This is a genomic window from Paenibacillus sp. MDV22-iso6, from assembly GCF_058408365.1.
Genome location: NZ_JBZVDZ010000001.1, coordinates 286,458 through 344,128 on the forward strand (window position 1 = coordinate 286,458; position 57,671 = coordinate 344,128).

40 protein-coding genes (2 of these 40 cut by a window edge) are annotated in these 57,671 nt (G+C 45.9%); 30 read left to right on the forward strand and 10 right to left on the reverse strand.

What is annotated here, in order from left to right:
• The 3 genes from AC4PM4_RS01350 to AC4PM4_RS01360 all read left to right on the forward strand — a co-directional run.
• A protein-coding gene (locus tag AC4PM4_RS01350; RefSeq protein WP_491612518.1) for an assimilatory sulfite reductase (NADPH) flavoprotein subunit crosses the window boundary here: on the forward strand, positions 1–527 show its 3' portion. 1,315 nt of this gene lie to the left of the window's left edge; only the last 527 of its 1,842 coding nucleotides appear in the window; the start codon falls outside the window, past its left edge; the stop codon is at positions 525–527.
• A 54-nt stretch (positions 528–581) separates the two neighbouring features.
• Positions 582–2,303 (forward strand): assimilatory sulfite reductase (NADPH) hemoprotein subunit, encoded by a 1,722-nt coding sequence (cysI, locus tag AC4PM4_RS01355; protein ID WP_063563481.1) that lies wholly within the window; start codon positions 582–584, stop codon positions 2,301–2,303.
• A 210-nt stretch (positions 2,304–2,513) separates the two neighbouring features.
• Positions 2,514–3,230 carry a YebC/PmpR family DNA-binding transcriptional regulator gene (locus AC4PM4_RS01360; protein WP_064640900.1) on the forward strand — a complete coding sequence of 239 codons (717 nt, stop codon included), beginning with the start codon at positions 2,514–2,516 and terminating at the stop codon, positions 3,228–3,230.
• A gap of 94 nt (positions 3,231–3,324) precedes the next feature.
• Here the strand turns inward: AC4PM4_RS01360 and AC4PM4_RS01365 are convergent, their stop codons facing one another.
• From AC4PM4_RS01365 to AC4PM4_RS01380, 4 genes are all read right to left on the reverse strand, one after another.
• Entirely contained in the window at positions 3,325–3,810 is a 486-nt protein-coding gene (locus AC4PM4_RS01365; protein ID WP_063563626.1) for a DMT family transporter, read from the reverse strand.
• An 18-nt stretch (positions 3,811–3,828) separates the two neighbouring features.
• On the reverse strand, positions 3,829–4,527 hold the full coding sequence (locus AC4PM4_RS01370) for a Crp/Fnr family transcriptional regulator (protein WP_063563482.1): 699 nt from the start codon (positions 4,525–4,527) through the stop codon (positions 3,829–3,831).
• A 34-nt stretch (positions 4,528–4,561) separates the two neighbouring features.
• Entirely contained in the window at positions 4,562–4,987 is a 426-nt protein-coding gene (locus AC4PM4_RS01375; RefSeq protein ID WP_024633836.1) for a DMT family transporter, read from the reverse strand.
• A gap of 168 nt (positions 4,988–5,155) precedes the next feature.
• The gene (locus AC4PM4_RS01380) at positions 5,156–5,953 is read right to left on the reverse strand and encodes a Nif3-like dinuclear metal center hexameric protein (RefSeq protein WP_488730842.1); all 798 of its coding nucleotides are present in this window, start codon (positions 5,951–5,953) and stop codon (positions 5,156–5,158) included.
• 157 nt (positions 5,954–6,110) lie between these two features.
• On the opposite strand from AC4PM4_RS01380, the gene AC4PM4_RS01385 reads away from it, so the two are divergent.
• From AC4PM4_RS01385 to AC4PM4_RS01465, 17 genes are all read left to right on the forward strand, one after another.
• Positions 6,111–6,683, forward strand: coding sequence for a TetR/AcrR family transcriptional regulator (locus tag AC4PM4_RS01385; RefSeq protein ID WP_063563484.1), 573 nt, complete (start codon positions 6,111–6,113; stop codon positions 6,681–6,683).
• Positions 6,684–6,761: 78 nt separating this feature from the next.
• Positions 6,762–9,881: an MMPL family transporter gene (locus AC4PM4_RS01390; protein WP_491612519.1), complete on the forward strand. Its 3,120-nt coding sequence runs from the start codon at positions 6,762–6,764 to the stop codon at positions 9,879–9,881.
• Positions 9,882–10,176: 295 nt separating this feature from the next.
• On the forward strand, positions 10,177–10,782 hold the full coding sequence (locus AC4PM4_RS01395) for a biliverdin-producing heme oxygenase (protein WP_063563486.1): 606 nt from the start codon (positions 10,177–10,179) through the stop codon (positions 10,780–10,782).
• A gap of 45 nt (positions 10,783–10,827) precedes the next feature.
• On the forward strand, positions 10,828–13,368 hold the full coding sequence (locus tag AC4PM4_RS01400; RefSeq protein ID WP_491612521.1) for a diguanylate cyclase domain-containing protein: 2,541 nt from the start codon (positions 10,828–10,830) through the stop codon (positions 13,366–13,368).
• Positions 13,369–13,564: 196 nt separating this feature from the next.
• Positions 13,565–15,163 carry a TerB N-terminal domain-containing protein gene (locus tag AC4PM4_RS01405; RefSeq protein WP_491612522.1) on the forward strand — a complete coding sequence of 533 codons (1,599 nt, stop codon included), beginning with the start codon at positions 13,565–13,567 and terminating at the stop codon, positions 15,161–15,163.
• A gap of 7 nt (positions 15,164–15,170) precedes the next feature.
• The gene (locus AC4PM4_RS01410) at positions 15,171–16,511 is read left to right on the forward strand and encodes an ATP-binding protein (protein ID WP_491612523.1); all 1,341 of its coding nucleotides are present in this window, start codon (positions 15,171–15,173) and stop codon (positions 16,509–16,511) included.
• The gene (locus AC4PM4_RS01415; RefSeq protein WP_491612524.1) at positions 16,508–18,721 is read left to right on the forward strand and encodes a DEAD/DEAH box helicase; all 2,214 of its coding nucleotides are present in this window, start codon (positions 16,508–16,510) and stop codon (positions 18,719–18,721) included. The genes AC4PM4_RS01410 and AC4PM4_RS01415 overlap by 4 nt, the downstream gene beginning before the upstream one ends.
• A gap of 335 nt (positions 18,722–19,056) precedes the next feature.
• The gene (locus AC4PM4_RS01420) at positions 19,057–20,010 is read left to right on the forward strand and encodes an EamA family transporter (RefSeq protein WP_063563491.1); all 954 of its coding nucleotides are present in this window, start codon (positions 19,057–19,059) and stop codon (positions 20,008–20,010) included.
• Positions 20,011–20,212: 202 nt separating this feature from the next.
• Positions 20,213–20,638: a cupredoxin domain-containing protein gene (locus tag AC4PM4_RS01425; protein ID WP_063563492.1), complete on the forward strand. Its 426-nt coding sequence runs from the start codon at positions 20,213–20,215 to the stop codon at positions 20,636–20,638.
• 97 nt (positions 20,639–20,735) lie between these two features.
• Positions 20,736–21,758, forward strand: a complete 1,023-nt coding sequence (locus AC4PM4_RS01430) for an SDR family oxidoreductase (RefSeq protein WP_064638770.1) — start codon at positions 20,736–20,738, stop codon at positions 21,756–21,758.
• A gap of 9 nt (positions 21,759–21,767) precedes the next feature.
• Positions 21,768–22,424, forward strand: a complete 657-nt coding sequence (locus AC4PM4_RS01435) for a carboxylesterase family protein (protein WP_491612525.1) — start codon at positions 21,768–21,770, stop codon at positions 22,422–22,424.
• A 177-nt stretch (positions 22,425–22,601) separates the two neighbouring features.
• Positions 22,602–30,146 carry a fibronectin type III domain-containing protein gene (locus tag AC4PM4_RS01440; protein ID WP_491612526.1) on the forward strand — a complete coding sequence of 2,515 codons (7,545 nt, stop codon included), beginning with the start codon at positions 22,602–22,604 and terminating at the stop codon, positions 30,144–30,146.
• A gap of 137 nt (positions 30,147–30,283) precedes the next feature.
• Positions 30,284–30,994 carry a trehalose operon repressor gene (gene treR, locus AC4PM4_RS01445; protein ID WP_079694432.1) on the forward strand — a complete coding sequence of 237 codons (711 nt, stop codon included), beginning with the start codon at positions 30,284–30,286 and terminating at the stop codon, positions 30,992–30,994.
• Between the two features lie 429 nt (positions 30,995–31,423).
• Positions 31,424–32,356, forward strand: coding sequence for a glycoside hydrolase family 5 protein (locus tag AC4PM4_RS01450; RefSeq protein ID WP_491613052.1), 933 nt, complete (start codon positions 31,424–31,426; stop codon positions 32,354–32,356).
• A 251-nt stretch (positions 32,357–32,607) separates the two neighbouring features.
• Positions 32,608–34,677 carry a bifunctional aldolase/short-chain dehydrogenase gene (locus AC4PM4_RS01455; protein ID WP_400344439.1) on the forward strand — a complete coding sequence of 690 codons (2,070 nt, stop codon included), beginning with the start codon at positions 32,608–32,610 and terminating at the stop codon, positions 34,675–34,677.
• Positions 34,678–34,695: 18 nt separating this feature from the next.
• Positions 34,696–35,967 (forward strand): L-rhamnose isomerase, encoded by a 1,272-nt coding sequence (gene rhaA, locus AC4PM4_RS01460; protein ID WP_072732628.1) that lies wholly within the window; start codon positions 34,696–34,698, stop codon positions 35,965–35,967.
• Positions 35,968–36,127: 160 nt separating this feature from the next.
• Positions 36,128–37,801, forward strand: a complete 1,674-nt coding sequence (locus AC4PM4_RS01465; RefSeq protein ID WP_090805911.1) for a ribonuclease J — start codon at positions 36,128–36,130, stop codon at positions 37,799–37,801.
• Between the two features lie 142 nt (positions 37,802–37,943).
• Here AC4PM4_RS01465 and AC4PM4_RS01470 read toward each other — a convergent pair whose 3' ends face one another.
• The gene (locus AC4PM4_RS01470) at positions 37,944–39,026 is read right to left on the reverse strand and encodes a bifunctional 3-deoxy-7-phosphoheptulonate synthase/chorismate mutase (protein ID WP_063563501.1); all 1,083 of its coding nucleotides are present in this window, start codon (positions 39,024–39,026) and stop codon (positions 37,944–37,946) included.
• Positions 39,027–39,206: 180 nt separating this feature from the next.
• Here AC4PM4_RS01470 and AC4PM4_RS01475 point away from each other — a divergent pair, with 180 nt between their 5' ends.
• The 4 genes from AC4PM4_RS01475 to AC4PM4_RS01490 all read left to right on the forward strand — a co-directional run bounded on the left by AC4PM4_RS01475 (position 39,207) and on the right by AC4PM4_RS01490 (position 44,229).
• The gene (locus AC4PM4_RS01475; protein WP_491612527.1) at positions 39,207–39,347 is read left to right on the forward strand and encodes a hypothetical protein; all 141 of its coding nucleotides are present in this window, start codon (positions 39,207–39,209) and stop codon (positions 39,345–39,347) included.
• A gap of 258 nt (positions 39,348–39,605) precedes the next feature.
• Entirely contained in the window at positions 39,606–40,589 is a 984-nt protein-coding gene (locus AC4PM4_RS01480; RefSeq protein WP_491612528.1) for a LacI family DNA-binding transcriptional regulator, read from the forward strand.
• A 170-nt stretch (positions 40,590–40,759) separates the two neighbouring features.
• Positions 40,760–42,235 (forward strand): glycoside hydrolase family 32 protein, encoded by a 1,476-nt coding sequence (locus AC4PM4_RS01485; protein WP_491612529.1) that lies wholly within the window; start codon positions 40,760–40,762, stop codon positions 42,233–42,235.
• 26 nt (positions 42,236–42,261) lie between these two features.
• Positions 42,262–44,229, forward strand: coding sequence for a sucrose-specific PTS transporter subunit IIBC (locus AC4PM4_RS01490; protein ID WP_072732632.1), 1,968 nt, complete (start codon positions 42,262–42,264; stop codon positions 44,227–44,229).
• A gap of 105 nt (positions 44,230–44,334) precedes the next feature.
• On the opposite strand, the gene AC4PM4_RS01495 is transcribed toward AC4PM4_RS01490, so the two are convergent.
• The gene (locus AC4PM4_RS01495) at positions 44,335–44,778 is read right to left on the reverse strand and encodes a hypothetical protein (RefSeq protein ID WP_491612530.1); all 444 of its coding nucleotides are present in this window, start codon (positions 44,776–44,778) and stop codon (positions 44,335–44,337) included.
• A 420-nt stretch (positions 44,779–45,198) separates the two neighbouring features.
• Here AC4PM4_RS01495 and AC4PM4_RS01500 point away from each other — a divergent pair, with 420 nt between their 5' ends.
• Positions 45,199–45,594, forward strand: coding sequence for a hypothetical protein (locus tag AC4PM4_RS01500; protein ID WP_145921896.1), 396 nt, complete (start codon positions 45,199–45,201; stop codon positions 45,592–45,594).
• Positions 45,595–45,731: 137 nt separating this feature from the next.
• Here AC4PM4_RS01500 and AC4PM4_RS01505 read toward each other — a convergent pair whose 3' ends face one another.
• Positions 45,732–47,456 (reverse strand): cellulase family glycosylhydrolase, encoded by a 1,725-nt coding sequence (locus AC4PM4_RS01505; protein WP_491612532.1) that lies wholly within the window; start codon positions 47,454–47,456, stop codon positions 45,732–45,734.
• 621 nt (positions 47,457–48,077) lie between these two features.
• Here AC4PM4_RS01505 and AC4PM4_RS01510 point away from each other — a divergent pair.
• The 3 genes from AC4PM4_RS01510 (at position 48,078) to AC4PM4_RS01520 (ending at position 52,742) form a co-directional block, all read left to right on the forward strand.
• Positions 48,078–49,520: a 6-phospho-beta-glucosidase gene (locus tag AC4PM4_RS01510; RefSeq protein WP_491612533.1), complete on the forward strand. Its 1,443-nt coding sequence runs from the start codon at positions 48,078–48,080 to the stop codon at positions 49,518–49,520.
• Between the two features lie 287 nt (positions 49,521–49,807).
• The gene (gene licT / locus AC4PM4_RS01515; protein WP_090807446.1) at positions 49,808–50,638 is read left to right on the forward strand and encodes a BglG family transcription antiterminator LicT; all 831 of its coding nucleotides are present in this window, start codon (positions 49,808–49,810) and stop codon (positions 50,636–50,638) included.
• 214 nt (positions 50,639–50,852) lie between these two features.
• Complete coding sequence (locus tag AC4PM4_RS01520) at positions 50,853–52,742, forward strand: beta-glucoside-specific PTS transporter subunit IIABC (RefSeq protein WP_063563509.1); 1,890 nt, start codon at positions 50,853–50,855, stop codon at positions 52,740–52,742.
• Between the two features lie 70 nt (positions 52,743–52,812).
• Here AC4PM4_RS01520 and AC4PM4_RS01525 read toward each other — a convergent pair whose 3' ends face one another.
• From AC4PM4_RS01525 to AC4PM4_RS01535, 3 genes are all read right to left on the reverse strand, one after another.
• The gene (locus AC4PM4_RS01525) at positions 52,813–54,360 is read right to left on the reverse strand and encodes a helix-turn-helix domain-containing protein (RefSeq protein WP_491612535.1); all 1,548 of its coding nucleotides are present in this window, start codon (positions 54,358–54,360) and stop codon (positions 52,813–52,815) included.
• A 90-nt stretch (positions 54,361–54,450) separates the two neighbouring features.
• Positions 54,451–55,458 (reverse strand): ABC transporter substrate-binding protein, encoded by a 1,008-nt coding sequence (locus AC4PM4_RS01530; RefSeq protein ID WP_491612537.1) that lies wholly within the window; start codon positions 55,456–55,458, stop codon positions 54,451–54,453.
• Between the two features lie 196 nt (positions 55,459–55,654).
• Positions 55,655–56,245: a biotin transporter BioY gene (locus AC4PM4_RS01535; protein ID WP_072732639.1), complete on the reverse strand. Its 591-nt coding sequence runs from the start codon at positions 56,243–56,245 to the stop codon at positions 55,655–55,657.
• 130 nt (positions 56,246–56,375) lie between these two features.
• On the opposite strand from AC4PM4_RS01535, the gene AC4PM4_RS01540 reads away from it, so the two are divergent.
• Complete coding sequence (locus AC4PM4_RS01540; RefSeq protein ID WP_491612539.1) at positions 56,376–57,221, forward strand: ATP-binding cassette domain-containing protein; 846 nt, start codon at positions 56,376–56,378, stop codon at positions 57,219–57,221.
• Positions 57,206–57,671: the 5' end (the start) of an ATP-binding cassette domain-containing protein gene (locus tag AC4PM4_RS01545; protein ID WP_491612541.1), read on the forward strand. Its footprint extends 1,286 nt past the window's final position; the window shows 466 of its 1,752 coding nt (coding positions 1–466); its start codon is at positions 57,206–57,208; its stop codon lies beyond the right edge, outside the window. Before AC4PM4_RS01540 ends, AC4PM4_RS01545 begins: the two co-directional genes overlap by 16 nt.

The window sequence follows — 57,671 nt, forward strand, 5'->3', positions numbered from 1 at the left end:
TGGCTGAACGAGTCGAATTAGGTGATACATTGCCTGTATTCATTCAACAAAATCCAAACTTCAAACTGCCGGATAACCCGGATGCTCCAATCATCATGATTGGACCAGGTACAGGTGTAGCTCCGTTCAGATCTTTCCTTGGAGAGCGTGAAGAGACGGGTGCAGAAGGCAAGACGTGGCTGTTCTACGGCGATCAGCATTTCTCCACCGATTTCCTCTATCAGACCGAATGGCAGCGCTGGCTCAAGGACGGCGTTCTTACGAAGATGGATGTCGCTTTTTCCCGTGATGCAGAAGAGAAAGTATATGTGCAGCATCGGATGCTGGAGCATAGCAAAGAGCTCTATCAATGGTTACAGGAAGGTGCAGTTATATATATCTGTGGTGACGAGAAACGAATGGCACATGATGTTCATGCTGCACTCGCGACCATTCTTGAACAAGAGGGTGGCCTAACACCTGAACAGGCAGCGGAATATCTGACACGGTTGCAGCAGGAAAAACGTTATCAGCGGGATGTGTATTAATTACAGATCATATGCCGGATAAGGCATCCCGGAGATACGAGAGGAGAAAGCAGCATGACTTATAATAACTTACTTAACCCGCAGCGCACGAACAGTGATGTGGAAGATATAAAGATCAAAAGTGACTACTTGCGTGGAAGTCTGACTGAAACGCTGGCGGATCGGATCAGTGGTGCGATTCCTGAGGACGATAACCGTCTGATGAAACATCACGGCAGTTATATGCAAGACGACCGTGACCTGCGTAATGAGCGGAATAAATCCAAGCTGGAGCCTGCCTATCAATTCATGTTGCGTGTGCGTGCTTCCGGAGGAATTGTTACACCCGAACAGTGGTTGATGATGGATCGTGTAGCGCATAAATATGCGAATGAGACCATTCGTCTGACGACGCGCCAATCATTTCAACTGCATGGTGTGCTCAAATGGGACCTCAAAAATACCATTCGTGAAGTAAACGATTCGTTGCTCAGCACCCTAGCTGCTTGTGGCGACGTGAACCGGAACGTCATGTGTAATCCGAATCCAGACCAATCGGACATTCATGCTGAAGTATATGAATGGGCATGCCAGGTGAGTAATCACCTGGATCCACGGACTCGTGCGTATCATGAGTTGTGGCTGGATGGAGAGAAAATTATCGATTCACAAGACACAGATGAAGAGGTAGAACCGATTTATGGCAAAGTGTATTTGCCGCGTAAGTTCAAAATTGGGATTGCTGTTCCACCATCCAATGATGTAGATGTGTTTTCGCAGGATCTCGGATTTATCGCTATTGTAGAGAACGGCAAGCTGCAAGGCTTTAACGTTTCTGTCGGCGGTGGTATGGGCATGTCTCATGGTGATCCGAAGACTTATCCGCAGGTGTCCAAAGTCATTGGTTTCTGTACACCAGAGCAAATGATTGATGTTGCGGAGAAGACGGTTATGATTCAACGTGATTATGGGGATCGTGCAGTACGTAAGCATGCCCGTTTCAAATATACAATCGATGACCGCGGCCTCGCCTGGTTTGTGGAAGAACTGACGAGTCGTCTCGGCTGGAAGCTGGATGCGGCGCGCGAGTTCCATTTTGAACATAATGGAGATCGTTACGGTTGGGTGAAAGGCAGCAACGGCAGATGGCACTACACCTTGTTCATTCAAAATGGACGTGTGAAGGATGTGGACGGTTATCCGCTCATGACAGGTCTGCGTGAAATTGCCAAAATCCATACTGGAGATTTCCGTCTCACAGCCAATCAGAATCTCATGATCGGGAACATCAGCAGCCAGAAGAAGAAAAAGATTGAGGCACTGATTGAGCAATACAATCTGACCGATGGTGCTCATTACTCGGCGCTTCGCAGAAGTTCTATGGCTTGCGTGGCGCTTCCGACTTGTGGTCTTGCCATGGCGGAATCCGAACGTTATCTTCCATCACTGATCGACAAGCTGGAGCCTGTACTGGACGAAGCGGGGCTGAGAGACGAAGAGATTGTCATTCGTATGACGGGTTGCCCGAACGGCTGCGCGAGACCGATGCTGGCTGAGATCTCGTTTATCGGCAAAGCTCCGGGAAAATACAATATGTATCTCGGTGGAAGTTTTACCGGACATCGCTTAAACAAATTGTACAAAGAAAATATTGGCGAAACCGAAATTTTGGACACATTGACTCCAATGGTGAATCAATATGCCAAAGAGCGCAATGATGGTGAGCATTTTGGAGATTTCGTCATTCGTGCCGGTTATGTGCCTGAAGTGCTGGACGGTCAACAGTTTCATGCCTAATTAGATGAATTCGTGAAGAGAAGCATTCCTTAGGGAATTGCTTCTTTGGCGTTTTTGGATCGTTTCTCTTTGGGATTTCGGAACGTGGTAAGGTGAAATCAACTTGTCTTTTACCATTTTTTCGTGAGTCTAAACTTGTTGAAGTACGCCCAACAAGATATAATGACAAAGTAGAAAGCAGATTATATGTTGAAAGTGAGCGGAAACGATATGGGTCGTAAGTGGAATAATATTAAAGAAAAAAAAGCTTCAAAAGATGCAAATACTAGCCGGGTCTATGCTAAATTCGGCGTTGAGATTTATGTAGCTGCCAAGAAGGGCGAACCGGACCCGGAAGCGAACCGCGCACTGAAAGTCGTGCTGGAACGTGCCAAAACGTATAACGTACCCAAAGCAATTATTGACCGTGCCATGGAAAAGGCAAAAGGCAGCGGGGACGAAAATTATGAAGAACTGCGTTATGAAGGATTCGGGCCCAATGGTGCCATGGTTATCGTGGATGCCCTCACCAATAATGTGAACCGTACTGCACCGGAAGTGCGCTCGGCATTTAACAAAAACGCGGGCAATATGGGTGTGAGTGGTTCAGTTGCTTATATGTTTGATCCTACAGCGGTAATCGGGGTAGAAGGCAAAAACTCCGAGGAAGTACTGGAACTTCTGCTTGAAGCAGATGTGGATGTACGTGATATCGTGGACGAAGACGATGCTGTGATCGTATATGCAGAACCGGATCAATTCCACGCTGTACAGGAAGCATTTAAAGCTGCGGGTGTTACTGAGTTTACCGTAGCCGAGCTGACGATGCTTGCGCAAAACCATATTGAACTTCCAGAGGATGCACAAGCTCAGTTCGAGAAACTGATTGATGCGCTTGAAGACCTTGAAGATGTTCAGCAAGTGTATCACAACGTAGAGTTCGTTTAAGCGAATTACACGAATTAAGCGAAACGTGATTCGATTGCCAAAAAGAGTGTCTAGCCAATCAACGGATTGGACAGACACTCTTTTTATTGTTCTCCTATGAATCGGATTGCAATGCACCAGGAGATTTTTTCGATTTTGCCGATTTGCTACCGCCAAACTTGAACAACACGATACCGCCCACGATGACAAGAACGCCAAGAAGCTGGTTCCACGAGAATGGGATCTGCTCCAGTCCAAGCCATCCCATGGAATCAAACAGCAAGGCGAAACTTAACTGGGATGTAAGTACGATGGAGATCGCAAAGGTGGGACCGAGCAGCTTCATCCCTTGAACGAGACAGAAGACCACCCCAACACCGATGGCTCCGCTAAGCCAATACCAGGGCTGCATATGTTGGAAGCTGAACGTATTTTTGCCCTCCACCACTAGAGAAATCAGAAACGATGCAATAAACCCGGTGAAAAGCACCATCGTTGTCGTGGACCACGAGCCGGTACGTTCATTTACCTTACTATTAAAGATGGTCTGCAGACTGACAAGAGAACCTGCCAGTAACGCTAGTAAAATACCTGTAATGATCATAGGATAGAGATCTCCTTATTCATAGATGTTGTGACCCGCCACTTCTGCCAGACCTGCCCGATCTTTGACCATAATAAAGCCCTGATCCCGCATGATTAATCCATCTGCACACAGCTTCTGAATCACCCGATTCAAATGCCGATAACTCGTACCGATCAGATTCGCGATATCTGTCAAATTAAAGGCGTCCAGTTCTTCGTGGACAACAGTCCCCGCTTCTTCGGTAGAGATGGAGAGCAGATAGCTGGCTAATCGAACCTCGACCGGATACATCAGGTTGAAGTTGGAGAAGTTCGAATCAATGTAAAACTTGTGGGAAATAATTTTGAGTAAAAATTTCAACAGGGGTGCGTAATCGCTAGCGAGTTCAACTAACCATTGATAATGAATGCGTAGCATCACGACAGGTGAGACCGCTTGTACGGTGTTCACGATGTTACTCTCCCGAACGTACTCAATATCACCAACCACTTCAAGCGGTGTTTTAAAACAAAGAACGAGTGTTTTATCCTGTGGTGAGGTCGTGAAGATTTTGACTTTCCCCTCGACCAGCACATATAAATATTCGGATGTTTCGCCTTCACGGCAGATTAATTCGCACTTCTCGAAGTGGCATAACGTCATATGCGGACGCAGGGGCTGGTGAAATACCGATTCGAGTTGATATTGTTTTAAATAGTGCAATAATTGATGCTCATTCTGAAACTCTTCCATAACGTCTTTCACCCCCGACTATATACTCGACCAGCTACAGCTTCATAATAATGACGCCCGTAACCATTAATGCTATACCCAGAAATTGCGGTAGTTTCATTTTCTGCTTCACAACACCAAACCATCCGTTACTGTCGACCAGAAAGGTCAGGAAAAGCTGTGCAATCAACAGGGCGGAGATCGTAAAAGTTACCCCAATTTGCTGGATTGCTGTGACTTCACTGAAAATAATCACTGCACCAAACGCGCCTCCCGCCAGGTACATGGGCTTCACTTGCTTCAATCCTTGCAGGTTGATGTCCCGCACGAATACAAGGATCAGAGCCGCCAGAATGAACCCGGTGAGTTGGGTAATGGTTGCGGCTTGCCAGGTGCCCATGTCCGTACTGATTCGGGTATTGGCAACCCCTTGCAGGGTAATGCATGCACCGCCTAATAGTGCAAAAATAATTCCTCTCATGGTTGTACTCTCCTTGTCGCGTCATTACTTCTTCGATTTCTATTAAATGATATATCCACTCGAAAAGCCAAGGACAAATGTCCTCAGCTCAGAAGTTATAGCATTTAGAGTACATTAAACCCTCTACAAAATCCAGACAGGACTCAGGATGGCTCGTCATTCTGAAGATCACAATACTTGAAACACCGGTTGCTCACCAATAAAATGAACAGGCAATTCCGGGAAAGCTGTAGCCAATCTTTCAGACAAAAGCTTCATTCCGGAAGCCTCACTCTCGGCATGGCCGATCATAAGAAGAGCCTTTTGTTTTCCTTGCTGCACAGCATCTCGTATGTACTCCGGTGTCTCCCATTCGAATCCTTCACCTGCGATAATCAGATCCAGCTCTTCCTGTTGAAGCAGAGGAATGGTCAGATTGCCGTTGCCTCGAAAACCTACAAGCACTGCTGCTTGTCTGCATACCAACCTTGGATCACCAGCCAGGCGTATATATTCGATTCCAAGCGAACGTTTAATATGTTCTGCAATAAGCTGAACTGTCATTCCTTCCGGAAAGGATAGAATGTCAGCTTCCGGTTTACGCTGTACCACATAAGGGGACCATCCTAATGCCTGAACCAATCCTTCCGTAATGCCATCCAGTTGAAAGCGGTGAATTGCATCATGGCAACGATAGATCGCAATTCCACCATTATCGATTAGCGTTCTCTTGGTTTCATAGACCGGATCATCAGCCAGCCAATCGGTATGGCTATGATGGTTATAGAAGGGAGGTTCATGAGCGATAATTAGATTAGCTCCACGCTTTATGGCGTGCTCAATCACATGTTGTGTAGGCATAAAAGTTACAAAAACGCCTGTGACCGTTTGGTTGGGTGAACCCGTAATCAGTTGATCCACGGTGTGTTCAGGTAACTCAACATTTTCCGTGAGATGTTGTATAATGTCTTGAATCGTTATGTTCATAAGTATAATTCCTCCAGTGACAGGATATAGGATTAGTTTACCATTTTGAAGTAAGAACGGCACTTTAGCTTAGACTTGCTAGATAGGGGAAAAGAGGTTATACTAACCAAAAGAAACGGAATGAACGTTCATTCCTAAAATAAGGAGGGATAGATTCATGGCTAAAGGCAGCAAAAAAGATGATATTTATGCAGCTGCTTTAACGCTTTTTGCCCAACGGGGGTTCGATGCAACAACCATGCCGATGATTGCGGATTCGGCTCAGGTAGGAGCGGGAACCATATATCGATATTTTACGAATAAAGAAGTATTGTTGAATGAACTCTTTCAGAAAAGTATCAGGGAGTTCCTTGATGCCTTGAGGCAAGGCTTTCCGGATAAACCCATTTCCGTACGTGAGCAGTTTCATCATATATTCCGTGGATTGTTTAAGTTCGCTGAGTCCAACCCGGATCGGCTAAAGTTTATTAACTCTACTGGTAATGCACTGCATTTTCACGATGAAAGCAAGGAAAGCGTCAATGAATTTATGGGGTTTCTGAATGAATGCATCCATAAGGGGCAGCAGCAGGGAGCTATTCTTATGTTGCCGACAGAAGCGTTAATGAACATTGTCTACGGTGCTTCTATGCATTTGTTTGAACACTTTAACAAAGGTCTTTTGGAAGCAACGCCGGAGTTAATGAACCAGCTTGAGGAGTGCCTGTGGAATGCCATTAGAGTCCATTGATTCTATTGGCCTTTTTTACAACATAAACGGAATGAACGTTCATTCCTATACTAGACATAAGGTGTGTGAGGATAAAGTATGAGTAAACTTAGAAACCCCAGAGCGCTTTCCTTGATTTTATGGATACTTATTACCGTAGTTTCTGTAATGACGATGCCTGATTTTGGTCAGCTGGTCAAAGAAAAAGGAGAAATTTCAATTCCTGAAACGGCTCAGAGCCAAATTGCAGCTACGATGATGAAAGACATGGATAAGGATAGTGGGAATACCTATTCAATCATCGCTGTATTTAACAGTGGAGAAGGTGCACAGGCATTAACCAAGCAGCAGAAGACGGAAATCGAATCTGTTTTGTCCAACCTGAAAAATCAGGAGAAACAACTGAATATAGAGACGCTCACAACCCATCTGGATGGTGAAGAGCAAGCTGGTCGACTTATATCCGAGGACGAAACCACGATTTTAACCCAAATCACAGTCACTAAGGATGAGGATATTCCCCTTTCGGAAGTGGTGAGTCAGTTAAATGAGGCGACAGCCATCTCAGATGTGAATACATATCTGACAGGAGCAGATCTGATTGGTGATGACTTTGGCAAATCGATTGAGGATGGGGTACAGAAAACAGAAATTATCGCGGTTATTTTTATCCTCGTTATTTTGATTATTATTTTCAGATCACCGATCATTCCCGTTATCTCACTGCTTACGGTGGGTATATCATATGTTGTTTCATTAGCGATTGTGGGTCATCTTGTAGACGTGTTTAACTTTCCGTTCTCTAACTTTACCCAAGTGTTTATGGTTGTGATTTTGTTTGGGATCGGTACGGATTACAATATTTTGTTATACACCAGATTTAAGGAAGAGTTAAGCAGACAGGGCGGGGATGTACTTCTCGCAACCAAAACGACGTTTAGAACGGCAGGACGTACTGTGTTATACAGTGGTATTGCTGTATTCATCGGATTCCTTGCTCTGATGCTCGCCAAGTTTCAGCTGTACCAGGCAACCTCTTCAGTGGCATTTGCAGTAGCGGTTCTCATTGTCGTCCTCAATACGTTGAATCCATTCTTCATGGTTGTATTAGGCAAAAAGATGTTCTGGCCATCGAATAAATTTGAAGGTCACGCAGATAGCCGCTTATGGGGATTTTTGTCTCGGAACGCGGCAAGTAGACCTGTTCTTGCCATCATTCTTGTTGCCGTAATCAGCATTCCGTTTTTGTTCAGCTACAGTAACCGGCTTAGTTATAATGATCTGTTTGAGGTCAATAACAATTATACATCCAAACAGGGAATTAATCTGATCATGGATCATTACCCACCAGGTTTCTCTGCCCCAACCACACTGGTTGTACAATCCGAGCAGTCGATGGATAACCAAACGTTTTTAAAAGCACTGGATGATCTGACGGATAAAGTATCCAAAATGGATGGTGTGTCCGTAGTTTATAGCGTTACCCGACCAACCGGAACAAAAATTAAGGAATTGTATATCAATGATCAGGCTGGTGAGCTTAATCAAGGTATTGGGAAAGCGAACAATGGATTAGGCACCATCAACGAAGGATTATCTTCTGCTGCAGGCCAATTGCAATCTTCCAATGATCTGAGTGATGTGCAGCAGCTGATTGATGGTACAAGCCAGTTGCAAGAAGGAGTGTCAGCTCTGGGGAAAGCCATGAATCAGGTGACAGTCGGGTTGAACGATGGGAGGAAAGGCGCAGATACATTGAAAAATGGCCTGGCTACCCTCAGAGAAAAAGTAGATATACTATCTAAAGGTACAACTGAGTTGCATCAAGGATATGCTGATCTTGAACAGGGACTAGGCTCGTTCAGAGATACTTTTAATAGTATGAAAACAGCAATTCAGGGTGCACTAGATGCCTACGCTCAAATCGAAAGTAGTATGACAAGACTCATTACGAATCATCCTGAGTTACAGCAGGAAGAAGATGCGGTACAAATCATCGGCATTACCCAGGCGGCTCAAAGCGATCTGAACAAGTTATACACACAGATGGACCCGCTGATGGTGCAGTACAATGGTGCTCTGGGTTCATTCAAGGAAGCGAACAAAGCCCTGGCTCAGGTTAACCAAGGTTTAACTCGGGTGACTTCGGGTGTGGGTCAACTTGAAGGTGGAGCCGGAGAGTTATCTGCAGGTCTGGTTAATGGTGCAAGTGGCAGCAAGCAGATCGCTGGGAAAACGTCTGAAGTTGGAAAAGGACTAGTACAAATTAATCAAGGACAAAATCAGTTATTGACCGGTCTGAACGATTTGCAAGCGAAGATGGGTGAATTGAAATCGGGACTCACCGCAAGTACAGAAGGGCTTACAGATGTTTCCAAAGGTCTTGGGGATGCAGAGGAGTATTTGGGCAATCTGGGACAGTCCGATGCAGCCAAAAGTTTCTATATTCCTGAAGAGGTATTAACAGGAGAGGAGTTCCAAGCATCGTTAGATACTTATATGTCTGATGACCGGAAGACTGCGGAAATATCCATCATTTTAACAGACAATCCTTACTCTAAAGAGGCGATGGATGTTGTCCAAAATCTGAGCAACCAACTGAACACAGCCCTTGTTGGTACGGATTTGAGCGAAGCCAAAGTGGCGCTTGGTGGGGTGCCTTCACAAAATCTTGATCTACAAAAATTAGCTGGAGGTGACCTGAGCAGAACTTCCATGATTATGTTGATTGGGATTGGGCTCATTCTTCTGGTAATCATTCGTTCATTCTGGCAGTCCGTAATCATTGTTGGTTCGTTGTTCCTGACGTATTACGTTGCGCTTGGTCTGAATGAATTGTTAGTAGTGGGGCCGCTTAACGTGGATTATCTGAGTTGGAACGTTCCTTTCTTCAGTCTGATTATGATCGTTACACTTGGCGTGGACTACAGCATTTTCCTCATGATGAGATATCGAGAGATTGAAGGTGATCCGGTTCATAAAATCACGGAGGCTTCCCGCAATATCGGAGGAGTCGTCATCTCTGCCGCTGTTATTTTGGGAGGTACCTTTGCTGCCCTGATTCCTTCCGGTGTAGTTACATTGATTGAAGTTGCTATATCTGTCATTATTGGATTGGTATTACTCAGTTTTGTGATGCTCCCAATCTTGTTACCCGCTTTGATCAGTCTATTGCATAAGTTAGCGAATTGGGGATCTAAATCAGATGAAAATAAATAATTAATATTAATCTATGCTTAGCTAACGACTCCTGATCAATATATGTCAGGGGTCGTCTTTACTACTTCCTATAAAATAGAATTAAAGAGTTCAAGCTGGTTAGTATAATCGAACAAACGTAATAAAGATGTAACGATGCTGGATTCATATAGTTTTCTCGTACAAGAAAAAGTATACTTACATAGAGTCTTTATCTAGATGAAATGGAGTATCCATTCTAACCTACACTGAACATTCAGTTAAGTATAAGTCTTAATTCTGATGAAGAGATCCGACTTAGAAGGGCGATGATTACATGACAGCCAGTACCATTATGGAACGTCTGAAGAGTGAGACAGCTCATTATCACAGACAAGTGGAACAGAACGAGTATGCCAAGGCTATTATGAATCAAACCGTTAGCTTGGGAGAGTATAAGAAATATCTGGAGAAATTTTACGGGTTCCTGAAACCATTGGAAGAACAAGCTGTACAGCAGCCTTTCTGGGAAAGCACGGGACTGGATATCGGGATTAGAGGAAAAGCAAATTTGCTTGAAAATGACCTGCGGAATCTGGGCGCCAGTGAAGAGGAAATCAGACAGGTTCCTTTATGTAAGGATCTTCCTGATATATCGACACCAGCAAGGTTATTCGGTTATTTATATGTCATTGAAGGATCTACGAACGGAGGTCAGATCATGACCAAACGTTTGTCGCAGTTCCTGCCGATTGAAGCAGATCGGGGGTTGGAATATTTTAATGCCTACGGTACGGAAACCAGAACGAGATGGGCAGAGTTCACGGAACTACTGCGTCAATCCATCACGGGGGAAGAAGATCACGACATCATGGTGCACACGGCTTCGGAAACATTCCGATTACTTGATCAATGGATCAATACAAATACGGATAATCTGTAAGTTGAAAATAGAGTTATCACATCATGAGAGGGGATTTTTCAGGCTATGCCCGAATCGAAGTCCAAGAAAGAAAATAATTTGCTTAACCGTACATTGCTTAATCAGGGTACGTACACCAATGATCCAATTGATCTAAACAATTGCGACAAAGAACCCATTCATATCCCCGGCTTCATTCAACCTCATGGTGTGCTCTTGGCTGTGAGCACCAACAATATACCGACTATTGTACAATGCAGCCAAAATACGGAGGAACATCTCGGTCTTACTACGCAAGAGGTGCTGGGCCTTCCACTCGAACATCTGATTGGCAAGGATAATATAAGGCAGGTACTGGCACGCACCTTCAGTGCATCTGTAACATCAGACCTGCAATATATGGATCTCACGATTAACGTATCTGGAAATGAGCAGGTCTTCACTTCTGTCATTCATGAGAGTGAAGGCCTGTTAATTTTGGAAATGGAGCCTTCCTATGAAAAAGGAAATATGGAAGGGAATGATTTTGAGTGGATTTCCAGCTTCTTCAGCCGACTTAAAAGTACTGATAATCGGGTGGAAGCGAGTCAAGTAGCAGCCGAACAAGTGAAGGAAATGCTCGGGTATGACCGGGTTATGATCTATGAATTTGACGAACAATGGAATGGAAAGGTCATCGCGGAAGCACGTGAGGAAGAGCTCGAACCGTTTCTCGGGCACCATTATCCAGCGTCAGATATTCCCAAACAGGCACGCGAGTTGTACCTGCGTAATTGGTTGCGCACCATCGTGAACGTAAATTATAAGCCAGTGGAGATCGTGCCCTTGCTTCAACCCTTGACGGGCAAACCACTTAATCTGAGCTTGTCGGTTCTGCGTAGTGTATCCCCGTTGCATATTGAGTATTTGCAGAACATGGGTGTCGGAGCAACCGTAACCATCTCTCTGATTCATGACAACCAACTATGGGGCCTGATTACATGTCATCATTATTCAGCCAGATATATACCTCATCGTGTTCGGAATTTGTGTAACTTCCTGGGTTCATTCTTCTCAAGTGAACTGTTTCAACGTCAGCAGCTGGATGAATATCAGGCTGAGATCAGGTCACGTGAAGCGGCTACCCAAATTGCCAATATTTTTATTGGAAATACAAGTCCAGTGAGGATTATTGAGGAATTGCATGGCGAAGAGCAGACTTTATTAAGTTTGATGGATGCTTCGGGAGCTGCGATCTGTTATCAGGACAAGCTGCTGTTATATGGCGATACGCCGGCACGAGAGCAAGTACGGGAATTGGCTGCATGGCTAGCGGGCAAGTCGGTAGATTACAGTTATCACACCTCCAAGCTGAGTTTGGAGTATGATCCTGCTAAAGCTTACAAGGAAAAAGCATCGGGTATTGTTTATGTTGCCATATCCCCTGGGCAGCATCATTATATCATCTGGTTCCGGCCTGAAGTGGTTCAGCTTGTGGATTGGGCAGGTGATCCAGCCAAAGCCGTGATCAAAACCGATGATGGCATGCGTCTGTCCCCCCGGAAATCCTTCGAGAAATGGAGAGAGATTGTCCAATCGACCTCCTACCCGTGGACAACGAAGGAGCTGAATGTGCTTCCATTGCTCAAAAGCATCGTACGCCGTCAAACGGAGAACCAGCTTGTTCAGGCAGAGGAGCAGGCGTTGCAGAATGCACGTATTTTGCGTCAAAATGAGCAGCGCTACTTACAGTTGATGGAGTTTTCCACGGTGGCGTTTTTTACGTTGACGGACGGATTCGTTATTTATTGCAATAACAAGGCAGCTGAATTGCTTGGCTATGAAAATTCTAAAAATCTCATCAGCAAGGACTTCAGGGAATTTGTACCTGATAAGACGAAAACGATTTTGCAGCAAAACCTGGAGGAACTGAAGCTCAATAATACGCGTCTGTTTACTAACCAGGCGTACTTCACCACAGCAACGGGCACGTCCCTGCTGCTTGAGATTACACTGGCTTCTGTTACACATGCAGGCAAACCCTCAGTGATGGTCCTTCTGAACAGTGGCGCATCGAATCATGATCAGGATCATTATACGGAGACAACCAGCCAGCTCCAGAACTATCTCAATACAGATCCGTTAACAGACATGCCGCTTCAAACCATATTCCAATCCCAACTTCAGGATGATTGGAATGAATGTTTGCAGGAGAAATGCAGTTTGGGACTGTTTATTATAGATATCGATGATTTCCGTTCATATAATGCATCTTATGGACTTCAAGGTGGCGATCTGTGCCTGCAGTGGATTGGAGAAGTGCTGGCGGTGGTCAGTGAGCAGAATGATGCCATCATCTCCCGTCTTCGGGGAGGAACCTTCATGTTGAAACTGAAGAATGCAACATCAGAACGTTCAGCGGAGCTTGCCGAAGAAATCAGACAACATGTGCTTGCACTTCAAATTCAGAGAGATCTGTCCAGCCCGAGTGACGTGGTCACTGTTAGCGTTGGCGGTGCGGTAATGGTTCCTGAAGAGAAGCTGATGATGTCGAATCTGATTGAAAAAGCCAGTCAGGCCCTTGCTCAAGCCAAGAGTGACGGGAAAAATCGGGCTATCATGGTTTGATACGAGGTTGTACTAGCCTTACTGTAAAAGGTGCGGCAAAATGGTATAGAGGGAAGGCATTTAAACTGGATATCAGTTTGAATGTCTTTCTTTTTTCTGCTAATAAGGAAAGTATTATTTTCATCACCGCAGGCACAGGACAAGTGTTATAATGATGAATATGGATACACTTGTTCGTATTCACACGTAGAGGACGGTGAAACGGAATTCAATGAAAGAGGATTCAAGACAACTGGAATTTATAGAGATAGATCTAAGCGAAGAGCCTATCACAGCGGCAGTCCCGGTTCCTGATCGTTCAACGATTGTCCGTGCTGATTTTGATATAAGATTACCTGGCGGCATATTGTCTTCTGAGAAAAGGTTTGTAGAGGAAGCAAGGCAACTCATTGAAGTGGAAGGGGAGCAGGCTCCCTTTGTTCCTTTTATGAGTTATTGGCCGACTTATGGTGTAATGAACGAACCCCAGCGCAAGTGGTATATGTATTGGAGGACGGAAGTCCGGCAAGGACATTTCCCTGATACGGATCTGTCCTATCTGTTTGTTCATATTTATGAGCTGATAAACGGAATTGGTTGGCAGGAACCACAGGAAGGTTACGACCAATTAAAAGAACTATGGCTCAACTATCGTGAACGGCTTCCGCAGTTGGATGTGTACATGCAGGAATGGATTATTGATTATGATCTAGTCCATGAGTTGAACATGTCATTATCCGAGATGGTGGAGCTTTCGAGTGGCTATCTTCCACCGGAGATTCTGGATATGGAATTGCAACGGCTGTTGAGCAGCAATATATCGGATATCTCGCTGAAGTTGTTACAAAGATATTATGACTACGACATTACGCTCAGTAAATTTTACAGAGATGGCGGTATGAAGGTTCTGGAACAGTACATTCCCCGAGTTATGGTTTTGGTGGATTCTTATCTACTGCGTACACGCAAGGCAGGCATATTGGATCAGTTTGAGTTAAATCATGAAAGGACTATCGAACGTACGCTGTTTCGAAAAGCTGTATATGACGAATCCATTTATGGAAAATCGGTTCGAATGACATATGTTCCGATTGGAGAGCATGCAGATTTTGTCCAGTTTGTAACCCGAGTTTTTCGATGCACGGAAAATAAATGCCGTGAACTGCTCGGTTTCAGAGGGCGACTTCGTGGAAAGACGCTTGAACCTGAGCTTGCAAACGTGATTGAACGTTATCTGGACAAGGCCTTTGCAATCGAGCAAATGCCAGTTGTAGAGCAACCGATAGTCCGGATTGATGCAGAGAAACTTGCTTCGCTGCAAAAGGAAAGCGAATATGTGCGCAGAGCACTCATGATCGAAGAAAATCATACCTCCGAAGATGAGGATGCAAACAATGTGAGCAGCCTACCCACTACCGTGATCCAGAATTCAACGGAAGAAGCTGAAAGTGCTAAGCAGTCTAACCAACAGGAGGTTGACGTTGAGGGAGCGCTTAATACTGATGGAGGACAAGAAAACGGGATTAACGAGCCATTATCATTACAATGGGAGGCGGATTTTTCTGCTGATCTGGATGAAGAGTGGATACAGTTTTCTGAAATGCTATCTCAGCAGCATGTACAGGCAATTCACGCCTTGCTTGGCGTCAATCCGGATACGGAGCTGATGCGGGTGGCTGAGCAATACGGCACGATGCCTACACTCCTGTTGGATGAAATTAATGATATGGCCATGGAAACGATTGGTGACCTTTTGATTGAAGGTGATCGGATGGTTTCGGATTATATAAATGTGTTTGAACATGTGAAGAGGTGATTGGGCAGTGGCAGAACTTAAAATACCGAAGCGGCTGACTACCGCACTAGTGAATTCGTTGACAGCTGGCGTTGTGCCACGAATCGGACTGGAGCAGATTGCTGTTGGTCGGAAGTCTGAAGTGGACGCGATCTTGCGGGATATGGACAACATTGCGGAAGGCGGGGCAGCTTTTAAGCTGATTACAGGAAGGTATGGAAGCGGAAAAAGTTTTCTGTTACAGATGATTCGTAACTATGCGATGGATCGGGAATTTGTTGTGGCGGACGCCGACTTGTCACCTGAGCGCAGACTGGTGGGAACCAAAGGTCAGGGGCTTGCAACATACCGTGAGCTGATGACTCGTCTGTCTACTCGTACACGTCCGGATGGCGGGGCACTGGAACCGATTTTGCAAAAATGGATCGCTGGTCTTCAGCAGCAAGCGATGCAAAGTCAGGGCTTGCGCCCGGATGATCCTGCTCTTCCTGCTGAAGTCGAGAAGCAGATCTATGCGGTGACAAACGAAATGCAGAATTTGGTGCATGGATTCGATTTTGCCAAGGTGCTAGCTTCGTACTGGAACGGCTATAAATTGGCGGATGATGACCGCAAACAAGCGGCGCTGCGCTGGTTGAGAGGGGAATTCGCAACCAAGACCGAAGCCAAGAAAGAGCTGGCTGTTGGCGTCATCATTGATGATGATAACTGGTATGACTACTTCAAATTATGGTCGGAATTTACGGCACGGATAGGTTACAAAGGACTGCTGTTGTTCATAGATGAAGCGGTGAATCTGTACAAAATTACAAACAGCATATCCCGGCAAAGCAACTACGAGAAGCTGCTTACCATGTTCAATGATACGATGCAGGGTAAAGCAGAACACCTTGGTATCTTTGTAGGCGGCACACCACAATTTGTGGAAGATGAGAGACGCGGACTCTTCAGTTATGAAGCACTTCGTTCGAGACTCATTGATGGCCGCTATGCAGCAAGAGAATATGCGAATTATACCGGACCGATCCTGAAACTTTCGATGTTGTCCCATGAAGAGATTTTGATTCTGTTGCAAAAGCTGCGTCAGATTCATGCCCTGCATTTTGGATATAGTGCTAGTCTAACAGACGAGGATTTAGTTGATTTTATGCAAACAGCGGTCAACAGGCTCGGCGCGGATGAGTTACTGACCACACGTGAAGTGGTACGGGACTTCATGGATGTGCTGCACACGCTCCTTCAGAATCCTGAAGTGACCTATGTTCAATTACTTGGTGAGCGAGCAGTCAAACCGCAGGAAGCAGGAAAAGGAACGGATTCTTCATCTGCTGATGATTTGGATGATTTTCTGGCGGAGTTTGAATTATGAGTGAGAACCCTTTCTATCGACTGGCACCTTTTGTACAGGAATTTATTTATAAAAAAAGATGGGAATCACTTCGGCCTGCCCAGATTGAAGCTTGCAACATTTGCTTTCATACCCCGCATCATATGCTGATTGCGGCAGGCACAGCATCCGGTAAGACGGAGGCGGCTTTTTTTCCTGCACTGACCGAGCTGCATGAACGGCCCTCCAAATCCGTGGGAATCTTGTACATCGGGCCGCTTAAGGCACTCATTAACGACCAATTCGAGCGACTAAAGGACTTGCTGTCCGAGGGCAATATTCCGGTATGGCACTGGCATGGAGATGTGCCTCAGGCAGAGAAAACACGTCTCATGCGAAGTCCATCCGGTGTGCTTCAAATTACGCCTGAATCGCTCGAGGGTCTATTGATGAATCGTCCCAATGCCATTCCGGCGTTATTTCATGATCTGCGGTATATCATTATTGACGAGGTTCATGCATTCATGGGAGCGGATCGCGGCATTCAGGTACTGAGTGAGCTGGCGCGAATTGAACGTATTGCTGGATGTAAACCGAGAAGAGTGGGATTATCTGCGACACTAAGTGATTATGATGCTGCTACAGCCTGGCTCGCTGCTGGAACTAATCAGGGGGTGGATGTGGTTTCTTCCCCCGGTGGTCGCAAGCTGCGTTTGCGGGTGGAGCATTTTTCGTTTCCAGATGCACGGGATGAAGAACAGGCGGAACATCTGCATAACGCACGTAAAGTCTATTACGACTTCATATATGAGAGTACACATCGCAAAAAAGCTTTGATATTCACCAATAGTCGAACGGATGCCGAAGTCACTATACTTGAGATGCGGCGTGTCGCCGCACGGAGACAGGAGCGGGACGTATTCCATGTTCATCATGGGAGCATTTCCGCCATGTTGAGAGAAGAGACCGAAGCCGCCTTACGAACCGGATCAGGGCCAGCAGTAGCTGCGGCTACCGTAACGTTGGAACTGGGGATTGACCTGGGTGAACTGGAGCGAGTTGTGCAGCTTGGAGCACCTTATAGTGCATCGAGCTTTGTTCAGCGCCTTGGACGGTCAGGCAGGCGTGAGGATATGGCTTCCGAGATGTTATTTGTATGTCCGGAAGAAGAGGATGAGGAAGCTCAATTGCCTGCTCGGATGCCATGGACACTCATGCGGGCTATTGCTGTTATTGAATTGTATGTAAAGACCAAGTGGGTTGAACCACTTGAGGCCCGGAAGATGCCGATGGGTGTGCTCTATCATCAGACGATGAGCATACTGAAAAGCATGGGGGAGGCTGAACCCAAAGAATTGGCTGAGGCCATGCTTTCGCTCGCACCATTCAAGGAGATTCGTGCAGATCAATATCAGATTTTTCTAAATTATCTGATTGAGACTGACCATCTGCAATGGACAGAAGATCGGACTTTAATCATCGGGCTTACGGGTGAGAAAACCGTCAATAACTATCGCTTTTATGCGGTGTTCAAAGATGATGAAGAGCACAAAGTGCTGAACGGTTCCGAGGAGATCGGGTCGATTACAACCGTGCCGCCTCCTGGATACTGTTTCTCTCTTGCCGGGAAACTGTGGAAAGTGGAAGAGGTCGATCACAAGCATAAATCCGTGTATGTGAAGGCAGCAAAAGGAAAAGTGGATACGTTATGGCTGGGTGCGGGTGGGGACATTCATACGACGGTCGTCCAGAAAATGCGTGAAGTACTGTCCGACACGGTGATATATCCGTATCTGTCTCCGCAAGCGGTAAATCGATTGGAACGCGCCCGTCGACTTGCACGTGAAAGTGGGTTGCTGAAACAGGTTGTCATTCCAGCTGGAGGAGATTCCTTGTATGTATTACCTTGGGTGGGAAGCAAGTCTTTCCGCACACTGGAACGTTTAATGAAGCACAATTTGTCTGACAAACTTGCCTTGCGATCTGTTGTACCTATGGAGCCTTATTATTTTGTCGTGTCAGGCAAAGTGGATGGTCGCACACTTTTGGCCGAGATCATGAGTGAATGTCGAACAGCGGAAGACGCATCTGCGTTACTTTCAGAAGATGAAGCACCGTATCTTGGTAAATACGATGAATTTGTGGCTCCTCCTTTGATCCGAGAGGCCTTTGCAGTGGATGGATTGGATTTAAATGGTCTCAAAGAAGGGTTGCAGCAAACGTTAACATGGGATTCTTCATCTATAAAATGACGTAATAACGTATGTCTTTTGTTTTTAATTTGAATTTAAAAAATTTAAATTGTGAATCAGGGTTGACACCACCTCACCTGCCATGTAATATATGAAAAGTCGTCACACACGAATCGCAAACAACAAATGCATATTTCATTTCGTATAACCTCGCAGGCCGAAAGTGTACACAGGGCGAGGGTCTCTACGGGAAGCCTATACTTCCTAACTACGATGCCAGGAATCATTGTATTCCTTGCTCGTAGTTAGGATTTTTGCATTTGGATGGTGTCTGTGACCTTGGCATGGATCAAACATGCGGACGCATTTTTCGATCATCAGGAGGTTTATCTACAATGAAATATTATCTGTCCGTTCTCGCAGGAGCGATGAGCTATGGCATATTATCCACAATTGTGGTTCTGGCTTACGGCGAAGGGTACAAACTTGGAGAGGTCGTGGGCACACAGCTGATCACGGGCTTCATCCTTTCCTGGATGCTGGCATTATACTCGAAGTTTAGAATGAAACGGAAATCACAGGCAGATGGAAAAACATCAGCAACCGTGGCAAAAGCATTCCAGAAATTAACGTGGAAGCAACGTTTGATATTGATGGCTGCAGGGACGCCGACGGTGATTACCGGTCTTGTCTATTATCAGTCTTTACGATACATTCCTGCGTCACTTGCCATTATTCTTTTGTTCCAATTTACGTGGATTAGCGTATTGATTCAGGCCGTGAGCAAACGTCAGCGTCCTGACAAAGTAACGTTCCTGACTTTGATTATCCTGTTTGGCGGAACATTGCTGGCAGCAGGTTTCCTGGAACAGGGACTCGGAGAGTTTAACGGCTTGGGCATAGCGCTTGGCTTAATGGCGGCTGTAAGTTACTCCCTGTTTGTAATGTTCAGTGGTAAAGCGGTTCCATCAGCACATCCGGCTTTTCGCAGTGCATGGATGGTGACCGGAGGTCTGGTCTTGCTGTGCATCCTGTTCCCGCCGACGTTCCTGTTTAACGGATTGATTTGGAGCCAGCTGCTTGTCTTCGGATTGTTGCTTGGCTTCTTCGGAGCTTTTATCCCACCAGTACTGTTCGCAGTAGGTGTGCCTCATATTGGGGGCGACATGGCCGGAATTCTTGGTGCAGTTGAGCTCCCAATCGCGGTGCTGCTCTCAGCCATTGTGCTTCACGAGCATGTGAGCCCATTGCAATGGATCGGGGTTATTGTGGTGCTAATTGGTGTAGCACTGCCAGAGATCTATAAGTTACGGATGAGACGAAGTCGAAATACACCTCTATATTCCTGAGTGGAATTAGATAGAATGATAAAGACAAGAACTATAGCTGAAAGAGCCTGAGTGATTCAGGCTCTTTTTTGATGAATATATTTATTGGGCTAAGTGATGTCCCATCGATATGGCCCATTCGAGTCATTTTCAATTTTAACCGGATGGGGTATGCTGAAGAAGAGTTGCAATAGAATGGGAACATAGACAGAGGAGCGTTGAGATGAAAAGCTGGATTAGCAAAACCTGGCCTTGGCTTACGCTGGGAATTACTGTAGTTGTGCTGCTTGGATCTTTTATGGTGTATTTTATGGGCAAGGACATGTCCCCAGGCTCGGGAAGTGCCGTAACGGCCAAAGCCGAGACGCCGGAGGACTTGAAGGGATATGAAGTTGTTAATGTTAACGTAAGCAATGACGGTTTTGAACCTGATGTTATTGAAGTTAAATCCGGAGTCCCTACCAAAATCAACTTTATTCTTACCCGGCAGGTCACACACGTTAAATCGGTGGCATCAAGTAAGCTTGGCATGGATATGTACATGCAAAAGGGTGATAATTACTACACCTTGGACAAAGATCTCCAGCCTGGGGAATATGAAATTCACTGTGGCATGTACATGATTTACGGAACGGTTAAGGTCATATAGTGGACAGGAGCAAAGATTCTTCAATTGAATCTTTGCTCCTCTTTTGTGTGCGTGATATCATGGACTAGTGATCAATTTCATCTGGAGGTGGCCAAATATGAAAGCGCTATTTATTGGAGGAACAGGTACCATCAGTACAGCAATTACCGATCAGCTTGCCAAGCAAGGCTGTGAACTTTATTTGATCAACCGGGGTAATCAAAATGATAATTTGCCTGCGCAAATCAAAGTGCTGCAAGCCGATATTAACGATGAAGCGCGGGTTGCGGAGCTGATTGCCGACCTGGAGTTCGATGTTGTCGCAGACTTTATCGCGTTTGTACCTTCCCAGCTGGAGAGAGATTACCGTTTGTTCAAAGACAAAACAAAGCAGTTTATATTTATCAGTTCGGCATCTGCCTACCAGACACCACTTGCTGATTATCGGATCACGGAAGGTACGCCTTTATCCAATCCGTATTGGGAATATTCACGCAACAAAATTGCATGTGAAGACTATTTGATGAAACAGTATCGTGAAGAAGGATTTCCGGTAACCATTGTGCGTCCAAGCCATACGTATAGTGAACGTTCTGTACCTCTCGGTGTACACGGGGCAGAGGGAAGTTGGCAGGTCCTCAAGCGCATACGTGAAAATAAACCCGTACTCATTCATGGAGATGGTACATCTCTCTGGACCATAACGCATAACCGTGATTTTGCCAAAGGATTTATTGGCCTTATGGGCAATATTCACGCCATTGGTGAATCGGTACATATTACCTCGGACGAGTCAGTAACCTGGAATCAGATCTATGAGATTATTGCAGGAGTGCTTGGTGTCAAGCTTCATGCGGTTCATGTATCTTCCGAGTTTTTGGCGGCGTGCAGTGATCAGGATCTTAGAGGCGGTCTGCTGGGAGACAAGGCGAATACGGTTGTATTTGATAACAGTAAGCTAAAAAGGCTTGTTCCAGAATTTGTGGCAACGATCAGGGCCGATCAAGGAATCCGGAGCACCATAGAATATATTCTTGCACATCCTGAATTGCAGACCGAAGATCCCGAATTTGATGCATGGTGTGACAAGGTGGTTGGAGTATTGGATGAAGCGTTGCTGAAAATTAGAGATGAGAAGTGAGGCGAGCATATGTCCCAAACCGGGCATCGACTGGTAAAGGAAATCACCAAAACCGTCACTTTGGACTATTTACTGCACATTCCCGAGACGGAGGAACCGCTTGCTGCGGACCAGAAATGGCCTGTCATTATGTTTCTTCATGGTTCTGGAGAACGTGGAAATGATCTGGAAAAGCTTAAAGCACACGGGGTTCCGCTTATTGCCGATCAGGACAAAAGTTTCCCGTTTATCGTGATTTCACCGCAATGTCCTGTGGACGAATTTTGGGGTATGCATCGCGAAGCTGTTATGGCTCTTCTGGAACATGTTTTGGAAAACGAAGCTGCTGACCCGAACCGGGTGTATCTTACAGGTCTGAGTATGGGCGGGTATGGTGCTTGGGATCTGCCACTGTTTTACCCCAATACATTTGCTGCATTGGCTCCTGTATGTGGGGGAGCAGACCCTTCCAAAGCGGAAGAACTGCATAATATACCGATCTGGGCATTCCATGGTGCCAAGGATGACATCGTTTATGTTACGGAATCCGAGAAAATTGTTCATGCGCTTGAAGCGTTGAACGCGGATGTGAAGCTGACGATATATCCTGAAGGTAATCATGATGCTTGGACCGAAACGTATGACAACCCGGAATTGTACAAGTGGTTTCTCAGCCATACATTATAATCAATCAATCAATCGTTCGTAATTGACAATATTCAGCATTATTAAGTATTTACTTTCGTTATTCGAATCGTTATAATCAAAAAAAATGACACTTGTTAGGGGAGGCACCCCAACAGAGGACTTTGTTCCTTTGTTGGGGTGCCTCCTTTTTTTGTGTGCAGAAAAGGAGAGCAGACGTTGAAGAAATCTGAGAAGCGTATTAAAAAACAGGCCGAGCAGCTTACCAAAGTGGTACTTGCATTTGCTCTGCTGTCACCCCAAGCCTTGCTGGTCGAATGGGGTTCAACGGCCATTATGGCTGAAGCTGTGGAAACCATCAGTATTGTATCCGATACTTCCAGCATGAAGGCTGTTCAATCCTCCAAGGTGAAAGTGGAGATGAATAGTGATGGCAAATATAGAATTGTGTTGCTTCCTAATACAAACGTATTCTACGGTGGCGATACCGGGAATGTATCCACCATTATTGATCATAACGGAACACCCGTTAATTTTAAGTCGCTGCCCCTTAATTATTATCGAATCAATAATAATGTAATCGAAATGTCCAGGCAGAAAGACAACGTAGAGTATATTTTGCGCGTGTCCATCGTTAATGCCACATCTCAGGGCGGTTATATGAAGGTGGAGCTGGAGGCTGTTAACCGCAGCGGCTCTACGCTGAATCTGGGAGGTACGTTCTATTGGGATACGATGGTGAATGGCAACGATGCTTCTCCGTTTGAAGTGATTGAGAACGGCTGGCGCAATTACAGTGGAGGTGTTCAGGTAACTGCTTTTTATGCCAACACGTATAACGTTGTGGACGCAGATCGCATTTTCATGGGGCAGTACAATAGCCCGGACAATGCGCAGCTGACAGGTGGTTCTTCTCCATCTTCCTTTACGCCAGGGCAGACCGTTACCGCAACGGATACTGCTGCGCAGTTTTGGTGGGACGGCAAAGCAACCGCGAACCAGGCTTCACGCAAATTTTCGACGATTGTGGGGATTGGTCCCAAAAATGCACCGCCTTCATTTGCACTATCGGCACCGTCTTCGGGCCAGACCTATTACAAAGGAGAACAGCTTCAAATATCCGGTACAACCCGGGATACGGATGTGGGAGATCTTCTGACTGTCAAATGGTCAATCGACGGAGGCTCCGAAAACATGTTGACACAGATGACGGCTACAGGTTCCAATCAGTCGTTTAACACGAATTACACATTGCCAGACAAGCTCGCAGATGGCGTACATACGTTGCAGGTGTGGGTAATGGATGACAAGGGAGGGGTCTCCTCAGCGGGTACTGTCAACTTCACGGTGAAAAGTTTCGTTGTTCCGGGAACACCGTCATTTACATCTGTTAACAATAATAATCTGACGGTCAACTGGGACAAAAAGGCGAATGATGCTACCGTGACGTATGAACTGAAAAATGTAACGACGAATCAAACCTTTGATACGGGTACAACAAATAGTCGGCAGGTGACCGGGCTTACACCGAATACTCAATATTCTTTTGCTGTGCGCGCTAAAAATACAGTGGGTTCGTATACGGGGTATTCAAGTCCAGCTAGCAAATTTACACTAGCCAATGCACCAAGCGATGCAGCTGTGAGCCAGTCAGGTAACTCCGTTACGGCTAGTTGGAACAACAATGGCAATCCTGCGGGAACGAGTTACAAAACGGAAATACGTAACTCCGTCGGACAAGTGCTTGCATCGGGTACAACTTCATCAACTCGGACTGAACTTGCGTTAACTGGACTTGCAGACGGATTATATAACGTATATGTAGCAGCACTGAATGGAGAAGGCATACAGACTGCATTTACCTCTGCAGGTCAGATCACAAAGGACACAACCGGTCCCACTGCTCCCTCGATAGCAGTAAATCCTTCTTCTTGGACCAAGGAAGATGTCCTGGTTACGATTACAGCAGGCTCGGATGCCTTAAGTGGTGTACAGAAGACTGAGTACAAGCTGGGGATTGGGGGAGAATGGAAGGAATACACTGCTCCCATTACGGTTGCTTCTGAAGGAAATACACTCATTATTGCACGCAGCATAGATGCATTTGGCAATACAGGACAGGAGGCTTCTGTTACAGCACGAGTGGACCGTACAGCTCCGACACCTCCCGTCATCTCGTTAAATCCGACGGAGTGGACCCATTCGGCAGTAACGGTGACGTTAACGGCAGGTACGGATGAAGCAAGTGGAGTGGGTCTTACGCAATATAGACTTGGAGTTGAAGGAACTTGGGTCGATTATCGAGAGCCATTTACCATCAATACGGAAGGAATCACCGAGATTCAGGCGCGAAGTGTGGATCGGGCCTCTAATGTCAGTGCGTCAACTTCAGCCAATGCCCGGATTGACAAGACAGGGCCTGATGAGCCAAAGATTACACTCAGTGCTGATGAATGGACGAATCAGGATGTATCCTTTGAAATAACCAGCGGTGAAGATACAGGCAGTGGACTTGCCAAAAGCCAATATCGTCTAAACGAACAAGGCCCCTGGATCGATTACACTGGAGAAGTGAAGGTTACCGAAGAAGGACAAACCACAGTTTATGCGCGCTCGCTTGACAGGGTAGGGAATGTAAGTACTGTTACAAAAGCACTCATTCGACTGGATAAGACTGCTCCAACAGAGCCGGTTATTACATTAAGTCAGTCTGGCTGGAGCAAGGAAGCTATACAATTTACGATTGCTGGCAGCGTAGATGAACATGCCATTTCGTATGAATATAGTTTGAATGGGGCCCCGTATATTGTAGGAAACTCAGGTACAGTGAGTTCAAACGGTCCCAACGTAATTCGAGCCAGAGCGAGAGACGCTGTCGGAAACGTTAGCAAGGAGGTCAGTCGTACGGCTTATGTCGATCAGGTTGCTCCAACGATTACATTTACACCGAATGGACAAGGCTGGATTGACACTAATATATCTGCTACCGTTCAATATGAAGATTCTGATTCGGGTATCAATGAGAATTCGCGATTGTACAGTGTGACCAACAGTACCGCATCGCCAGACAACTGGAATGAAGCCCGCTCGAATGAGCCTGTAATTTCAATTGAATCCGAAGGCATTTGGTATATCCATGCCAAAACAATAGATATGGCAGGGAATACATATGAGACCGTATCAGCACCTTATCAGATCCAGCGCAAGCCACAGCAGCTGGGAAATGCGAGCGTTACACAGATCAGTGAGACTTCGGCAGAACTTACGTGGGATCTGCCCACAGGAGAATGGTATACCGACGGGTATCAGTATGAAATCATAAACCATACGACAGGCCAGTCCTGGACACTGGATTATCCTAAACATACGCTCATTGATCACTCCCTAAGTGGTGGGCAAGTCTATGATTACGAAGTGAGAGTTCGAAACCATACTGGCATAAGTGATGCAGTATCTGTCCGTGCACTGACAATCCCCGCGGCACCGGGATCATTACAAGTTCGAAAAGTCGATTCCCAGCCTGAGCTGGCAGAAGTACATTTCGATTCGGTTCAAGGTGCTACTGCGTACCGTATCACGGCTGCAACTTCGGATGGAAGTATTGTATTTGACCAGACGATCTCCGATTCTTCCAATATTCCGTACATGACCAATCTGGTCCCGGGGAGCATTCATACGATTTCGGTCACAGCACTGAATGAGAGTGGTACGGGAGAAAGCAGCAGGGTGGGATTCCTGACATTGCCTGCAGCACCTGGTGAATTTGCGGCAGTGCAGATTCGGGAGCATGAGATCTCTCTGGGATGGGAGACGGTAACTTCAGCTACGTATTACAGCCTTTCACGCAGTGGAGCTGGAGTCTACGAAGGATTGGAAACGGAGTATGTGGACGCAGGTCTGGATAGTGGAACAGAGTATAGCTATGAATTGCTGGCCGCAAACGAGACAGGAGAAGGTCCAGTAACAAGTTTGCAGAAGCTGCTGACATTGCCGGGGGCCATTGAAAGCTTGAGTATAGATAATGCTACAACAACGAGCATGCATCTCAGTTGGGATCCTGTAAGAGGCGCGGAGCGATACGAAGTCTTTGTGAATGGGGAGAAGCGGGAGACGCTGCTTGCTGGAACCCATGAATATCTGCTAACGGGATTGACTGCGGGAACGTTGGTTCAGGTGGACGTTCAGGCAGGCAATGGAAGTGGACAAGGTCAATCCAATCGAGTATCTGGAACGACGCTTCCCGAGAGTCCTTCAGGTCTTCACTTCGTTCAACCGACTGAAACAGGAGCAACACTCAGATGGGATGCAGTCCCCGGCGCGACGAAGTACCGGGTAGTTCTTGAGGGGCAGAGTTATGAGATTTCAGATACACAGATTGAAGTCCATCAGTTATCAGGCAACCGCCACTATACGTATCAGGTGGAGGCCGGAAATGCTGCTGGTTATGGTGCACCCACAAGCGGTGAACTGCTTACTTTGCCAACCAGACCTAAAGGGCTCAAAGTAACACGTACGGATGAAACGAGTATTGGGGTGGAATGGGAATCTGTAAATACAGCCGAATCCTATATCGTTAGTATCAATGGGACGGAAGTGGGGCGAACTTCGGGACTTGCCTATACGGCTAAAGAATTGTTGCCAGGTATGGAGTATTTAGTGGAAGTACAGGCCGTGAACACGTCTGGAGTCGGTCAGTCCGCCAGCTTGATTCGATTATCCAAACCGACCGCCCCTTCAGAAATCGTTGTTGAACCAGGAGTACATAAAGCCACCTTGTCATGGGATTCGGTAGCAGGTGCCTCGGAGTATGTAATTCAGCAGGGGAACAAAGAGATTTACCGTGGAACAGAGCTGACGACCTTTATTTCAGGACTTGAGGATGGAACGATGCATCATTACACACTTGTTGCAGTGAACAGACAAGGGACCCCATCCGAAGCGACGGGTATATCCATACTTACATTGCCTGAGAAGCCAGTTGAGATTAAGGCAACGGAAGTGTCGGAAAACAGTCTTAGTCTGGATTTTACCAAAACAGGGGTAAAGGGTGCAGACGAATACATCATTGAACGCAATGGGCGAGAGATTGCTCGCATGGATGCGAGTGAAACCCGATTCGTAGATGAGGATTTGTCGCCCGGCACGAAATATACGTACAAGATCCGGGCGGTTAATGCAAGTGGTTCGGGTGCTTCCTTTGTCTATGGAATAACAACTAAAACCCTGCCACTATCACCAGATGGGATTACAGTGATCAAGGGAACGCACACGTTTGATCTGGCGTGGGAAGCAGTAAAGGGAGCAGCCGCATATGAAATTCGCAATCAGACAACGGGGGAAGTTCAGACTGTGTCCGAACCATCGGTCCATCTCGCCAGTTTATTGGATGGCACAACGTATACGTTTGAACTTACTGTTTTGAATGAGGATGGTCACCGTTCTTCTCCTGTTGAGGTTCTTTTGTTGACCAAACCCATATCCCCACAAACAGCAAGTATTGCTGCGGTAACCGATCAATCGGCAACGCTGGATCTGAGTGGCAGCGCCACAAGAGGCGCAGAACAATTGATCATTATGCGAGATGGTATTGAAATTGACCGTATTCCGGCTGAGAGTATTTCTTATAAGGACAAGAATTTGACGCCGGGAGAGAGATACACTTATACGGTTAAGACTTCGAATGCTTCCGGCGATAGCGATACGGGATTTGATGTTCAATTGCGTACGCTGCCTGCAACAATTACGGAAACGCTGCACCCAGACGTGATTGAAGAGACGGAGGCAGTGATTAAGTGGACAAAGGTTCAAGGTGCAGAGGGTTACATTGTAATGATAGCGGATGACGAATTTACAACAATTACAGAGAGTGATTTGACTGAAATTATCCTTAAGGGGCTAGTCAGTGCAGCCCAATATGATCAAGTACAGATCGTTCCTTATAATACAGTGGGTAATGGAATTCCAATGGTCGTTGCTCCATTTTTCACGCTGCCTCATGTCGATTCTGTTGAGATGAAGCTATATCCGGAGACGGATCATGCCAGACTGGAGTGGGATTTCCCTTATTTAAACGAAACGTTTGTGGTTCTAATGGATGGTATTGAGCTGTATAGAGGCAAACAAAAAGAGTATATCGTAAATGAGCTGCAGGGCGGAACGAACTACTACATCGAACTGTATACCGAGAACGGGCGGGGAGATACATCTCATAAGCTAGAATATACACTCTTGACCAAACCGGAAGCTCCCAAGGAAGTGGAATATCGTTCGACACAGGAGAGCATACAACTTCAGTTCGAAAAGAGCCATGTCAAGGGGGTTGAGCAATTCATCATTGAACGTGACGGTGCGGAGATCGGCCGAGTGTCTGTTGACGAGCCTTATTACAAAGACCATGGGCTTGAGCCAGGTGTAAATTATGTGTATACCATCAAAACCGTAAATGCTTCCGGTAAGAGCGAGAGCGGATTCAATCTAACAGCAGTAACGCTGCCAGGCAAAATTCCTTCTCCACCTCAAGTGAAAGAACGCGCTCAGCATGGTGCAGATATTATATGGGATATGATTCCTGGTGCAGCAGGCTATCGCATCTATCAGGAAGACGAGCTGATTGCAACAACAATGGAAACATCGATACATATAACTGAATTGAAAAGTGCCCAGGTCTATTCCGACTTTTCTATTGTGCCTTTCAATGAGGCGGGAGACGGAAAGACAGTCGATGTACCCGAGTTCGAGACATTGCCTTCAGAAGAATTCACCGTTTCAGCGAACTCCCAGAGCACAAGCAGCATTGCATTGAGCTGGAAATTGGAATCTTTTAATGAAACGATCGTGCTTTCTAGTAGTGGGCGGGAGATCTATCGTGGAAAAGATCGAAGCTACATCTGGACAGGACTAACGGGCGGACAGCGCTATGATGTCATATTGTGGACTGAAAATTCAACCGGGGAAAAAAGTGAAAGCCAGCAGGCCACTGCCGTGACTCTGCCATATCCACTTCCAAGCGGAAGTGGAGCTGGTTCACCTACACCTTCCTCTAAACCGGAGGATGTTCAGTCGTCCGGAGTGTCTCAACCTGAGCAAAATGACAAAGCGGAAACAACAGCCAAGAAAGAGGTTAAGTTCATTGATATTGGTCAAACATTCAATAAAGATCAGATTATATGGCTGGCAGAGCAAAACATCATTCAAGGTGTGAGTGAAACCCGCTTCGAACCCCGTCGTCCCATTACAAGAGCTGAGTTCACAGCACTTATTGTGCGATTAATGGGTCTGGATACATCTGCCGATTATCAGCATGCTTTTCGGGATGTGAACGATCAGGATTGGTTTGCTCCTGAGATCGAAGCAGCCGTAAGTCTTGGTATGGTACATGGCATGGGTAATGGTAAATTTGCTCCATATGCGCTGGTAACCCGGGAACAGGCATCGAAGATCATTGCGAATGTTATTCGCAAAATTAAGCCGGAATCCGCAACTTCACGTCGTGCTTTTACGGATCAGATGGATGTGTCCGAATGGGCCAAAGAAGAGGTTGAAGAGCTTGCTGGAATGTACATGCTTACCGGGTACGAAGACGGCAGTTTCCGACCCATGCAGCATCTGAGCAGATCTGAAGCCGCAGCCCTGATCTTCCGACTGAACAAACTGATCCGTATTATAGAAGAAGGTCAAACTATGGAGGAAGAGAACCGAACTATGGATGATAAAGGAACGAGTATTGATATAGAAGGTAAGGCTAACATGTCAAAATTGGAGTAAAAAAACTAGGATTGAATCACATGGAAATTTATCATTTCATCATCCTCAGTAGCTACATTATCCGTTATTCGACTTTTAATGTTATAATAGGTTGCCAATATGATATAAAAAAGGGTAATGGACAGTGGTGATGAATGATGAATAATAAATTTATCCGAATCTATGAAGATATTGCAGCTCGTATTCGGACTGGAGAAATTGAAGCAGGTACGCTGCTTCCCTCGGAACTTGATTTATCGGAAAGTTATCAAACGTCTAGAGAGACAATTCGCAAAGCGCTTAAAATGCTGTCTGAAGAAGGTTATATTCAGAAAATTCAAGGTAAGGGCTCCATTGTATTGGATATACGTAAAATTGATTTTCCTATTTCGGGCCTCGTCAGCTTCAAGGAACTGGCTAAAAAAATGGGACATCGGGCCAAAACGTACGTTAAGGTTTTTGAAGAAAAAAAGGTTGATCAGGCCTTGTTCAAGAAAATCAATTTTGGCCTGAATGAAAAGGTCTGGGAGATCAGACGTGTACGGCAAGTGGATGGCGAACATGTCATTCTCGACAAGGACCATATAAGCCAGAGGCTTATTCCCGGTTTGAGCAAGGAAATATGTAATGACTCCATCTTCGAGTACATTGAGGAAGAGCTCGGGCTGACCATCTCTTTTGCCAAAAAGGAAATATTGGTGGAGGAGCCCACTGCTGAGGATAGGGAATTGCTTGATCTCGAAGGATTCCACAATGTAGTTGTGGTTAGAAGTCAGGTTTACCTGGAGGATGCAAGTCAATTCCAGTTCACAGAGGCAAGGCATCGCCCGGACAAGTTCAGATTTGTGGACTTTGCCCGGCGTAGATGATATCCATTGACCATGGATATGAAACAGAGAGTACCTATTCACTTCTTTTAGGGGTGAACGAGGTGCTCTCTTTGTTTTGAAAACGATTTGAAGTGTTTAGGGGGTCGATAGCCAAATAGGGAGTGTTGATGGGGAGGTAGCGAGTACAAAATAAATTCCTTATCATGGTAAAAATAACTTGACCGGTAAGCGTTTTCATTTTATTATATGTCCATAACCTTAACGATTAAGTAAATAAAATTAAATTATGTATCTTACATAAAGTTATTTATTTATAAATAATAACTTTATAAAATTATGGGATACTCTTGATTTTAGTTAACTTATTGCCTTGAGCAGGGTTAATTGAAATAAATAAAAAAATGTAGGAGGTTCTAGCGAATGGTCAAGTTGCAAAAGTGTACAGTCTTTACCGTAATAGCTGCACTTATGTTGGTGATTCTGGGGAGTGCTGCACCCAAAGCGTCTGCTGCTACAGGATTTTATGTAAGCGGAGGCAAATTGTACGATTCCACTGGCAAGGCATTTGTCATGAGAGGTGTCAATCATGGACATTCATGGTTTAAGAACGACCTGAACACGGCTATTCCTGCAATTGCCAAAACAGGTGCCAACACCGTACGGATTGTGCTCTCCAATGGCGTGCAGTACACCAAAGACGATCTGAACTCCGTTAAAAACATCATTAATGTTGTGAGCGCAAACAAAATGATTGCGGTGCTTGAAGTACATGATGCAACAGGTAAGGATGACTATAATTCGTTGGATGCAGCAGTGAATTACTGGATTAGCATCAAGGAAGCACTCATTGGCAAAGAAGACAGAGTTATCGTAAATATCGCGAACGAATGGTATGGAACATGGAACGGTAGTGCTTGGGCTGATGGATACAAAAAAGCAATTCCGAAGCTGAGAAATGCCGGGATTAACAATACGTTGATCGTGGATGCAGCGGGCTGGGGGCAGTACCCGCAATCCATCGTGGATTATGGACAAAGTGTATTTGCAGCAGATACACAGAAAAATACTTTGTTTTCGATTCACATGTATGAATATGCCGGTAAAGACGCGGCAACCGTAAAAGCCAACATGGAAAGCGTATTAAACAAAGGTCTGGCCCTGATCATCGGTGAATTCGGTGGATATCACACGAACGGAGATGTCGATGAATATGCGATCATGAAATATGGTCAGGAAAAAGGGGTAGGCTGGCTCGCATGGTCCTGGTATGGCAACAGCTCTGATTTGAACTATTTGGACTTAGCTACGGGTCCTAACGGAAGTTTGACATCCTTTGGAAACACGGTCGTCAACGACACTTACGGAATCAAAAATACTTCAAAAAAAGCAGGGATCTACTAGGGTCTATAGGGTCTAGCTTTTCTAAAAAGATTCATCTACTCAACGAGAAGCATTGAGCATGTTCTGTGCAAGAAAATCTCTTCCAAACACTCTGACCAACACGTCAGGGTGTTTTTTATTGAAAAAAAAATCATCAAAACAGAAACTCTTTTGAATTTTTCCGTTTATATTTAAAATCTTTTGTTTTCAAAACAAAACAAAGATGATAAACTCTGATTAGGAATAAAACAAACATTATCGGAGGGGAACAAATGGTACAGAGTTTATGGAATTCATCACAGGCTTCGGAGAAAACAACCGGACTGGAGCAACTGGTCTACCGATCCAATCTGATTGGGTCAGATCGCCGTGTATGTAACATTTTCGGAGGCAATACGTCTACCAAAACGACGGTGAAAGATTTTCGCGGCCGTGATATAGAAGTGATGTATGTAAAAGGCAGCGGATCTGATCTGGCTTCTATGCAGGCGAAGCATTTTACAGGCCTTGGACTCGAAGATATTCGTCCATTAATTGAACGGGAATCCATGTCGGATGAAGAGATGGTCGAATACCTGGGTCATTGCATGATCGATTCCAAACACCCGCGTGCATCCATTGAGACGTTGCTGCATGCATTCCTTCCATATAAACATGTGGACCATACCCATCCAGATGCGATTATTAGTCTGTGTTGTGCAGATAACGGAAAAGAACTAGCGAAAGAGATTTACGGGGATCGATTTGTATGGGTTCCTTATGTGCGTCCAGGATTCACACTATCCAAGATGATTGCTGAAAGCGTATTCTCGAATCCCAATGCCGAACTGGTTCTGATGGAGAAGCATGGACTTGTGACTTGGGGAGAAACATCGGAAGAATGTTACGCCCAGACGATCAAAATTATTAATGAAGCGGAAGCCTTCATTGAAGCACGTGTTGACGAAGGAAGCCTGTTTGGCGGAGAGGAGCATCCTGCGTTTGAGGCAGAAGTGCGTCGCCAGATCGTATCCAAAGTAATGCCGACCATTCGGGGAGCGGTATCGGATAGCAAAAAAATGATTTTGTCCTTTGACGATCAGGAGGATGTGCTTGCCTTCGTTGGAGGAGTGGATTCGCCGAAGCTGTCACAGGTAGGCGCGGCGTGCCCGGATCATTTGGTGCACACCAAAGTGGTACCTCTATTCATCGATTGGACACCGGACGCGGAGGATATTGAAGGGCTGAAATCCAAACTGGTGGAAGGCGTAGCCGCCTACAAAGAACAATATCAACACTATTTTGAGAGCAACAAAAATGATGGTGACGTGATGTTCGAAGCTGCACCTCGCGTCATTCTTATCCCAGGTGTGGGCATGATCAACACAGGCAAGAGCTGGGCACTGTCCCAGGTGAGCGGGGCATTGTATCATAGAGCCATTGCCGTGATGCGCGGTGCGACAAGTCTGGGCCAATTCGTATCCCTCAGCGCCAATGAATCCTACAATGTGGAGTACTGGCCGCTTGAGCTTTACAAATTATCGCTGGCTCCGGCGGAGACTGAGTTTTCCCGCAAAGTGGCGTTTATTACCGGGGGTGCCGGTGGAATTGGAAGTGAAACCGCACGCAGATTGGTATCTGAAGGGGCACATGTCGTTCTCGCGGACCTCAACCTTGAAGGAGCACAGAAGGTAGCTCAGGAAATTAACGACCAATATGGTGCCAATCGAGCATATGCATTGAAGATGGATGTAACGGATGAGGAAGCCGTGCAATCTGCGTATGCCGAAGTTGCTGTACAATATGGCGGCTTGGATATTATCGTGAACAATGCAGGCCTGGCCACCTCTAGTCCGTTTGACGAAACATCGCTAAAAGAATGGAACTTGAACATGAATGTGCTGGGTACTGGGTACTTCCTCGTGGCACGTGAAGCTTTCAAGTTGATGAAACAACAGGGGATTGGCGGCAGTATGGTATTTATCGGGTCCAAAAACTCAGTCTATGCGGGTAAAAGCGCCTCAGCTTACAGCTCGGCCAAAGCACTTGAGGCTCATTTGGCCCGCTGCATCGCGGCGGAAGGTGGGGAATACGGTATTCGTGTAAATACGATTCTCCCGGATGCCATCCTGCAAGGTTCAGCGATCTGGAACGGTTCATGGAGAAATGAACGTGCAGCAGCCTATGGTATCGAACCGGATCAACTGGAAGAGTACTATCGTAAACGAACAACTTTGCTCGTCAATATTTATCCGAGAGATATTGCGGAAGGCATCGCCTTTTTTGCCTCTTCCAAATCAGAAAAAACAACCGGTTGCATGATGACGATTGATGGCGGTGTGCCAGCAGCATTTACACGATAATAAGGAGGGTTTTCGCACATGGAAAATCAAGTCAAGCAAGCATATGAAGCAGCCAAATTATTATATGCTCAGCATGGAATTGATACGGATGAAGTGCTGAAGAAGCTCGCGGAAATCAAAGTGTCTGTTCACTGTTGGCAAGGGGACGATGTAAAAGGTTTTCTGAATAAAGATGGGGAACTTACGGGTGGAATATCCGTTACAGGTCAATATCCGGGGGCTGCAACGACACCCGCAGAGCTTCGGGCAGACCTGGAGCAAGCCTTCTCCATGATTCCCGGCAAACATAAGGTCAATTTGCACGCGATCTATGCGGATACGGACGAACAAGTAGAGCTGGATCGGATTGAGCCGAAGCATTATGAGAACTGGGTAAAATGGGCCAAAGAACAAGGGCTCGGTCTGGATTTCAATCCAACCTGTTTTTCACATGAAAAATCAAGTGACGGTTTCACGCTAAGTCATTCCGATCCGGCGATTCGCAAGTTCTGGATTGATCACTGCAAAGCATCCCGCCGCATTGGCGCTTACTTTGGCGAGCAGCTGGGCCAGACTTGTGTAACCAATGTATGGGTGCCGGACGGGTTCAAGGATAATCCGGTCGATCGCATGACACCGCGGAAGCGGCTGAAGGATTCACTAGATGAGGTATTTGCCGAGAAGCTTGATCCCAAGTATCATCTGGATGCGGTCGAGAGTAAGCTGTTTGGCCTCGGCTCAGAAGCGTATGTCGTTGGTTCTCATGAATTCTATATGGGCTATGGACTGCAAAATGATACGTTAATCTGCCTTGATGCCGGACATTTTCATCCAACGGAAGTTATTTCTAACAAACTATCTTCACTGGCCCTGTTTACCAACGGCATTCTGCTGCATGTCAGCCGTCCAATGCGTTGGGACAGTGACCATGTTGTCATTATGGATGATGAGCTGCTGGAAATTGCTCGCGAATTGGTACGTCATGATCTGCTTCCAACGACACATATCGGACTCGATTTCTTTGATGGAAGCATCAATCGAGTTGCTGCGTGGGTAGTTGGCACACGCAACACCATTAAAGCATTGCTACGTGCGATGTTGGAACCTGTGGATGCTCTGAAATCAGCGGAGCTGGAAGGGGATTACACCCTTCGTCTTGCTTTGACAGAAGAGTTTAAGTCCTATCCTTTCGGCGCGATCTGGGATTATTATTGCGCCCAGCAGCAAGTACCTGTACGTGAACAGTGGATTGCTGAGATCAAAACCTATGAGCAGGAAGTTTTACTTCAACGAGATAAATCTTTCGTATAGGGTGATGCAGGCCACGGTGGAGAAGTTTTCCACTGTGGCTTTTTTGCATGGAAACAGCTGCGAAATGCATAACTGCGGTCAGAATTTCCATACTAAAAATACATAGAAAAATGCAAAGCTTCAATGCTAGTACTGCAACGTAGAGGAGGATGCATCCGATTTGAATCTCGCCCACAACAAATTGTATATCGCGGCACTTGGCGGCTTGAATGAAATAGGTAAGAACATGTATCTGATCCAATATAATCAGGACATCATTGTCATCGACTGTGGCTCCAAATTCCCGGATGAAACCCTACCGGGCATTGATCTCATCATTCCGGATGTGACGTATCTGCTGGAAAATCAGGACAAGGTAAGGGCGCTTGTGGTTACCCATGGACATGAAGACCACATTGGCGGCATTCCCTATTTGTTAAAACAAATCAATATCCCGGTGTATGCATCCAGACTGACACGAGGATTAATTGAACTGAAACTGAAAGAGCATGGGCTGCTGCGCAAAGCAGATCTGCATACGGTTGATTCCAAATCCAGCATTACGCTGGGTGGAATTCAGATTTCTTTTTTTGCGACCAGTCACAGCATACCGGATTGCCTGGGTATTTTCTTTCAAACACCTGGAGGAAATGTCGTCCATACCGGGGATTTCAAGTTTGATATGTCACCTGTAAATGGGCCGTATCCCGATCTGCACCGTATGGCCGAGATTGGCAAACAAGGTGTACACGTGCTGTTGTCCGAGAGCACCAATGCAGAGAGACCGGGGTTCACCCCTTCCGAGCGTGTCGTAGGTGACCACATATTGGACGCGTTTATTCGTGCCAAACAAAAAGTGTTTATTTCTACCTTTGCGTCCAACGTAAGCAGGGTTCAACAGATTGTAAATGCAGCGTTCGAGACGGGGCGCAAGCTGGCTCTGCTGGGTAGAAGCATGCTTAATGTAGTGTCCGTAGCTAGTGAACTGGGATACCTGGATGTACCAGAGGGGCTGCTCATTGAGGCCATTGATTCGGACCAGTTTCCACCTGATGAGGTCGTTGTGCTCTGTACGGGAAGTCAGGGTGAAACGATGGCTGCTTTATCCCGTTTGGCGGCCTCCAAACATCCTCATGTGAAGATTGCACCTGGAGATACCGTCATTATTGCCGCTGGGGCGATCCCGGGGAACGAACGCAATCTTGCGCATGTCATTGATAATCTGTATGTGCTCGGAGCACGCGTCATTTACGGTTCAAGCGGAGCAGCAGGCATGCATGTATCAGGACACGGCAGCCAGGAAGAACTCAAACTGATGCTGACCCTGATGAAGCCTGATTATCTAATTCCAGTTCACGGTGAGTTCCGCATGCTGTATCAGCATAGACAACTGGCGGAGTCCGTGGGGATCGAACGGGATCATGTATTCATCGTGAACAATGGGGATATGATTCAGTACAAAGATGGCGTGGCATCTCCTGGTCCCAAAATTGCTTCAGGCAACAGTCTGGTCGACGGTCTGATCATGGGCGACGTCGGGAATATCGTGCTGCGTGATCGCCGGCAACTGTCATCCGATGGAATGCTGGTGATTGTGACTACGCTGAGCAAAACGGAGAAACATATGGTGACAGCGCCTGAGATTATTTCCAGAGGTTTTGTGTTTGTGAAGGATTCTGAGGAGTTCATGAAAGAGATTCATGAGCTGGTTCAGAACAAGATGGATGAGTTAACCGGAAGCGGAGCGAATCAGTGGAATGTGATCAAAAGAAAGCTGAAAGACGAGATCGGTCATTACATCTACGCCCAGACAAAACGAAGACCAATGATTCTGCCCATTATTATTGAGGTTTGAGAAAGTGGAGCAGAGCCGATGTATAGAGATTAAGATGTGGATTAAAATTAAGATTAAGATAGTCAAAAGCCTGAGAAATGTAGGATCATACCGTTTTTCGTATGAACCACACATTTCAGTCAGGCTTTTATTGTTAACTAACCTATTGATCCTTCAGCAATCCAGATTGTCTCACAGAGGAGAGGAATTGGTGGAACTGCTCGATATTTAATTGCTGTGCGCTATCCGAGAGGGCTACGGCCGGATTCGGATGAACCTCAACCATAACGCCATCTGCACCCGCAGCAAGTGCTGCCTTGGCACAAGGGGCAAGGATATCTTTGCGCCCTGTAGAGTGGGTGACGTCCACAAGCACAGGCAGATGGGTTTCCTGTTTCAGAATCGGCACGGCAGAGATGTCTAGTGTGTTTCGTGTTGCTTTTTCATAGGTGCGAATGCCGCGTTCAATCAGCATAACTTGTTTGTTCCCGCGGGATACAACGTACTCCGCAGCATGAACGAATTCATCAATGGTTGCCGCCAAACCACGTTTCAGCAGAATAGGAATCTTAACATCCCCGGCAGCCTTGAGCAGTTCAAAGTTTTGCATGTTACGGGCACCGATCTGGATGACATCAATATACTGTCCAGCCAATTCAATATGACTTGGATGCACAATCTCACTAATGGTCTTCAGTCCGAACTCGTCGGCAACTTCCTTCAGAATTTTCAATCCTTCGATTCCGAGTCCCTGGAAGTCATATGGAGAAGTACGAGGTTTAAATGCACCTCCGCGCATTACGGTAATGCCGGCCGCTTTCAGCGCTGCTGCGACCTCGCGTACCTGCTCATAACTTTCAACCGAGCATGGGCCAGCGATCATAATGGGTTTGCCTGCGCCAACCTTGACGTTTCCGATGGAGACGACAGTATCTTCCTGCTGATTTTTGCGGCTAACGAGCAGTTGTTTCTTATGTTCGTCGACCTGAAGGTTCAGGGAAGCCTGGAAAATCTGTTTGAACAGAAGTTTGATGGCATCGTCTTGGAAAGGCCCAGGATTGGCAGCAGTCAGTTCCTCCAGCATTTCTTTTTCGCGAACCGGATCAAATTTGGGTACACCCTGTTTTTCCTTGATTTGACCAATTTCCTGTGTAATTTGGGCCCGTTCTGACAACAAGTGCAGGAGGTTATGATTAATCTCACTCAATCGGCCTCTTAATTGTTCCAAGTTCATGCTTTGATCCATGCTGATCCACTCCTTCAATTTAAATTTATGAAAAAACACAAAAAGGCCCTTCATCCGTAAGGGACGAAGAAGCCGTGGTACCACCCTAATTAGAAACGGTCCTGCTGATTGAATACAGCCGATCTGTTTCTCACTTTGACCTTTTAACGCAAGGAACGGATTGTCCTAGAAGCTATATCCATGAGGAGCAGCTCTTCAGCAATCGGCTCGGGAGTGAACTTCGGCGGCATGTTCCTTTCGGGTGCTCTCAGTCTTCGGCACCACGTCCCTGTAATGAACGATAACTCCGCGTACTCTTTCCGTCATAGCCTGTATGAATAATGATATTCGGTTCTGTATTTCATGATGCACGTTATGAATTGAAGTTATACTAGCATCTCATGTTCCTTGTCTGCAAGAAGCTGAATTAATGCCATGCATCAATAACGCTTTACCGTGACGCATTGCACATGCACTTTCAGAGTTCTGTGAGATTTACTAATATCTCCATGGGAATAGTATTCGCAAGGGTTTGCCATTCGAAGTATAATATAAGGTAATATAAGTGAATTCAAGCGAATGAGAATAAGAGGAGAAGTTATGAATAAAACGATTTCGGATATCGCCCAAATGGCAGGCGTGGCGAAGAGCACCGTCTCTCGTTTCCTGAATGGTGGTTCTGTTAGTGACGATACACGGCAGAAAATTGAGCGCATTATTAAACAATATAATTACGTACCCAATACGTTCGCACAGAGTCTTAAAGCCAAAAAAACCAGTATTATTGGAACGGTTGTTCCTCGTCTGGATTCCTTTGCAACCTCTCAGACATTGATCGGCATCGATGAAGAATTAAGAAATAATCAGTATCAGATGCTGATCGCGAATACGAGCCAGGATATGCAGCGCGAGATTGATGCCATATATGACTTTGCCAGACAGAAGGTATCCGGCATTATTCTGCTTGCCGCAGAAGTGACCGATGCACATCTGAAAGCTGTTGAAGACATCGGAATTCCGGTGCTATTGGTAGGGCAGCAGCATGAACAGTTACACAGTCTGGTTCATAATGATGATCAGGCGGGGTATGAGATGGGTAAACATGTTGTGGAAAAGGGCCATCGGAAAATCGTCTATATTGGCGTTACCGAGAGAGATCAGGCAGTGGGTATCCATCGCAAACAGGGGTTCAAGCGTGCGATCGACGAATGCGGTGGATGTGATGTGACATATTACGAGACAAGCTTCAAAATGTCTGAGGCGATCATTACCGCAGAAGCGATTTTGAAAAAAAGCAAACCGACGATTATTGTGGGCGCAACAGATAACATCGCACTGGGTGTGATGAAGGTTTCTTTTTCCAATAAGATACAAATCCCGCAGGATTTATCGGTTACCGGATTTGGTGGTTATGAAATTACCGAGATGATTCATCCTACACTAACGACAGTAAAATATCATTATTTTGAGGCAGGTCAAGTGGCGGCCCAGCACATTATTCGTCTGGTACAAGGCGATCCGGTGGAGCAGTGCACGATTCTTGATGTGGAGATTATTCCACGAGAAAGCGTTGACAAGATATAAATGAATCCTTTATGATAATTCCATCGAACCGGTTCCACTCCGAATATCCATTAAGGATATGGGAACACGGTGGCAGGCGAAAAAGCCATATGGAATTATTTTTTTGAGCGTGTTGGAACCGGTTCCTCTAATTTAGGTTTTACTTTTCGCTAGGATGGAGAACACTTTTTATGAAAATGACTAGAGAGCAACGCTACAGACGTATCGAGCAGGCAGAGCCTGGAGAAATAGGCAAGCTGGAAGCTTTGATCTCTGCTTGTCCGTGGAGACAGCATTACCATATCCAGCCGATAACCGGACTGCTTAACGATCCTAACGGATTCTCCTATTACCAGGGATATTATCATCTGTTCTATCAGTGGTTCCCACTCGGGACCGAGCATGGAATGAAGTATTGGTATCATACCCGTTCAACGGATCTGGTGCATTGGGAAGAAGTCGGAATCGGAATCCAGCCGGGCGACACATATGATTCACACGGGGCATATTCGGGCAGTGCTATTGAAAAAGATGGCCAGCTCAATCTGCTATACACAGGCAATACAAGAGATGAGGACTGGATCAGGCATCCGTATCAGTGTCTGGCGATTATGCATGAAAGCGGTTCAATAACCAAAGTGCAGCAACCTGTGATCTCTGAAGTACCTTCTGGTTACACGGAACATTTCAGAGACCCCAAGGTTTGGCAGCAAGGTGACACGTATTATTGTGTGATTGGAGCCCAGCGTGTAGATGAAACGGGATGCACCGTATTATATCGCTCGTCAGATCTCAGAAACTGGACGTTTCTAGGAGAGATTCATACTGGGCTACCTAACTTTGGCTACATGTGGGAGTGCCCCGATTATATGGAGATGCAGGGTAAGGGTGTACTGATCTTTTCGCCGCAGGGAATAGAGAGTCAGGGAGATGAGTATCACAACATTTTTCAGTCGGGTTATCTGATTGGCGAACCACTGGATCTTCAGACAAGGTACTTCGAACATGGTCCGTTTCAGGAGCTGGATCGTGGATTTGACTTTTATGCCCCGCAGACGATGCAGGCGCCGGATGGAAGACGAATTTTGGTGGGGTGGATGGGACTTCCCGATTTGGAGTATCCGACAGATAAGAGTGGATGGGCACATTGCCTAACAATTCCGCGGCAGTTGTCACTCCGGGAGGGGAAATTAATTCAGCAGCCAGTCTCTGAAATGGTGAAGCTGCGTGGGGATTCTGAAGGGACTCACATGGAATTCACAATGGATCATGAGACTCGATCTTTCGCAGACTTTGCTGGAATGGCTTATGAATTGGAATGTGAAATCCGTGATTTTGACGCAGAGGTAGTAGGCATTGAATTGCGAGCGAGTGCAGAAGAGAAGACCTTGTTGCAATACGATCGGTTGACTCAGAAAGTAACCCTGAATCGTTCGCAGTCAGGCGCCACGCTCGCGGATCAGAACGGGAATATTCGGCGCTGCGCATTGAATGCAGACGTGCTTAAGTTCCATATCTTTGTGGATTCTTCTTCTGTTGAGATCTTTGTCAATGATGGAGAAGAGGTATTCACAAGCCGTATCTTCCCAAGCAAGGAAAGTGTGGAGATTCGCTTCTTTGCACATGAAGGCAAGGCAGGATTTCAGGCATCAAAATGGGATTATTAGATATAACGTGAGAGGAATGAAGAACCATGTCGGATAATCAGCAGATTGCCCAGGACGTTATTCGTGCCATCGGGGGCAAAGAAAATATCGCATCATTTGCACACTGTGCAACACGTCTTCGGATCATGGTGAATGACAAGGACAAGATTGATCAGAAGCAGGTCGAGAACATTGACAAAGTGAAAGGGGCCTTTTTCAACTCGGGCCAGTATCAGATCATTTTTGGAACAGGAACAGTGAACCGGATATTTGAAGAGGTTGAGAAGCTGGGCATCGAAGGGTCTTCCAAGGAAGACGTGAAGAGTCAGGGCAAAAAGGAAGGCAATGCTTTTCAACGGGCCATTCGCACGTTTGGTGACGTTTTTGTACCGATTATTCCTGTGCTGGTCGCAACGGGGCTCTTCATGGGTCTGCGCGGGCTGCTCACTCAAAATGAAATTCTATCGCTATTTGGTGCAACACCGGACGACATTTCGCCCAATTTCTTATTATTTACTCAAATCCTGACGGACACGGCATTTGCATTTCTGCCTGCACTGGTAGCCTGGTCTGCGTTCCGCGTGTTTGGCGGGAGTCCGGTTCTCGGCATCGTTTTGGGTCTGATGCTTGTGAATCCGGCACTGCCGAACGCATACGCTGTGGCCGATGGATCAGCACAACCGCTGCATATGTTCGGATTCATACCGGTGGTCGGGTATCAGGGTTCCGTACTGCCTGCGTTCTTCGTCGGGTTGATCGGAGCGAAGTTTGAGAAGGTTCTAAGAAGACGCGTGCCAGAGGCGCTCGACTTAATTCTTACCCCTTTTATTACACTGACGGTCATGATTACACTTGGTCTCTTCGCGATTGGTCCGGTTTTCCATTCCCTGGAGGAGTGGGTTCTGCATGGAACAACAGCCGTATTGGGACTGCCATTTGGTATTGCGGGTATTATTATTGGTTTCTTCCATCAAATTATTGTCGTTACCGGTGTACATCACATCTTTAACTTTCTGGAGATTCAATTGTTAGAGAAAACGGGCTTTAATCCGTTCAACGCGATTATTACATGCGCTATGGCTGCGCAAGGAGCAGCTTGTCTGGCGGTGGGGTTGAAGACCAAAAATACAAAGCTGAAAGCACTCGCACTGCCTTCGTCATTCTCTGCATTTCTAGGGATTACCGAACCTGCTATCTTCGGGGTTAACTTGCGGTATATGAAACCGTTTATCATGGGCCTTGTCGGAGGCGCTGTCGGTGGATTTATCGCGTCATTGTTCCATTTGCAAGGTACAGGTATGGCGGTGACGGTTATTCCGGGCACCCTGCTGTATTTGAATAGTCAATTGCCTTTGTACATTTTGTCCAACGTGGTGGCCATGGGAATTGCATTTGCACTTACCTGGTTCTTCGGATATAAGGATCAGCCGGTTGCGGAGGAAGTTCCGAGCAATGCTGGAGATGAGAGCAAGACGGAAGTTCTGTCGCAAAAGTCAAACTCCTCTGCCAGCCAGGCCGCTAACCATCGCACCAAGGTAGATTTGTTGGAAATTGCATCACCGATCACAGGCACAGCTGTTGCTTTGGAGCAGGTTCCTGATCCTGCATTCTCGGAAAAGCATATGGGAGAAGGGATCGCTATCGAGCCTTCTGAGGGCAAAGTATTTGCACCTTTTGACGGCGTCATCGCTCATGTGATGAATAAAAGCAAACATGCCGTAATCCTGGAACATGAAACCGGTGTTCAGATGCTTGTGCATATTGGAATTAATACCGTTGGACTGAAGGGTGAAGGTTTTACCGCATATGTGAATAGCGGAGACACCGTAACCGCAGGTCAACTGTTGATTGAATTTGACATGGAAGCGATCCAGGCTGCCGGGCTGCCATTGATTACACCTGTGCTCATCCCGAATGGGAACGAAAAGATCGAACAGGTGATGCCAACGACGACCGGCCCTGTTCAAGCTAATGGAGAAGCACTAATCGTTGTGAAATTTACTGAACCGCAATAAGCGTAAACTTTTGAAAAAGACAGGTCGAAAAATGCAAAAAGACCCGGTGTATATCACCAGGGTTTCTTTGCATTTTTATGTATCTTTTCTTCTAAACGGAAGGTGTCAAAAAGAATAATACGTCAGTGCGTATTGCATCATAAAGGCACGAATTTCTTCCCGGTTTAACATCACATCAGATGTGCTGGCTTGCTCCAGGTTAAGAAGCAAATTGCTGATGGCTTCATGCAGGAAAAGCATGCGTTCATTTCCCCATAGCTCTTGATGCTTCTGGATATAATGCATGACCTGTGACAGCTCCATACCTTTTAAGGCCCTGAACACCGAAGCCCATTTTACCAGATCAGAGGGATGGGAGCCTACAGGCAATTCAAATTCAGCAAAACCATGAACATTCCCGCATGAGATTTTGAACAATCCACAGTAGCAGGAACGTTCCTGCGCTATGAAGGGTAATTTTCGCATATCGTAACGAATAATCTCCATGGAACTAATTCGGGTATCAACACAAATCTCCGTTCGAATTTCCACATCACAATCTGCAATCACACGCTCCAACCTCCATAGGCAAAATCATCTTATTGTTTTCTGTTGTTTTTGTTATCCTGCCGATTATATTACGACTGAACACAGCTCAAGTAAAATCAACCGGAATGGATATACGCCTGATTTTCCGATTTTTGGTATAGAATTCACACATGTAAGCGATTAACAAGTGATATATCTTCGTTTTGGACACGAATAACTCGATTTTTTCTTCCGCTTATGACAGACCGAGCAACATGCCGCATGACTGCGAAAAGAGGAGATTAGGCAAGAATTGCTCACCTGGATTGTCTGGAATCGATCAGGACGGGGTGAAAATCGGATGCATTTGAATTGCAGAGATGCAGACAGAGGACTATGATTCGCACATAACGTACTCCAGATGGCATTTGCAGGATCTGATGGAAGGCGAGGTTGGCGGCAATGGATGAAGCAATGATGGTGGTATCGACAGGACACGGTGAGGCGGGAATGAATTTTGTGGATGTATTACTGAAGAGGGGATTTGCAGTTGTCGTGCTTGTACACAGCGAAGAAGAGGGGGAACAACTCCAGTCGCTTGGTGCAGTCACCGTGCGTTACATTCAGGAAATGGCATTCCGTAATCAGCTTCCGCCAGAATTTGTAGTAAAAAACGCCTTTGTATTCGAAAATAGCTTGCCGCAGTGCTGCCAGGACATTGAGCTGTGTCGCAGCTTGTGTCCGCAACAACTCTATGTCGTTTCTACCAACAGGGCACCTGTTGGGCTTGTTTATAAAGGTCTGGGAGCAACATATGTCATTCACAGCCGGAGTGGAGATGTTTCATTTTTATTGTAAAGGCACTGATAGTGGGTTCTCGTCGCCAGTCAGATTAACCAAGGATAATAATGAAAAACGTTCTGCCCAGAGCCTCTTGCCCTGGACAGAACGTTTCGTGAATTCCAATATGCTGTAGATTGAGTTGTAAAATCCAATTAGGAAGAGATTCCGACAACACTGGAACCATTCTTTGTAATTTTGTACGTAATTACGTCTCCGCTCCAGAAGTGGAACTTGAGAATGACTTCTCCATTATTCGTTTCGTTGAAGAAGTTTTGTTTCAGTTCAATGACGTTGCTACTATAATTCGGACTGAAAGCGTAGGAAAATTCTTTGAATGAAGTCCAGTTTTGCGGACCCGCGTTTCCGCCACTTGTATAAGTTGCTTCCATTGTGGCCAACTGATTGCCATTAAAGGTAGTCGGAATCGCAAACGAGCTCGTTGTGCCCGTTATATTGCTCAGTTTAGGCGTGTCATACTTGATGATATTCAGGTTCCAGTTTGCACCTTTGTTGAATTTGACGGTCAACTTGGCATTAACCCCAAGATTGCCTGAGGTGGTCAGTCTGGTTAACAGGCTTGATTTCAATGTCAGCACATCACCACTGATCGTGTAATCTGTACCTTGAACAAGGGTAGTGCTGCCATTAGCAAGAGAGCTAAATGTATTGCCATTGAGATTCAGTTTTACTGTTTTATCCTGAATTGCAGCCCCTTTTTTCAGATAAACCAGATCAGATTCAGCTGTGGAGGAACGACCTGTCCAGCTTGCTTTCATTGTGTTATACAGATCCTGGTCAGACCAGGTGAAGCTGGTACGGCCAAAATGCTGTCCATTATCCCATAACATGGTGGTCATCTGTTTCTGACGCAGGTATTGGCCGATAAATTCGAAGAATTTCAGTTTCTCACCTTGCTCGATGACACCTGTGTGCTGATCAAAGCCGAGTAAGCCATACTCACCGACGATAACCGGAATACCTTTGACTGTGAATGCATTGTACACTCGGTCAAATGTAGTCGTAATATCCTGTTGCACTTCAGCATTATATTTGGTGTAACCTGCGATATTCACACTGAATGGCCAGAAACCATAGTAGTGAACGGTAGCGATAATGTTAGGGTCATTCAATTTCGCAATTGTTTGAGATAATGCATCGAGATCTGGTTGAGCGGAAGAAGTATGCATCGTTGGGAGGACCAATGGACGTGTTGCATTGTTGCCGCCGGATGCTCTCACGATGTTATGAAAAGATACATTCAACTCATCCAGCAAAGCATACGCTGTAGCGGTATTCGTTGTACCACCTTCGGTGAAGCGAGGTTCATTTACACTTTCGAACATCAGCTTAGTGGATGAGTTTTTGAATTTGTTGGCAATTTGAGTCCAGGCAGAGTTGTAACGTGCAAGGACATTGGCATGGTCATTCTCCATATAGCTGATCCACTGCCATGAATCGTGATGGATATTGATCATGACATACAGATTGGCATCAAGCGCCCAGTTTACAACCTGTTGTACACGGTTCATGTAAGCGGTATCAATAGTGTAGTTAGGAGCTCCACCTATATGAGCTTGCCAGGTCACTGGAATACGAATACTCTTATAGCCTTGATTAGCGATATTTTGAATCAGTTGCTGAGTAATCAGCGGGTTACCCCAGGCCGTCTCATCTGCTCCAACGGCGTCCAGCGAGTTACCCAGATTCCAGCCCGGCTCCATCGCAGTGACATAAGACTGAATATTGGTTGGAGCAGCGGCTGCACTTGCCTGAATCGAGTTATCAGTAGCAGCAGAAGCGATGGTGGATGAGAAGAGGGACAGGATCATCGCAGTCACGAGCGTGAGTGAGAGAGCCGATTTGCGGTTGTTTTTCATTAACATATTCTCCTTTGAGTTATAATCGTTGAACTAAAATAGGATGCTTGCAAAGATTGGCAATAAAGCTCAACAAAAAACAAGCCGTAAGCTTGTTAAAAACGCGGATCACCTCCAAATCAAAATTACTGAAAGCGTTTTCTGAATTGAAATATATCATGCTTTAATAGAAGATAATACCAGTATAATTGGTTAATATTTCATGTAAAAATTAGTGGTTATGACAATTTTGGAATATTATATGTGGTGCACGAAACAGGTTTTTTTGCATGAAAAACCTCCGTGGACAATAGCATGAACTCTACTTGAGATCGATTACCGATCTTTCTAGTCTTTGCTTAGTATTCGATGCGTCTTCGTATGTTGCAGGGACAACGTTCCATGCAGATGCAGGATATATATCACGCTTATTAAATTGACAATGGCCCTAATTCTTGCTAAAGTTTTATCCAATCCGCATAATTGTGATCTGGGAATGTTACCGATATGGGCATAACCTGAGCTGGCTTGTATACACTGCAACGTGTATCCGGGCTGGTTCGGGTTTTTTCTATTTTGATTTTTAATGTTTCTTGCGATTTGAGCGGATAACAGAATTACATATTTGGAAGGAGAATAAGGATGACTAATTTTAAGTTTCCCAAAGACTTTTTGTGGGGTGGAGCCATTGCTGCCAATCAGGCAGAGGGTGCATATCTGGAAGATGGCAAAGGGCTGAGCATTGTTGACTTGCTGCCGACAGGAGAGAATCGCAGAAGCATAATGAAGGGTAATGTTCCTGCATTAACCCCGCTGGAAACCGAGTTTTATCCTTCGCATGAAGCAATTGATTTCTACCATCGTTATCCCGAGGATATCGCGCTGTTTGCCGAGATGGGCTTCAAAGCGCTGCGTGTATCCATTTCCTGGGCGCGGATTTTCCCAACTGGAGAAGATGCACAGCCGAATGAAGCGGGTTTGCAGTTTTATGATCGATTATTCGATGAACTGTTGAAGCAGGGTATCGAGCCTGTAGTAACACTTGCTCACTTCGATGTACCGGTTAATCTGATTGAGAAATATGGCAGCTGGAGAAGCCGTGAGTTGGTGACTCTGTTCGAAACCTACGCGAAAACCGTATTCAGCCGTTACAAGGACAAGGTGAAATACTGGATGACGTTCAATGAAATTAATATGCTGCTTCATCTGCCATTCCTTGGTGCGGGTCTGGTTTTCAAGGATGGCGATCATGTGAAAGAGATTCAGTATCAGGCAGCGCACCATCAATTGGTGGCCAGTGCACTGGCGGTTAAAGCCTGTCACGAGATCATCCCGGGCGCAATGATCGGCTGTATGCTTGCGGCAGGAAGCTTTTATCCTTATACCTGTAATCCGGATGATGTGTTCCAGGGCATGGAGAAAGACAGGGAGTCTTATTTCTTCATTGATGTTCAGTCGCGTGGAGAGTACCCGGGCTATGCCAAACGTTTCTTCAAGGATCATGGGTTGAATATTAACATGCAGCCTGGTGATGCGGTAATTCTGAAAAACCATACGGTTGATTATATCGGATTTAGTTATTATTCAAGTCGTACAACCTCCACAGACCCGGAAGTCGTCAAAAACATGACGAGCGGCAATGTATTTGGTTCTGTAGCGAATCCATATTTGGCAAAATCGGAATGGGGCTGGACGATTGATCCCAAAGGCATCCGTATTACAGCCAATCAACTGCACGACCGATATCAAAAACCGCTGTTTGTTGTAGAGAATGGATTTGGAGCCAATGACGTGGTTACCCCTGAAGGTGAGGTTGATGATGCGTACCGGATTGATTATCTGAAACGCCATGTTGCCGAGATGGGTGAAGCTATTCAGGATGGTGTAGAGATCATTGGTTATACAAGCTGGGGGCCAATTGATATTGTCAGCGCTTCTTCAGGAGAGATGAGAAAACGTTATGGTTACATCTATGTGGACCGTGACAATGAAGGTAAGGGTGACTTGAAGCGGATCAAGAAAAAGAGCTTCCATTGGTACAAAAATGTGATTAAATCAGATGGCAGCAATTTAGAACAGGAATAAGCAGGGCAAAATGAGGGACATTCTCCATGATCAATATCGGAAGGACCACTCTTCATGGAACTTCCGATTGTTCCCTCGTTGAAAGCGTTGACATATGTGTCTCTTCGCGCTATACTTGACGCAATTATATCGTTTTGGGATTGTTACTACTTGAAGTAGGCAAAACCTAAGCACCAAAAAAACAGACGTACATGTCTTGTTTATTTTGTGATGCTTCAGGTTTTTTTTGTATGCCCAAAAGGCGATATATGACTGCCAAGAGAGTGGATCGTGACGGGGGGATTGAAGTGAAAATAGCAAAGGTTATCAACAATAACGTCATTAGCATCTATCAGGCGGATGGAGCAGAGCTTGTAGTGATGGGGCGTGGGATTGCCTTTAAGAAAAAGCCGGGGGATAAAGTAGACGAGACCCGCATCCAGAAAGTATTTGCGCTTAAAAACAAGCAGACATCCGACAATTTCAAAATGCTGCTGCGCGAAGTGCCAATGGAACTGATCGAAATTGTGGAAGAAATTATTACCTACGCCAGAGAGAATCTGGGCCGTAACCTGAATGAAAATATTTATGTTTCTTTGACAGATCATATTAACTTTGCGATTGAACGATATCGTGAAGGAGTTGAAATCAAGAATGCACTGATGTGGGAAATCAAACAGCTGTACAAGGCTGAGTTCGGACTGGGTCTGAAAACGCTGGAGCAAATCAAGTCCAGACTTAATATCGAGCTTCCACCGGATGAAGCAGCGTATATTGCCCTGCATATTGTCAATGCGGAGATGAATGAAGAAGTCATTACAACGATGAACATCACGAAGTTTATTCAGCAGATTATTAATATAGCGAAGTATCACTTCAAGATGGAATTCGATGAAGAGTCTCTCAGCTATTTTCGCTTCATTACGCATCTGAAATTCTTCTCCCAGAGGGTATTAAGCGGCACGCATTATGACAATAATTATGACCACTTTTACGACATGATCAAAGAGAAGCACCCGGAAGCGGCGGCATGTACGGAGAAAATCGAAATGTTCGTCAACAAGGAATATAACCATCAGCTTACCAACGAAGAGAAATTGTATCTGACCGTCCACATTGAACGGGTCGTTAATCGATAATAATTAAAATGTTGACAAATTTGGTTAAATCATAATAATATGAGATTAACAGGAATTGAATACGATTTAACTGGGATTGTTACTGGTTATGCAGGCAAAACCTAAGTCATGAGAAGGCAGGACCAATGTGTCCAAACCTTACTCAAGGCTTAGGTTTTTTGCGTGCAAAAAAATCGGTAAGGTGCCTGTTTTAGTAAATATGGGGGTGCACATCATGAGTCAGGAAAAACTCGCAAAAGAGATCGTCGAGCTGGTCGGCGGCGAAAAGAATGTGGTATCACTGGTACATTGCGCAACACGTTTGCGGTTTGTATTGAAGGATGACGCGAAGGCAAACAAAGCCAAGCTAGAAAAGACAGAAGGAATCATCGCAGTCAAGGAAAATGGGGGTCAGTTTCAGGTGGTCGTGGGCAATAAGGTGCCTGAGGTATATAGCGCCATTGGTCAGATCAGCAACATTTTGGATGACTCTTCCGAAAAGGAAAAGCCTAAGAAGTCCGCGAAAGGTTTAGGCGGCATTATCGATGTGATTTCCAGTATTTTTGCACCGCTGCTAGGCGTTATGGCGGGAGCCGGTATCTTGAAAGGGCTGCTGCTCATTGCAAGCAATGTCGGCTGGCTGGAAACAACGGAAACCACGTATAAGATCTTATTTGCAGCAGCAGACAGCCTGTTTTATTTCTTGCCTTTGCTGTTAGCGGTTACAACCGCTCGCAAATTCCAGGGTAACATGTTTGTAGCAATGACCATTGCTGGCGCATTAATCTATCCTTCTATCGTCACGCTCAAGGCGGAGGGAACGCCAACCGATTTCTTCGGTATCCCTGTGATTTTGATGAATTATTCATCTACCGTTATCCCTATTATTCTGGCAGTCATCGTAATGAGCAAATTGGAGAAATTCTTCAATAAAGTTCTTCACGAAAGTGTGAAAAATTTTGTCACTCCATTATTTTTGCTTGTTATTATGGTACCTCTTACCTTGCTCGTATTCGGTCCATTTGGAGTGTATGTAGGTAATGCCATTGCATCAGGACTTGTGGCCGCCTTTGGATTCAGTCCTCTATTAGCAGGAGCAGTTATGGGTGCAAGCTGGCAGCTGCTCGTTATTTTCGGAATTCACTGGGGACTCATTCCCGTATTTATTAACAACGTTGCTGTATATGGACGCGATGGTGTCAAACCGGCTGCGACGGCTTCCATCTTCGCACAGACCGGAGCTGCATTCGGCGTTATGTTGAAAACCAAAAATAAGAAGCTGAAAACGCTGGCGGGTTCATCGACATTGACGGCCTTGTTCGGGATTACCGAGCCTGCCATCTATGGTGTCACTCTGCCACTCAAACGTCCATTCATCGCAGGAGTGATCGGGGGTGCTGTTGGTGGGGCCATCATTGGTCAGGCAGGTACTCAGGCATTTGCTTCGGGCGCTCCAGGATTACTGACTTTGCCGATCTTCTATGGACCAGGTGGAGAGGGCTTCCCTGGACTGATTCTTGGGATCTGTGTATCCTTTGTTGTTTCGGCTGCATTGACGTACATTATGGGATTCAAAGATCCGGTGGAAGAGGAAGAACAAGAAAAAAGCACGGAATCCACCAATGCATCAGTAAGAACAGCGGATTCCTTGGATCAAGAAGTTCTTAGCCCGATTGAGGGAACCATTGTTGAACTGACTGAGGTGCCAGATCCGGCATTTTCATCCGGCGCGATGGGCAAAGGCATTGCGATTGAGCCGGCAGTTGGCCGAGTCGTTGCTCCTTTTGACGGTACTATTACCGTGGCTTTCAAAAAGAAACATGCCCTGGCTGTTGTATCGGATACAGGTGCGGAGATTTTGGTTCATGTTGGGGTGGATACCGTCAAGCTCGATGGTCAGCACTTTACATCACATATTCAGGAAGGTGATCGGGTTAAAGCGGGAGATTTGCTGCTGGAATTCGATATCGCTGCAATCAAGGCCGCCGGTTATCATACGGTAACCCCTATAATTGTAACGAATTCTGCGAATTATGAGGAAGTGGTTCCTTTGACTACGGGACAAGTTCGGGTTCAAGAGCCTTTACTTACCCTGTATGGAGGAAAGGGACAGGAACAAGAGTAAAAATAACAAAAGCCGTGTCCAAGGTGGAACAGAACGATTTCTGTTTACGTGGACGCGGCTTTTTTTGCTGTTACCCAATCAAATTCATCAGATCCTGAACCTGTCCCATCATGGAGATTGGATCTTCCCGAAGCCAGTCCTCCGTCATACGGTAAACCTGACCATTCTGCACTGCCTGAAGCTGCTGCCAATACTTGCTGCGTTCAAGCTGTTCAAACTGACGGATGGATTCCGGGTCGCCCGACACAACGATAAAGAGATGATCACCCGCATACTTATGCAATTGATCCAAAGGAATATCTTCTTTGAACGGATGAGATTTATTTTGCTGGGCTGCCAGCACCGGAGCAGGTGGTTTTAATTGCAAATCACGATATAACACACCTACGTCGTAGTAGACCTGGAAGGTAGCGGGAAGTCCTCTCATCCAGAAGAATGAAACTGTTTGGTCACCATCTTGAAGAGGAGACAAGACTCTTTGGGTTTCCTTGATCTTGTTCGTATAGCTTTCCATCCAGGCTTCTGCCACAGATGTCCTTCCAGTCAAATCCGCAATAAGACGAAAGCGTTCAAAGAAGGGCAGGGACCAGGGAACATCCAGTGTAGGAGCAATTTTGGAGTATTCGGCATAATGATGCCCGTTAAAAGTCACGATGAGATCGGGTTTCAGCTCCGATATCTTATCCATATATGGCGTTACCACGGAATTTCCAATCGAAGGAACACCTCGCACATGACCCTGGTAATAACGGCAGTCTAGCAATTGGTAAGGTGCACCAATAGGTGTTATGCCGAGCGCCAGCAGCTCACCCAGGAACTGAAAGGAGGCGACACGCATTGTATGCTTTCTTAAATGAATATATAAACGCGGCGATACACCGGTATATTGCTTGAAGCTGCGACTGAAATGAAAAGGATCGCGGAATCCGATGTGTCCTGCAATTTCCTGAATCGAATCGTTTGATTCCAGCAGACGTTTTTTGGCACGATTCATTCGCAAGCCATTCAAATATTGGATAGGGCTCTGTCCGGTGTGCTCACGAAAAAGACGTGAAAAATGGCGTGTGGATAGCCCAGTCTCTGCGGCAAGTTGATCCAAAGTATAGTCAAGTGTAACGGATTGTTCCAACCGTTGAAGGAGTGTATCTACGGCCTGTATGCTGCGATGTTCTTTATCCATCGTGTCGGCTTTCATGGCTAGTAAAATCAATTCCTGAAACAGCACATGTTTGCTGTAGTTTTCCTTTTCATCGCAAAGATCCTCCACGGGATGCAGCAAGTGTACCAATTGAATCATGCGAGAAACATGTTCAGGGTATACTTGTCCTTGCGCTAATGCAGCCATTCGGGGCGTACCCTGAACAGTCACGGGCAGAGGTTCGAATTCAACGCTATATACTTGCAGAGGAAGATCTGACAGACTCTCAAGCTGCACTTCCATACCGGGATGAAATAGAAAGCAGTTTCCTGGCATAACCTCAGTCTGTCTATCCATGGAATGGACTTTACCACGCCCTTCGGTGATGATCATCAATGTATGACGGTGTATTGATTTTGTACACGGACCGGATATCGCATCGCAGTATGTCCCTGTAAGTATATAGACCAGCGAAATCATGGTATCCCTCCTCAAAAGCTGAAAAGAAGCTCTTCAGGCAGGATCGCTGAAGAACTTCTCCTCTATTGCATATAATGTGATTAATATCTTTTATTTGGTGAGCAATTGAACGGCATCATCCAATTGAGCACTGAGAGACATCACGTCGTAAGAGAACCATAGGCTCTCATCAACCACGTAAACTTTATTATTTTTGACGGCAGGCAGTGAGTGCCACAACTGGCTATCATCCACCTCTTTCAGGAAATCAGGATCATTATCGAATCTTACCACAAACAGTCGATCTGCTGAAGCATAATCCGGCAGTTTCTCAAGAGAGATGTTGATGCCGAGTTCATGATTCCCTTTTGCCCATTCCTCTTTGACGGTATCCGTCATGTTGAACTTCAGAGCATCATATAAGGTATAACCGACATTAGCGTTCCCGTACACTCTGAGTTGACCTTTTTCAAATCCGCCAATAACCACAACACCGAATGTCTCATCTGGTGAAACGAAGGAAGAAAGCTTGGTCCGTGCCTCTTCGGATTTCTGATTAAATGCTTGAATCCATTCCTGTGCCTGTTCGCTTCTGCCAATAACGTCAGCCACTGACTTGAAATGTTGGAATGCATCGGCACCTTCCCATTGAACAACAACCGTAGGGGCAATCTTGGACAGCTGCTCCAATTGATCCTCATTCCACTCTGCAGCAATGATGAGGTCCGGCTGCAGTTCGAGTGCCTTTTCCAAATTCAGCTTATTGGAGACCCCGATATCTTCGATCCCTTCCAATTGATCTTGAATCGAGACATAGTTGTTAAGCAGATGAGATGCTGCCCCAGCGGGCTTAAGTCCTGCTGCCAGCATTTCCGGTAAATATTGTGTAGTGAGAACACGTTGGGGATGGGCTGGAATCGTTACCTCACGGCCCAGAGCATCCTTATATACGCGAGTTGCCGATTCTAAGGCAGTATCGGTTGACGTTTCTGTCTGCTGTGCAGAATTACCTTCAGTAGAAGGTGATGATGTTTGTTTCCCTTGACCGCAAGCGGAGAGAAGCAAGGTTAGCACAAGGATAATGCACGAAAGTTGGAGTTTATTTGGATGACGCAACATAATAATGAAATCCCCTTTTTCTTTTATAATGATAATCATTATCAATTATTATAGTCAAGACTTCTTTTGAAGAACATGTTCAATATGGACTTGAAGCATGGAAAATATGGACATGACGTTCTGGCACAAAAGAAAATACCTCCAAAAATTAATTTTGGAGGCATTTGTTTCGTTTTATTCACGATCCAATGATGTCCTAAGAATCTGCTCGCACAACCGTTGAGTTCATATTGCCTGTCAGTCGTTGCGGAGGGAAGACCATGCGCACAGGTGCGATGATGATCGCAGCGAACAAGGCTTTGATCAGATCACCGATGATGTAAGGATAGAATCCTTGAATCATCGCTTCGGGTAAAGACATTTTGTAAGCATAGGCCAACCAAGGAACGCCCGAGACATAGATCAACATTGAACCAAACACCTCAAATACGATAAAGGCCAGGAAATAACCAACGAATCCGTTCAGTTTGATTCTGCTGAGCAATAGTCCAATGAGCAATGCGGAGAAGGGCCACATCATAACATATCCCCCGGTAGGCCCAAGGAGTACTGCAAGTCCGCCTGCGCCATGCAGAAGCGGGAAGCCAATTGCAGTCAGGACCACGACCAAAGCGACACTTAGAAAACCATATAATGGGCCAAGCAGTCCGCCTGCCAGCATAACCGCAAGAGTTTGCAGCGTAATCGGCACAGGAGAGAAACCAATGGGAATACTTATGTAACCAAAAAGAACAAGTATGGCTGCCATCAGTGCGCTGAATACAATACCTCGCAAAGATAATTTCATGTTTGAACATTCCTTTCAATTTTGGTAATCTTATTGTTAACCGATTAAACGGATGTGGTTAACGATTTGGATCGTACCACAAAAGATTCAAAAGGGAAAGGACCAATTTGCGATGCAAGACGTTACACCTTTGATAAAACTAGAGAATGTCCGTGTTCATTATGCGTCGGAGTCAGGACTTGTTCGTAAGGCAGTGGATGGAGTTTCGCTGGAATTAGCTCCGGGAGAATGGATAAGTATTGTGGGAGCCAATGGTAGCGGCAAAAGTACGCTGGCAGGGCTGCTAATCGGATTCACTCCGCTATCCGGTGGGGAAAGGAAGGCTTCTTCGGAACTGGTTGTTCGTGGAGTCCTCCAGCAGCCTGATGCGCAGGTACTTGGAGACACCATTGAGGAGGAATTTCATTTTTCCTTATCCTCGCTGCTGGAATCTCCTGATGAACAATTACGACGGAGAGAGCACGCATTACATACGGTAGGACTTGAGCACTCGCCGGAGGCGGCAATATCGATGCTGTCTGGAGGACAGAAGCAGTTGCTTAATATCGCGGTAGCGCTGGCGGCCAAACCGGATGTACTCATTCTGGACGAACCTACGGCCATGCTTGATCCGGGAGCCAGAGAACGAATGGAGGCGGTAGTTCAAGCCATTGTCCAGCAAGGGACGGCGGTAATCTGGATTACGCATCATTTGGAGGAAGCGACGCTGTGCGATCGAATTATTGCCATGGAACAGGGACGCTGTGTTTACGATGGAGTGCCTGCGGCTTTCTTTTATGGAAAAGATAAGGAAGAGACGACGGCTGACGCTGGAAAAGAAGCACAACAACCATCACCCTGCGAACAGCTTGGGCTTGCTCCACCTTTTACAGTGCAGACGGCTCTACTCCTAAAACGGAAAGGTCTGCTGCAACATGCGACACCTCTGCGACCAGAGCAGTTGGTTAAGGAGGTAGCCCTTTGGCAATCGAATTAGAACATGTAGGTATAGCTTCGTCACAGGCTGACAAAAGAGCGCTGCTTCAAGATATCACTGTCCGACTGAACCGTGGCGAAATCACTTTATTGTTAGGCTGCACAGGATCAGGCAAAACCACACTGCTGCAAACGATCGCTGGCCTAAAACCTCCAGATGAGGGTAGTCTCAAGCTGGACGGAGAGCCTTTCTGGCAGAACGGGAAAGTGCCGCAGTCCATTCTGTTGCAAATGGGGTTGGTCTTTCAATTCCCAGAGCAACAGCTGTTCGCCCGAAGCATTGGGCGTGAATTTGCTTATTCTCTGCGTCCATATCGTCTACCGGATGAACAAAAGAAAAAGCAGATTTCCGAAGCACTGGAGCGCTGGGATTCCCCAGCGGGTCAGGGAGGGGAAGAACGATTCCATTCGGACAGATCACCCTTTGCACTAAGTGGGGGGGAACGGAGAA

Bases quoted from the DNA above. Each gene is read 5' to 3' on its own strand.
- cysI (WP_063563481.1), top strand. From the start codon at position 582: ATGACTTATAATAACTTACTTAACCCGCAGCGCACGAACAGTGATGTG.
- AC4PM4_RS01360 (WP_064640900.1), top strand. From the start codon at position 2,514: ATGGGTCGTAAGTGGAATAATATTAAAGAAAAAAAAGCTTCAAAAGAT.
- AC4PM4_RS01370 (WP_063563482.1), bottom strand. From the start codon at position 4,527: ATGGAAGAGTTTCAGAATGAGCATCAATTATTGCACTATTTAAAACAA.
- AC4PM4_RS01375 (WP_024633836.1), bottom strand. From the start codon at position 4,987: ATGAGAGGAATTATTTTTGCACTATTAGGCGGTGCATGCATTACCCTG.
- AC4PM4_RS01380 (WP_488730842.1), bottom strand. From the start codon at position 5,953: ATGAACATAACGATTCAAGACATTATACAACATCTCACGGAAAATGTT.
- AC4PM4_RS01385 (WP_063563484.1), top strand. From the start codon at position 6,111: ATGGCTAAAGGCAGCAAAAAAGATGATATTTATGCAGCTGCTTTAACG.
- AC4PM4_RS01390 (WP_491612519.1), top strand. From the start codon at position 6,762: ATGAGTAAACTTAGAAACCCCAGAGCGCTTTCCTTGATTTTATGGATA.
- AC4PM4_RS01395 (WP_063563486.1), top strand. From the start codon at position 10,177: ATGACAGCCAGTACCATTATGGAACGTCTGAAGAGTGAGACAGCTCAT.
- AC4PM4_RS01400 (WP_491612521.1), top strand. From the start codon at position 10,828: ATGCCCGAATCGAAGTCCAAGAAAGAAAATAATTTGCTTAACCGTACA.
- AC4PM4_RS01415 (WP_491612524.1), top strand. From the start codon at position 16,508: ATGAGTGAGAACCCTTTCTATCGACTGGCACCTTTTGTACAGGAATTT.
- AC4PM4_RS01420 (WP_063563491.1), top strand. From the start codon at position 19,057: ATGAAATATTATCTGTCCGTTCTCGCAGGAGCGATGAGCTATGGCATA.
- AC4PM4_RS01425 (WP_063563492.1), top strand. From the start codon at position 20,213: ATGAAAAGCTGGATTAGCAAAACCTGGCCTTGGCTTACGCTGGGAATT.
- AC4PM4_RS01430 (WP_064638770.1), top strand. From the start codon at position 20,736: ATGAAAGCGCTATTTATTGGAGGAACAGGTACCATCAGTACAGCAATT.
- AC4PM4_RS01435 (WP_491612525.1), top strand. From the start codon at position 21,768: ATGTCCCAAACCGGGCATCGACTGGTAAAGGAAATCACCAAAACCGTC.
- treR (WP_079694432.1), top strand. From the start codon at position 30,284: ATGAATAATAAATTTATCCGAATCTATGAAGATATTGCAGCTCGTATT.
- AC4PM4_RS01450 (WP_491613052.1), top strand. From the start codon at position 31,424: ATGTTGGTGATTCTGGGGAGTGCTGCACCCAAAGCGTCTGCTGCTACA.
- AC4PM4_RS01455 (WP_400344439.1), top strand. From the start codon at position 32,608: ATGGTACAGAGTTTATGGAATTCATCACAGGCTTCGGAGAAAACAACC.
- rhaA (WP_072732628.1), top strand. From the start codon at position 34,696: ATGGAAAATCAAGTCAAGCAAGCATATGAAGCAGCCAAATTATTATAT.
- AC4PM4_RS01470 (WP_063563501.1), bottom strand. From the start codon at position 39,026: ATGGATCAAAGCATGAACTTGGAACAATTAAGAGGCCGATTGAGTGAG.
- AC4PM4_RS01475 (WP_491612527.1), top strand. From the start codon at position 39,207: ATGAGGAGCAGCTCTTCAGCAATCGGCTCGGGAGTGAACTTCGGCGGC.
- AC4PM4_RS01480 (WP_491612528.1), top strand. From the start codon at position 39,606: ATGAATAAAACGATTTCGGATATCGCCCAAATGGCAGGCGTGGCGAAG.
- AC4PM4_RS01485 (WP_491612529.1), top strand. From the start codon at position 40,760: ATGAAAATGACTAGAGAGCAACGCTACAGACGTATCGAGCAGGCAGAG.
- AC4PM4_RS01490 (WP_072732632.1), top strand. From the start codon at position 42,262: ATGTCGGATAATCAGCAGATTGCCCAGGACGTTATTCGTGCCATCGGG.
- AC4PM4_RS01500 (WP_145921896.1), top strand. From the start codon at position 45,199: ATGGATGAAGCAATGATGGTGGTATCGACAGGACACGGTGAGGCGGGA.
- AC4PM4_RS01505 (WP_491612532.1), bottom strand. From the start codon at position 47,456: ATGAAAAACAACCGCAAATCGGCTCTCTCACTCACGCTCGTGACTGCG.
- AC4PM4_RS01510 (WP_491612533.1), top strand. From the start codon at position 48,078: ATGACTAATTTTAAGTTTCCCAAAGACTTTTTGTGGGGTGGAGCCATT.
- AC4PM4_RS01520 (WP_063563509.1), top strand. From the start codon at position 50,853: ATGAGTCAGGAAAAACTCGCAAAAGAGATCGTCGAGCTGGTCGGCGGC.
- AC4PM4_RS01525 (WP_491612535.1), bottom strand. From the start codon at position 54,360: ATGATTTCGCTGGTCTATATACTTACAGGGACATACTGCGATGCGATA.
- AC4PM4_RS01530 (WP_491612537.1), bottom strand. From the start codon at position 55,458: ATGTTGCGTCATCCAAATAAACTCCAACTTTCGTGCATTATCCTTGTG.
- AC4PM4_RS01535 (WP_072732639.1), bottom strand. From the start codon at position 56,245: ATGAAATTATCTTTGCGAGGTATTGTATTCAGCGCACTGATGGCAGCC.